The organism is Shewanella marisflavi, from assembly GCF_002215585.1.
In the GTDB taxonomy this organism is placed as follows: Bacteria; Pseudomonadota; Gammaproteobacteria; order Enterobacterales; family Shewanellaceae; genus Shewanella; species Shewanella marisflavi.
Window position 1 is genome coordinate 1,900,884 of the sequence record NZ_CP022272.1, and the last position, 57,671, is coordinate 1,958,554.

The 57,671-nt window shown below is 49.2% G+C and carries 45 protein-coding genes; 19 read left to right on the forward strand and 26 right to left on the reverse strand.

Annotated elements, in window-relative coordinates:
- Positions 1-12: 12 nt before the first annotated feature.
- Genes minE through minC form a run of 3 tightly spaced genes read right to left on the reverse strand, consistent with a single transcriptional unit; the run spans position 13 to position 1,772 of the window.
- Positions 13-270 (reverse strand): cell division topological specificity factor MinE, encoded by a 258-nt coding sequence (minE, locus tag CFF01_RS08290; protein WP_033539261.1) that lies wholly within the window; start codon positions 268-270, stop codon positions 13-15.
- A gap of 2 nt (positions 271-272) precedes the next feature.
- Complete coding sequence (minD, locus tag CFF01_RS08295) at positions 273-1,082, reverse strand: septum site-determining protein MinD (RefSeq protein ID WP_088904487.1); 810 nt, start codon at positions 1,080-1,082, stop codon at positions 273-275.
- Between the two features lie 24 nt (positions 1,083-1,106).
- Positions 1,107-1,772, reverse strand: coding sequence for a septum site-determining protein MinC (gene minC / locus CFF01_RS08300; RefSeq protein ID WP_033539263.1), 666 nt, complete (start codon positions 1,770-1,772; stop codon positions 1,107-1,109).
- A gap of 126 nt (positions 1,773-1,898) precedes the next feature.
- Here minC and CFF01_RS08305 point away from each other — a divergent pair, with 126 nt between their 5' ends.
- The 3 genes from CFF01_RS08305 (at position 1,899) to CFF01_RS08315 (ending at position 3,697) form a co-directional block, all read left to right on the forward strand.
- Positions 1,899-2,180 carry a YcgL domain-containing protein gene (locus CFF01_RS08305; RefSeq protein ID WP_033539264.1) on the forward strand — a complete coding sequence of 94 codons (282 nt, stop codon included), beginning with the start codon at positions 1,899-1,901 and terminating at the stop codon, positions 2,178-2,180.
- Positions 2,181-2,216: 36 nt separating this feature from the next.
- Positions 2,217-3,182, forward strand: coding sequence for a lytic murein transglycosylase (locus CFF01_RS08310; RefSeq protein WP_157704971.1), 966 nt, complete (start codon positions 2,217-2,219; stop codon positions 3,180-3,182).
- A 74-nt stretch (positions 3,183-3,256) separates the two neighbouring features.
- Positions 3,257-3,697 (forward strand): YcgN family cysteine cluster protein, encoded by a 441-nt coding sequence (locus CFF01_RS08315; RefSeq protein ID WP_088904489.1) that lies wholly within the window; start codon positions 3,257-3,259, stop codon positions 3,695-3,697.
- 490 nt (positions 3,698-4,187) lie between these two features.
- On the opposite strand, the gene CFF01_RS08320 is transcribed toward CFF01_RS08315, so the two are convergent.
- Entirely contained in the window at positions 4,188-5,201 is a 1,014-nt protein-coding gene (locus tag CFF01_RS08320) for an IS110 family RNA-guided transposase (protein ID WP_088905909.1), read from the reverse strand.
- 871 nt (positions 5,202-6,072) lie between these two features.
- Here CFF01_RS08320 and CFF01_RS08325 point away from each other — a divergent pair.
- The 4 genes from CFF01_RS08325 to CFF01_RS08345 all read left to right on the forward strand — a co-directional run bounded on the left by CFF01_RS08325 (position 6,073) and on the right by CFF01_RS08345 (position 9,806).
- Positions 6,073-7,247, forward strand: a protein-coding gene (locus CFF01_RS08325) for an IS3 family transposase (protein ID WP_088903906.1) whose coding sequence is annotated in 2 segments (ribosomal slippage) — positions 6,073-6,331 and positions 6,331-7,247 — 1,176 coding nt in all. Because the reading frame shifts where the segments join, the coding sequence is not laid out codon by codon here.
- Positions 7,192-8,286: a YiiX/YebB-like N1pC/P60 family cysteine hydrolase gene (locus CFF01_RS08330; protein WP_088904490.1), complete on the forward strand. Its 1,095-nt coding sequence runs from the start codon at positions 7,192-7,194 to the stop codon at positions 8,284-8,286. Before CFF01_RS08325 ends, CFF01_RS08330 begins: the two co-directional genes overlap by 56 nt.
- A gap of 161 nt (positions 8,287-8,447) precedes the next feature.
- Complete coding sequence (locus CFF01_RS08340) at positions 8,448-8,819, forward strand: TIR domain-containing protein (RefSeq protein ID WP_088904492.1); 372 nt, start codon at positions 8,448-8,450, stop codon at positions 8,817-8,819.
- A gap of 12 nt (positions 8,820-8,831) precedes the next feature.
- Entirely contained in the window at positions 8,832-9,806 is a 975-nt protein-coding gene (locus CFF01_RS08345) for a caspase family protein (RefSeq protein WP_088904493.1), read from the forward strand.
- Positions 9,807-10,694: 888 nt separating this feature from the next.
- Here CFF01_RS08345 and dsbB read toward each other — a convergent pair.
- Both dsbB and nhaB read right to left on the reverse strand, forming a co-directional pair.
- Positions 10,695-11,210, reverse strand: coding sequence for a disulfide bond formation protein DsbB (dsbB, locus tag CFF01_RS08350; RefSeq protein ID WP_088904494.1), 516 nt, complete (start codon positions 11,208-11,210; stop codon positions 10,695-10,697).
- 87 nt (positions 11,211-11,297) lie between these two features.
- Positions 11,298-12,893 carry a sodium/proton antiporter NhaB gene (nhaB, locus tag CFF01_RS08355; protein ID WP_088904495.1) on the reverse strand — a complete coding sequence of 532 codons (1,596 nt, stop codon included), beginning with the start codon at positions 12,891-12,893 and terminating at the stop codon, positions 11,298-11,300.
- Between the two features lie 298 nt (positions 12,894-13,191).
- Between nhaB and fadR the strand changes: the two genes are divergently transcribed.
- On the forward strand, positions 13,192-13,950 hold the full coding sequence (fadR, locus tag CFF01_RS08360) for a fatty acid metabolism transcriptional regulator FadR (RefSeq protein ID WP_052125478.1): 759 nt from the start codon (positions 13,192-13,194) through the stop codon (positions 13,948-13,950).
- A 109-nt stretch (positions 13,951-14,059) separates the two neighbouring features.
- Here fadR and tamB read toward each other — a convergent pair whose 3' ends face one another.
- Both tamB and CFF01_RS08370 read right to left on the reverse strand, forming a co-directional pair.
- Entirely contained in the window at positions 14,060-17,959 is a 3,900-nt protein-coding gene (gene tamB / locus CFF01_RS08365) for an autotransporter assembly complex protein TamB (protein WP_088904496.1), read from the reverse strand.
- Positions 17,956-19,803 (reverse strand): autotransporter assembly complex protein TamA, encoded by a 1,848-nt coding sequence (locus CFF01_RS08370; protein WP_033538024.1) that lies wholly within the window; start codon positions 19,801-19,803, stop codon positions 17,956-17,958. The genes tamB and CFF01_RS08370 overlap by 4 nt, the downstream gene beginning before the upstream one ends.
- A gap of 157 nt (positions 19,804-19,960) precedes the next feature.
- Between CFF01_RS08370 and CFF01_RS08375 the strand changes: the two genes are divergently transcribed.
- From CFF01_RS08375 to CFF01_RS08385, 3 genes are all read left to right on the forward strand, one after another.
- Positions 19,961-20,983 (forward strand): isoaspartyl peptidase/L-asparaginase family protein, encoded by a 1,023-nt coding sequence (locus tag CFF01_RS08375; protein WP_033538025.1) that lies wholly within the window; start codon positions 19,961-19,963, stop codon positions 20,981-20,983.
- A 374-nt stretch (positions 20,984-21,357) separates the two neighbouring features.
- Positions 21,358-24,186, forward strand: a complete 2,829-nt coding sequence (locus CFF01_RS08380) for an ExeM/NucH family extracellular endonuclease (RefSeq protein WP_088904497.1) — start codon at positions 21,358-21,360, stop codon at positions 24,184-24,186.
- Between the two features lie 269 nt (positions 24,187-24,455).
- A complete protein-coding gene (locus CFF01_RS08385) occupies positions 24,456-25,385 on the forward strand; it encodes a universal stress protein (RefSeq protein ID WP_140946885.1) in 930 nt (309 codons plus the stop codon).
- A gap of 35 nt (positions 25,386-25,420) precedes the next feature.
- On the opposite strand, the gene CFF01_RS08390 is transcribed toward CFF01_RS08385, so the two are convergent.
- From CFF01_RS08390 to CFF01_RS08405, 4 genes are all read right to left on the reverse strand, one after another.
- Positions 25,421-25,741, reverse strand: coding sequence for a YdbL family protein (locus CFF01_RS08390; RefSeq protein WP_088904498.1), 321 nt, complete (start codon positions 25,739-25,741; stop codon positions 25,421-25,423).
- A 21-nt stretch (positions 25,742-25,762) separates the two neighbouring features.
- Positions 25,763-25,936 carry a YnbE family lipoprotein gene (locus CFF01_RS08395; protein ID WP_081953769.1) on the reverse strand — a complete coding sequence of 58 codons (174 nt, stop codon included), beginning with the start codon at positions 25,934-25,936 and terminating at the stop codon, positions 25,763-25,765.
- Between the two features lie 119 nt (positions 25,937-26,055).
- Positions 26,056-29,496: a YdbH domain-containing protein gene (locus CFF01_RS08400; RefSeq protein WP_088904499.1), complete on the reverse strand. Its 3,441-nt coding sequence runs from the start codon at positions 29,494-29,496 to the stop codon at positions 26,056-26,058.
- Between the two features lie 107 nt (positions 29,497-29,603).
- On the reverse strand, positions 29,604-30,458 hold the full coding sequence (locus tag CFF01_RS08405; RefSeq protein ID WP_088904500.1) for a D-hexose-6-phosphate mutarotase: 855 nt from the start codon (positions 30,456-30,458) through the stop codon (positions 29,604-29,606).
- Between the two features lie 256 nt (positions 30,459-30,714).
- Between CFF01_RS08405 and CFF01_RS08410 the strand changes: the two genes are divergently transcribed.
- A complete protein-coding gene (locus CFF01_RS08410; protein ID WP_088904501.1) occupies positions 30,715-32,505 on the forward strand; it encodes an acyl-CoA dehydrogenase C-terminal domain-containing protein in 1,791 nt (596 codons plus the stop codon).
- Positions 32,506-32,676: 171 nt separating this feature from the next.
- Here the strand turns inward: CFF01_RS08410 and CFF01_RS08415 are convergent, their stop codons facing one another.
- The 7 genes from CFF01_RS08415 to CFF01_RS08445 form a co-directional block, all read right to left on the reverse strand.
- Positions 32,677-33,279: a DUF938 domain-containing protein gene (locus CFF01_RS08415; RefSeq protein ID WP_088904502.1), complete on the reverse strand. Its 603-nt coding sequence runs from the start codon at positions 33,277-33,279 to the stop codon at positions 32,677-32,679.
- Positions 33,280-33,384: 105 nt separating this feature from the next.
- Complete coding sequence (locus tag CFF01_RS08420; RefSeq protein WP_088905911.1) at positions 33,385-35,463, reverse strand: bifunctional 2',3'-cyclic-nucleotide 2'-phosphodiesterase/3'-nucleotidase; 2,079 nt, start codon at positions 35,461-35,463, stop codon at positions 33,385-33,387.
- A gap of 288 nt (positions 35,464-35,751) precedes the next feature.
- Positions 35,752-36,213, reverse strand: coding sequence for a group I truncated hemoglobin (locus CFF01_RS08425; RefSeq protein ID WP_232479528.1), 462 nt, complete (start codon positions 36,211-36,213; stop codon positions 35,752-35,754).
- Positions 36,213-37,055 (reverse strand): DUF3034 family protein, encoded by an 843-nt coding sequence (locus tag CFF01_RS08430; protein WP_088904503.1) that lies wholly within the window; start codon positions 37,053-37,055, stop codon positions 36,213-36,215. Before CFF01_RS08430 ends, CFF01_RS08425 begins: the two co-directional genes overlap by 1 nt.
- 9 nt (positions 37,056-37,064) lie before the next feature.
- Complete coding sequence (locus CFF01_RS08435; RefSeq protein ID WP_088905913.1) at positions 37,065-39,419, reverse strand: putative bifunctional diguanylate cyclase/phosphodiesterase; 2,355 nt, start codon at positions 39,417-39,419, stop codon at positions 37,065-37,067.
- Positions 39,409-40,086, reverse strand: a complete 678-nt coding sequence (locus CFF01_RS08440) for a methylamine utilization protein (protein ID WP_088904504.1) — start codon at positions 40,084-40,086, stop codon at positions 39,409-39,411. Before CFF01_RS08440 ends, CFF01_RS08435 begins: the two co-directional genes overlap by 11 nt.
- A gap of 417 nt (positions 40,087-40,503) precedes the next feature.
- Positions 40,504-42,684, reverse strand: coding sequence for a M3 family metallopeptidase (locus CFF01_RS08445; protein ID WP_088904505.1), 2,181 nt, complete (start codon positions 42,682-42,684; stop codon positions 40,504-40,506).
- 266 nt (positions 42,685-42,950) lie between these two features.
- Here CFF01_RS08445 and CFF01_RS08455 point away from each other — a divergent pair, with 266 nt between their 5' ends.
- Positions 42,951-44,537 carry a dipeptidase gene (locus tag CFF01_RS08455; RefSeq protein WP_088904507.1) on the forward strand — a complete coding sequence of 529 codons (1,587 nt, stop codon included), beginning with the start codon at positions 42,951-42,953 and terminating at the stop codon, positions 44,535-44,537.
- Positions 44,538-44,657: 120 nt separating this feature from the next.
- Positions 44,658-46,232 carry a methyl-accepting chemotaxis protein gene (locus tag CFF01_RS08460; RefSeq protein WP_088904508.1) on the forward strand — a complete coding sequence of 525 codons (1,575 nt, stop codon included), beginning with the start codon at positions 44,658-44,660 and terminating at the stop codon, positions 46,230-46,232.
- Positions 46,233-46,299: 67 nt separating this feature from the next.
- Here the strand turns inward: CFF01_RS08460 and ggt are convergent, their stop codons facing one another.
- The gene (gene ggt, locus CFF01_RS08465) at positions 46,300-48,030 is read right to left on the reverse strand and encodes a gamma-glutamyltransferase (RefSeq protein ID WP_088904509.1); all 1,731 of its coding nucleotides are present in this window, start codon (positions 48,028-48,030) and stop codon (positions 46,300-46,302) included.
- 186 nt (positions 48,031-48,216) lie between these two features.
- On the opposite strand from ggt, the gene CFF01_RS08470 reads away from it, so the two are divergent.
- Positions 48,217-49,467, forward strand: a complete 1,251-nt coding sequence (locus tag CFF01_RS08470) for a GNAT family N-acetyltransferase (protein WP_232479529.1) — start codon at positions 48,217-48,219, stop codon at positions 49,465-49,467.
- Between the two features lie 61 nt (positions 49,468-49,528).
- Here the strand turns inward: CFF01_RS08470 and CFF01_RS08475 are convergent, their stop codons facing one another.
- The 3 genes from CFF01_RS08475 to CFF01_RS08485 all read right to left on the reverse strand — a co-directional run bounded on the left by CFF01_RS08475 (position 49,529) and on the right by CFF01_RS08485 (position 52,564).
- Entirely contained in the window at positions 49,529-50,146 is a 618-nt protein-coding gene (locus tag CFF01_RS08475) for a LysE family translocator (protein WP_088904511.1), read from the reverse strand.
- 127 nt (positions 50,147-50,273) lie between these two features.
- Entirely contained in the window at positions 50,274-51,314 is a 1,041-nt protein-coding gene (hppD, locus tag CFF01_RS08480; protein ID WP_033538039.1) for a 4-hydroxyphenylpyruvate dioxygenase, read from the reverse strand.
- A gap of 89 nt (positions 51,315-51,403) precedes the next feature.
- Positions 51,404-52,564, reverse strand: coding sequence for a homogentisate 1,2-dioxygenase (locus CFF01_RS08485; RefSeq protein ID WP_088904512.1), 1,161 nt, complete (start codon positions 52,562-52,564; stop codon positions 51,404-51,406).
- A 154-nt stretch (positions 52,565-52,718) separates the two neighbouring features.
- On the opposite strand from CFF01_RS08485, the gene CFF01_RS08490 reads away from it, so the two are divergent.
- Positions 52,719-53,624 carry a LysR family transcriptional regulator gene (locus tag CFF01_RS08490; RefSeq protein WP_033538041.1) on the forward strand — a complete coding sequence of 302 codons (906 nt, stop codon included), beginning with the start codon at positions 52,719-52,721 and terminating at the stop codon, positions 53,622-53,624.
- A gap of 48 nt (positions 53,625-53,672) precedes the next feature.
- Here CFF01_RS08490 and CFF01_RS08495 read toward each other — a convergent pair whose 3' ends face one another.
- On the reverse strand, positions 53,673-54,017 hold the full coding sequence (locus tag CFF01_RS08495; RefSeq protein WP_088904513.1) for a hypothetical protein: 345 nt from the start codon (positions 54,015-54,017) through the stop codon (positions 53,673-53,675).
- Positions 54,018-54,247: 230 nt separating this feature from the next.
- On the opposite strand from CFF01_RS08495, the gene CFF01_RS08500 reads away from it, so the two are divergent.
- Positions 54,248-54,625 carry a DUF6508 domain-containing protein gene (locus CFF01_RS08500; protein ID WP_088904514.1) on the forward strand — a complete coding sequence of 126 codons (378 nt, stop codon included), beginning with the start codon at positions 54,248-54,250 and terminating at the stop codon, positions 54,623-54,625.
- 118 nt (positions 54,626-54,743) lie between these two features.
- Here the strand turns inward: CFF01_RS08500 and CFF01_RS08505 are convergent, their stop codons facing one another.
- Positions 54,744-54,971: a PGPGW domain-containing protein gene (locus CFF01_RS08505; RefSeq protein WP_088904515.1), complete on the reverse strand. Its 228-nt coding sequence runs from the start codon at positions 54,969-54,971 to the stop codon at positions 54,744-54,746.
- Between the two features lie 187 nt (positions 54,972-55,158).
- Between CFF01_RS08505 and CFF01_RS08510 the strand changes: the two genes are divergently transcribed.
- Positions 55,159-55,911 carry a substrate-binding periplasmic protein gene (locus CFF01_RS08510; RefSeq protein WP_088904516.1) on the forward strand — a complete coding sequence of 251 codons (753 nt, stop codon included), beginning with the start codon at positions 55,159-55,161 and terminating at the stop codon, positions 55,909-55,911.
- Positions 55,912-55,925: 14 nt separating this feature from the next.
- On the opposite strand, the gene CFF01_RS08515 is transcribed toward CFF01_RS08510, so the two are convergent.
- Complete coding sequence (locus CFF01_RS08515) at positions 55,926-56,333, reverse strand: YccF domain-containing protein (protein WP_088904517.1); 408 nt, start codon at positions 56,331-56,333, stop codon at positions 55,926-55,928.
- Positions 56,334-56,567: 234 nt separating this feature from the next.
- On the opposite strand from CFF01_RS08515, the gene CFF01_RS08520 reads away from it, so the two are divergent.
- Positions 56,568-57,488 (forward strand): 1-aminocyclopropane-1-carboxylate deaminase, encoded by a 921-nt coding sequence (locus CFF01_RS08520; protein WP_088904518.1) that lies wholly within the window; start codon positions 56,568-56,570, stop codon positions 57,486-57,488.
- Positions 57,489-57,671: the final 183 nt, after the last annotated feature.

Genomic DNA, 57,671 nt, shown 5'->3' on the forward strand with positions numbered 1-57,671 from the left:
AGCGTGTAAGACCTACTTTTCTGGCAGGGTGACGTTTAACTCAAGCACCGACAGATTGTCATCGTTCTGATCTATCTGTACCGATACCTGATCGCTGTCTATCTGCACATACTTGCGGATCACCTCGATGATCTCCTGCTTCATTGCAGGAAAATAATCAGGCGCATCGCGCTCGCCACGCTGGTGGGCGACGATGATCTGCAATCTTTCCTTGGCGGTCACCGCAGTTGTTGGCTCTTTTTTCGCTCTGAAGTAATCGAGTAAAGACATAATTAGCTACCAAATATCCTTTTTAAGAATCCTTTTTTCTCTTCGGTGACAAAACGCATCTCAACGTCTTCACCCGTTAAACGTGCTACGGCATCACTGTAGGCCTTACCGGCGTCGCTTTCTTGGTCGATGATCACAGGTACACCAGAGTTAGAGGCTTTTAGCACGGCTTGAGACTCAGGGATCACCCCAAGTAACGGAATGGCCAGGATCTCTTCTACGTCGGCAACGCTAAGCATCTCACCAGTAGCGACACGGGTAGGGGAGTAGCGCGTCAGCAGTAGTAACTCCTTGACCGGCTCAAGTCCCTCTTCGGCGCGCTTAGACTTGCTCTGCAACATGCCTAAGATACGGTCAGAGTCGCGTACCGAGCTGACCTCTGGGTTGGTGGTGACAATTGCGGTATCGGCAAAGTAGAGCGCCATCATGGCGCCAGTTTCAATACCTGCCGGTGAGTCGCAGATGATATATTCGAAGTCCTGCTTAAGATCCTCGAGTACCCGTCCAACGCCCTCTTTGGTCAGCGCGTCTTTGTCTCGGGTTTGGGAAGCGGGTAGCACAAAGAGGTTGCTGGTACGCTTATCTTTGATCAAAGCCTGATTCAGATTGGCTTCGCCGTTAATCACGTTAACAAAATCGTAGACGACGCGGCGCTCGCATCCCATGATGAGATCCAAGTTACGCAGACCGATATCGAAATCGACCACGACTGTCTTATGTCCCTTCAGCGCCAAACCTGTGGCGATGGCCGCACTCGAAGTGGTTTTGCCCACTCCACCTTTTCCTGAGGTGACAACAATAATTTGTGCCATGTTTGTTTCTGTCCTTTTCAATTTTTATAGCGATAGGGCTTCGACGGTAAGGCTGTCACCGTCTAACCGAATACAACCGCTTTTAATCGAGGCATGTGCCTGAAGATTCTCGGTTAACCAATATTGCCCTGCAATGGAGACAAGCTCTGCATCTAAGGTTTGGGCAATGATCACGGCATTCTTATCACCACTGGCACCCGCCATGGCCTTGCCTCTAAGACTACCGTATATGTGTATGCTGCCATCTGCAATCACTTCTGCGCCATTGCCCACAGCGCCGATGATGATGAGATCGCCATTTTTTGCGTAAACCTGCTGACCCGAGCGAATATTTTGCTTCACAATTTTGGTGGTTTTAGGCAATTGCGGCTGAGTCTGGCTCTGCTTGCCCGATTTGATCAGGGCTAAACCAAGGGCTTTGGCTTGGTTGGCAATGGCCGTAGGCGCGCCCGTAATGCCAACAATCACCAGTTGCCTGGAGATCAGCAGATCTTTAAGGCCCGCTAGGTTGTACTCGGGATTGGAAATGGCGCTGAGGTTGACCACCAAAGGAGCACCGATAAAAAACTGCGGTGCAATGGCCAGTTTGCCGTCGAGTTCGCTGGCGACTCGGTCGAGATCTGCATCATTAATATGCAGTACCGATAGCGTAAATGAAGAGCCTTTTAATTCGAGGCTAGGTTTCTGCATTCCTAAACTTGCTCTTGATAAAATTAACCGGCATACGCCGGTTAGATATTATTATAATCCTTGCGCACCATGTTATAGTGTGCGCAATTTGCTGGCAAGTTGAATAGACTGGAAATTTCACCCTATATGATCTGTGCTGTATATAAGAGTCGCATAAAAGCTGATTGCTATCTTTTTGTGGAAAAACGCAACGATTTCGAGCGCGTCCCTGAGCCGTTAATGAAAATGTTCGGCACCCCAGAATTGGTTATGATACTGCCTTTGAACAAGCGTTCGCAGTTGGCCCTTGCCGACATTGAGAAAGTAAAAGTTGAACTCGCCGACAAGGGGTATTATCTTCAATTACCACCACCGCCGGTTAACCTACTCGAAGAGTACAAAAAAGAGATAGGTTATAGCAGAGATTAGTCGCCTATAGGAAAGTGCATGTTTTTAAAGAATGTTTTGCTAAGTTCTATACTTGCAAGTGGCCTGATATTGTTCAGTCCTTTGCAGGCAGAAGAAGCGCCGCTCAGTTATGATGCCTATCTTTCTGAGTTAAAGCAGCAAGCAGTCGAGCAGGGTATATCCCAAAGCACCATAGACAAGGTCTTCGAGCAGATTAAGCTGTTTAAGAAGGCCGTTGTTAATCAGAGCGCGGACACGCCACCACAGAATTTAGATACCTATCTGCCAAGCCGGGTAAGCGAAACGCTGGTCGAGCAGGCAAGAGGCCTGTATCGCGACAACAAAGCCTTATTCGATCGACTCGGTAAAGAGTTTGAAGTTCAGCCTAGATTTGTGCTGGCCTATTGGGGCATCACGTCGGCGTTCGATGCCAGCGATTATCCGGCGCTGACGGTGATCGCGTCGAACACTTATCATCAGGAGATGAGTGACGGCGATCAGGTCTTTATTGCCGCACTTAAACTGATGGAGCGTGACGGTCTGAATTTTGACGACCTCAAGAGCGACGCCTCAGGTTTGATGGGGTACCCCCATTTTACGCCAGCGCAGCTCAAGCAATATGGTCGTGATGGCAATGGTGATGGCAAGGTGGATATCTGGCACGATCTTGCCGACGCCTTTGCTACCACTGCAAACTACCTTAAACAGTTGGGTTGGGATTATGATGGCACCTGGGGCCGTCAGGTCAGGGCGCCAGAAGCCTTACCGCAAGATCTGGTCGGGTTCGAGGTACACAAGGGCTTTGCCCAATGGCAAGCGCTCGGGGTAAGACGATTTGATGGCTCAGATTTGCCATCGAGAAAGGATATGCAAGTGTCGCTGATTATGCCCGACGGTGTGGGTGGACGCAGTTATCTGGTCTATGACAACTACCGAGTGCTCAGAAAGACTCAGGCATCCGATCGTCTCACGCTAGCTGTGACCTATCTGTCAGAAAGAATTAAATACCCTGAGATAAAATAGTCTCTCAGCGGCGCCTCAGTATCGTGGCGCCGAGCACCTTTGCCAAGCAATTGGCCATTGAAAGAATTGTTATCATGTCATTTTGGAAAGAGAAAACCCTCGCACAGATGGATGCCCGGGAGTGGGAATCGCTGTGCGATGGCTGCGGTAAGTGTTGCCTCAATAAGATCATCGATGATGAAACCGATGAGCTCTATTACACCAACGCCGCTTGTAAGCTGCTCGATGATAAAGAGTGCCATTGCATGCACTACGAGCAGCGATTTAATTTTGTCCCCAGCTGCACTAAGGTCACCCTGGAAAATATTGCCGAGCTTACCTGGCTACCCGACAGCTGCGCCTATCGCCGCCTGTATCAGGGCCGGGATCTCCCCAGCTGGCACCCGCTGGTCACAGGTGACAAGCAGCAGATGCACGAGCTGGGGATGTCGACCCGCGACAAAGTAGTGAATGAGAACAAGGTCAGGTACCTTGAGGACCATATTGTGTTATGGCCGCTCAAAGATTGCGACTAGTTCTTCACTCAACTAGTGAAAAGTGGTTTTAGTCTTCTTTGACTGCAATCACTTTGCTGTAGCGTTAGCTATTAATGTTACTTATTGCCTGCGGCAGGCTCTTCGTGCAGATACGCTTGTGAGATAGCTCTGCTACTGTGCCTGTTGGGCTTGATTGTTTGCTAAAGTATCTAACACCATAACTTCATGGTTATCTAACGCCTGCCGGCGGGGGATGTGCAAGCACTCTTTTGGCACGCCGAGGTTCCATATATGGACACCTCGATAGATTCAATAGCTAATTTGTTAGTAACAAAAGATATTACTGCGTCCGTATATCCGACCTGTTTATGAGCAATTAGAGGCTCTGGCCTTAATGAGAACCGCGCCTCTACGCCTTAACCGTCCCTCCGAACTCTTAGGTTCATGGACTCTCTCAGGTGTTGTAGAGGCCGGTATTACCTGTTGTTACATTACTTTTTAGCAGTACATGGTTTGTTTTACTTACAGGTCAAACCGCTCTGAACTCCGTTTTCTTAAATAGAATAGCCCAAACAATTCTTGCTAACTTGTTAGCCAGTGCGACTGCAGACTTGTGACTGCCTCGCCGTTCGATAAGCGTTTTAACCCAAACAGACAGCCTGTCTTGCGCTGTTTTACAGTGTCTTATAATCGACCAAGCACATTGAATAAGTAGCTTCCTGAGGTAACGGTTACCTCGCTTCGTTATCCCGCCAAGACTCTGCTTTCCACCGCTTGAATGCTCTTTTGGCACTAAGCCAATGTTTGCTGAAAAATGTCTACCGTTTTTGTAGGACGAACCATTACCTGCAAACGAGACTACGGCTGTTGCCGTAATTTCTCCTATTCCCTTTATTTGCATTAGTAGTTTAGCTCCTTCGGAAGCCTGGGCCTGCTGTTTGATATCCTTTTCTGATGACTTTATGGCTTCATCAATCGTGCTCCACTCTTGGTGTAGCAGAGTAAAGTGGACTCGAGCTCTTTCGGTTAATTCATTTTCTGCATCTTCAATTAAGTCAGGTAATGCTGCTTTAAGGCTTTCTTTGCCTTGAGCAATAACGATACCATACTCATTTAGCAGGCCTCTGATTTGATTAATCAATGTTGTTCTGGCATCGACCTGCCTTTCTCTGATTCGATGCGCCAACATCATATCAACCTGCTCTAACGTTCTAGGCTCTACAAATTGAATATTAGGTCTATACGCTGCTTCACAAATAGCGAAGGCATCATTACGGTCGTTTTTATTACCTTTGACAAAAGGCTTCACATGCTGAGGGGGAATTAACCTTACTTGATAACCTTGAGCTTTTAAGCTTCTTCCCCAGTAATTTGACCCGCTACAAGCCTCCATAGCTATGATTGCATCAGGGTATTGGGCTAAAAACGCCATAAGTTGATGTCGACGAAGTGCACGATTAAATACAGATTTACAAGCCTGATTCACACCACAAACTTGGAAGACATTTTTTGCCAAATCGATACCAATTAGAGTAACTTTCATAGTGGACACCTTTTGTTGATATTGAACTCGCAAATTCAATATGGCGCTTTTGACGCCGACTTTACAAGAGGTGTCCATCTCATCATCCCTGGAGGCTTCACGGCGGCGTCCATGCCGCCGAGAGCCAAAAGCGTGCTTACACCCGTATCTATCATCTCTTCGATTTAACTTTGCTGGTATCGGGTGATGTTTTGGTAGGAGAGTCTCGCTAAGTTTGGTATTTGGCGGGGGACATACAAGCATAACTTCATGGTTATCTAACGCCTGCCCGGCGGGTGCTGTACATGGAAGTACCAATGTCATGATCACATGGATGTGAAGGAACGACGTAGGTACAAGCACTCTTTTGGCACGCCGCAAGCACGTCCGTGTGGGCTCTGCGAAATCATCCCTGATTTCGAAGGCCAAAAGCGTGCTTACACTCGTATCTATCATCTCTTCGATTTAACTTCGTCTGTTGCTCATTGATACAAGCTATTATTCCTAAAGAAAAATTTCACAAAATTGTGAAATGAGATGTTGAATCTCAGCAACAAAACAGATTAAAGTATCACCAATCAAGGACAGAGCTAGGCCAAATCGAATCAAACATCGACCACGCCATTCAGGGAAAGGAAAAGCCAACCACCATGCGTCAATCAAATCCCTTAAAAGTTAACTCTGATTCCATTTATTTACATGCTTGGTCTCCTACCTTACAAGGTAGTTTACCTTGCAAGATCTCACTAATAAGTTGTTAGTTTTTATTAATCAGCGGGATAAAATGAAATATTTACTAGATCTTGAAAAACTAGAACTGTAGTGGCATAGTGAATTTGGCCACCTGAATAGACGAAGTGATAGACTAACTTCTGGAAAAAAGGTGGTAGAAATGAAGAACACAAGACCGACATTCAGTGCAGAGTTCAAATTAGAAGCTGCGCAGCTGGTAACGAAACAGGGATACAGCATAGCTGAGGCTGCAAGCGCGATGGGCGTGAGTAATTCAGCCATGCGTAAATGGGTAAACCAGCTTCGACAAGAGCAGCAAGGCATATCCCCCAAAGGCGCACCGCTCACCCCCGAACAACAGCGGATCCGTGAGCTGGAGAAGAAAATCCGCCGCATTGAAGAAGAGAACACCATTTTGAAAAAGGCTACGGCTCTCTTGATGTCAGACTCACTGAACAGTTCTCGTTAGTCGAGAAACTCAAGAAGAGCCATAGCGTAAAACGGATTTGTTCAGTATTTGGTATTCACCGCAGCAGTTACAAGTATTGGCGAGGCAGACCTACCACCATTGACTCGCAGCGGGTAAAACTGCACAGCTTGGTGCGGGAGGCTTATGAAGCCAGCAATGGGTCAGCGGGTGCCAGAACCCTGGCTGATATGGTGACGACTGCTGGCGTTAGGTTGACGCGCTATCGTGCCACAGGACTGATGAAGAAGCTGGGGCTAGTGAGCTGCCAGGTGCCGCAACATCGCTACAAAAAGGCAGACAAGGAGCATGTCGCCATCCCTAACCTCCTTGACCGCCAGTTTGCAGTGACGGCTCCCAATCAAGTGTGGTGTGGCGATGTGACCTATGTGTGGACAGGCAAACGATGGGCTTACCTTGCCGTTGTTCTGGACTTGTTTGCACGGAAACCGGTGGGGTGGGCGATGTCATTTTCGCCCGATAGTGCGCTAACAAGCAAGGCACTAACCATGGCCTTTGAGGCGCGAGGAAGGCCGAAAGACCTAATGTTCCATAGTGACCAAGGAAGCCACTATACCAGCCGCCGCTTCCGCCAACAGCTCTGGCGTTATCAGATTAAGCAGAGCATGAGTCGACGAGGAAACTGCTGGGACAACAGCCCGATGGAGCGCTTCTTTAGAAGCTTAAAAACAGAATGGATACCGATGACAGGCTATCGGGATATCGGTGAGGCTAAGAGTGAGATTTCGCGATATGTGACGGGGTATTACAGTCAGCTGAGACCACATCAATATAACGGTGGGCTGACACCCAATGAGTCAGAGCGAAGATACTGGCTTGAATACAAAACCGTGGCCAATTTTAGTTGACCACTACAAACATGCAGATATTGTTTTAGAGTCAGGGAACACTAAATGGGTTAGTGACTTGATAAAGGCAGCTACAAATAGTCGCTATTCTCATGCAATGCTTTATGTCGGGCATTCTTTAAATCATGCAACATCAGATGGTGGTGTTTTCTCTAAGAATCCACAAAGGATTTTGGTTGATGATGTAAAAGACCTAAAAGTATTGCGCCTAAAAGATGCTATTTCAGATGACGTTAAACTGGCTATATGCAAGGAATCAAGTTACCTCGTTGGCACACTATATGGGAAAAGAGAAGCAACAAAATCTATAACTAGAACTGAGAAAGCATCAAAAAGTAGAAAGCAGTTTTGTTCGAGGCTCGTAGCTCAGTGTTATGCTAAGTCGGGTATTAATTTAGTAAGTAATCCAGACTATTGTACTCCTGAAGACTTGAATCGCTCTGAACTGTTGGTTGAAGTCGCTGATTGTGTGCGGCTAGCAACAGAAGATGATTTAGAAATCTACAATAGAAAAGATCCGAATATTGAAAATCTGCAGGAAACATATAAGTGGTTAAATAACGCTCGAGATCTTTACAAAAAAGAGGGAGTGGAAATACAAACTATCAATGATGTCACACAAGCTCTCATGCAAGACCGCAAATTTGACAATCGTTTATGTAAGCTGGCAAAAGCTACGAAATACTTTGACCTTTATAACGTAGATCGGCAAGTCAATAAAATGAGGTATTGCCCAGATGGCTTCTACGCAGTTTTAAGTAACTCTAATGACATGAACAAAATTGTTCGAGAAGAGATAGCTTTAAACGACAGAGAAGTAAAAAGACATACTGAAAACTTGATAGCTGCGAGGCATAACTTTAAACAAGCGCGTTTGAAGTTTTCGAAGTTACATATCAAACTGTATGAAAATCTCCTCAGCGAAACGCTGCATCGTTTCATTGTTATTGAACAAGCTTTAACTCGATGTGGCTGTAATACTCATCATGTTCAGCAAAAAATTACATCATTGGAAAGCCTGCTCAAAAATAAAAACTAACAAACTGTTCAAGAGTGATTCGCAACGCGTGGCACTTTTACTATGCGTTGGTTTTAGTGTTTAGGGTGGTATGCGGGAGCTTCGGCATTGCGTTGCTCACACCTTAACAGGGCGTTAGGCAACCAATCGAAAATCAACCATAGACTACAACGGAGAGTAAAATGGCAACTAAAAAAACAATATTTGTAGCGTTTGCAATTGAAGATGAAAGGCAAAGGGACTTTCTTAAGGGGCAATCACTCAATACAAATTCCCCTTTTGAATATATAGATATGTCAGTAAAAGAAGCATATGACACCGACTGGAAAAATAAAGTTAGAACGCGCATTCGCCGGTCTGACGGAGTGATTGCTTTGATTAGTAGCAACTCTCTAACCTCAAGTGGTCAGAAGTGGGAAATTGCTTGTGCTAAGGAAGAGGGAAAGAAAGTTTTAGGAATATGGGCCTATACGGATGATAGAACTAATGTCCAAGGCGTGAAGACGGTTGTATGGACTTGGAAAGCAATCGAAGATTTTATCGACAGCTTATAAGGAGTGATTCAAATGCGTATCGCTCTTATTGTTGGGATAAATTACTACGAGCATGGTGGCTCATTGCATGGTTGCGTGAATGATGCCCATGAAGTGAAAGCTGTGCTAGAACGTCACGATGGTGGAGCAGTAAACTTTGATTGTCGTCTACTGACAGGTACAGGCCCGACCGATCGAGTCAATAGAGGTGAATTAAAAGATCAAATTGATCAGCTATTTAAAACAGATGCTGATATTGCTTTGTTTTACTTTGCTGGGCATGGTCATATTGAAGCCACAGGGGGTTATTTGTTGGCTACGGATTCTAGTCGAGGGGATGAAGGTGTATCTTTGTCTGAAATACTCACTTTCGCGAATAATTCACCGGCAAAGAATAAAATAATTATCCTTGACAGTTGTCACTCGGGAATTGCTGGTACGCCACCAAATGCCGGTCAACTTGCATCCTTATCTGAGGGGCTTACTGTATTAACGGCATCAACTAAAGATCAGTACGCAACGGAAGAAAATGGACGAGGGGTTTTTACTACCTTGCTCGTAGACGCTCTGAATGGTAGTGCCGCTAATCTTACGGGCGATATTACTCCAGGTAGTGTCTATGCTCACATTGACCAGTCTTTGGGGGCGTGGGAACAACGTCCAGTATTTAAAACAAATGTTAGGCAATTTGTTTCCTTGAGAAAATCAACACCTGCTATAGCGATAGATGAGTTACGAAGAATTACCGAGTTCTTCCCAACTCCCGGATATTTTTTCCAACTCGACCCCACCTTTGAGCCAGAAATGAAAGGCCGAGATTCTGGAATGCCACCACCAGATCCTGAAAATAATCGTGTTTTTGCAATTCTTCAGCGATTTAATCGCCTAAATTTGCTAATTCCCGTCGATGTTCCTCACATGTGGAATGCGGCTATGGAAAGTAAGTCGTGCAGACTTACAGCATTGGGAGAACACTACAGGAGGTTGGTTGAAAAAAATCGGATATAGAGTGAAATTGCCTAACACATATGAGCCTCCCGCCAGTCAATAGGCGAACGTAACTATTTGGCTGTTTTTGCAGCCAAATAAAAAATCAATCAACAAATCCACCTACTTCGTCTGTCAGTTAGCTGTTAAATCATCGTTTACAGCAAACACATATAGAGGCTCTCTTAATGCGATCTTATCGCTGCCTGACGTTTTTCAATCCTTTAAAATATCAGGGGCACTACGACTAAATGGATTTAGGAGGTAGAGCGACGCAGGAAGCTAAAGCAGAGACATTTATCGGTTAACCCTAAGATGGCGCTATTCAAGTCTGAGGTGCTCTGTGTACAGTTAGTATCAGGCTCATTTAAGGTGTAAACGACATTGTTAATTGTATTTGTTAATGCGCGCCAACAAGGTGTCACTCTTTGTGAAATCAAGAGCAGGCGATGTAGCTTAAATAGCATTTGGCATAGTGATGATGCTGAGAAGTCATTGCTTCATTAGCCACACCATTCACAGTCTGGTAAGCTCATAATTCCTTATCTTTCTTCTTTTCATCGCCAATGCTGCTAAATCGAAGAGATGATAGATACGAGTGTAAGCACGCTTTTGGCCTTCGAAATCAAGGATGATTTCGCAGAGCCCACACGGATGTGCTTGCGGCGTGCCAAAAGAGTGCTTGCACATACGTCGTTCCTTCACATCCATGTGATCACGACATTGGTACTTCCATGTACAGCACCCGCCGGGCAGGCGTTAGGTTGCTGTGAAGGTACGCTTCAAGACCCCCTTAATAAATGACTTTGTTGGTTGTCGTTACTTAAGCAAATTAGAGGGCCCATTGCAGGGCCACAAAAAAAACGCCCGCTAGGGGCGTTTTTCAAAAAGCGATACCTTGAGCGCACATCAAGCCTTCTTCGTTGGCATCAATGCCGGAATAATAAACACCACCAAGGCTATCAGGTAAGTGCTGAAGGCGACCACCATCCATTGAGACATGGTGATGCCAAACATCTCCCACGGAATGTCGGTACACATGCCGGTTGGCAGGAAGACTGAAGGTAACCATTCGTGTAGCGGCATCCAGGTCGGGAACTCGGGAAGGAATGAGCAGGTCGAGAAGGGCGACGGGTTAGTCTGCATCTCCACTAACTCAAGCGCCAGTTTTAATCCCCATGCACTGCTAATGCCCCAAATTAGCACCCCGATAAAGCGAATTAAACGGTATTGATGGCCGATAACCCCAAGCAGTCCGGCAAGCAGTAATCCCAGGACGGCAACGCGTTGGTAGATACACATGACACAGGGGTCAAGTTTCATCACATATTGGAAAAAGAGGGCACAGCATTCAAGAATAAGTGCCGTAACAAGCAAGGTGCTCCATGCTAATAGTGATTGTGCAAAACGGGTCAGGGCGCTCAACGAAATTCTCCTATAAAAAAACGCCCCTAACTGCTAGAGGCGTTTTTAAGACTTTACGAAACTAAATAAGTTCAGTCAATCAACAAATTAGTGCCCTGAGACGGCGCCTTTAACCGCTTCGGCTGCCGAATGATGGATCAACATATGAGAATCGTAGAAGTATTGGGTCATCTCCGTGAGGAACCCTGTCTCAATGGTAAGAATCCCTACGATTGACAGTACGATGGTGTAAGGCAGCGCCATCATAACCATGCGGCCATAGGAGAGTCTAATCAAAGGTGCGATGGCCGATGTCAGTAGGAAGAGGAATGCCGCCTGACCATTAGGTGTCGCAACCGATGGTAGGTTGGTACCCGTGTTGATCGCCACCGCCAGCAGATCGAACTGATCGCGGGTGATCTGACCATCCAGTAGCGCCGCCTTGACCTCGTTGATATAGACAGTGCCCACAAATACGTTGTCACTCACCATAGAGAGCAGACCGTTGGCGATGTAGAAGATCACCAGCTGAGTGTTACCTTCGTAACTTAGTGCCCACTGGATCACTGGGGCGAACAGTTGTTGATCGATAATTACGCCAACGATAGCAAAGAATACCGCCAGTAGCGCGGTGAAGGGCAGGGCCTCTTCGAAGGCTTTACCCAGAGCATGTTCGTTGGTGACGCCGTTAAAGGCAGTGGTTAAGATGATCACTGACAGACCAATTAGGCCAACTGACGCCAGGTGGAACGCCAGGCCAACGATGAGCCAAACACCAACAAAGGCCTGGACCACAAGCTTAATTTTGTCATGCTTTGTGCGGCGGGCATCTTCATATGAGGCATAGTCAGAGAGTATCTTATGTACGGCTTCTGGCAGTTGCTGGCCATAACCAAACCACTTAAATTTCTCCACCAGGAAACAGGTGGCGATACCGGCAAAAAATACTGGAATTGTTACAGGGCCCATACGCAGGGCAAATTCACCAAACTGCCAGTTGGCCTGTGCGGCAATGATCAGGTTTTGTGGTTCGCCGACCATGGTACAAACGCCACCCAGTGCAGTACCGACACCAGCATGCATCAGCAGGTTACGCAAGAACCCACGAAACGCCTCGAGTTCATTTTCACACAGTGAATGGCCTTCACCGTGCTGATCTGAGGTGTGATCGTGATCGTCGGAAAAGTTCTTACCTGAAGCGACCTTGTGATAAATCGAGTAGAAGCCCACTGCGACGGCGATGATAACCGCGATCACGGTTAAGGCGTCGAGGAAGGCCGACAGGAAGGCCGAGGCGATACAGAACATCAAGGAGACCACTATCTTAGAGCGGATCTTGGTGATCATCTTGGTAAACACGAACAGCAGCAGCTGTTTCATGAAGTAGATGCCTGCCACCATAAAGATCAGCAGTAACAAGACTTCAAGGTTGGCCTCAATTTCATGAAGCACCTGGCTAGGTGAGGTCATGCCAATGATCACCGCCTCGATAGCCAGCAAACCACCTGGTTGTAGGGGGTAGCATTTGAGCGCCATCGCTAGGGTGAAAATAAACTCTATTACCAATAACCATCCGGCAACGAATGGATTGAGATAGAAGATTATCGGGTTGATCACTAAAAACGATAAAATTGCGATTTTGAACCACTTAGGAGAATTTCCTAAGAAATTGTCAATAAACGCCTGACTCATGGTCACAGGCATGGCATCCTCTCATCTATATAATTATTTTTTGACAGAAACTTTACATACAGTCTGCTTTTCACATCAGTGTAGCCTAATGATATGTAGAATTTAATACTTTTATGACCGCCATGGGCTAAAAACAGACATTAACTGCAATCTACATCACAAGCTTGTTGATATAGTGTGTATTTTACTCAGTAATGAGATCTCTGTCCTTGATCTTATCCAGTATTGTTACGGATTAGGTTTCCATTTTTCCTCGCTCTGGTATGATCAGTTACCAAAATAACTTTCATTGAATTGGAATAGCGGCCTGATGACAACTGTCCCCAAAGCACCTGTAACGCCCAAAGACAAAGATATTATTGAAGCGAAAGGTCCTGCCAGCTTTGCCGAAAAGTATATTGTTCGTTCTATTTGGGAGGGAAAGTTTCCACCCGGCTCCATCTTACCTGCAGAACGTGAATTATCCGAGCTAATTGGTGTGACTCGCACCACATTGCGTGAAGTGCTACAGCGTCTGGCACGCGATGGCTGGTTAACGATTCAACACGGTAAACCGACACGTGTAAATGATATCTGGGAAACCTCAGGTCTGAATGTGTTGGAAACCATTGCCGACTTGAATCCTGCCGGTGAACCTGTACTGCTGGAGCAACTCTTGTCTGCCCGTACTAACATCAGTGCCATCTACTTCAAGGGCGCTGTGCGTTATAACCCTGATAAGGTGCTTGAAGCGTTAGCGCCGCTAGCGACCCTGAAGGATGAGGCCAAGGCATTTATTGAGTTTGATTATAATCTGCATCATACCCTGGCCTATCACTCTGGTAACCCGCTCTACGTTCTGATTCTTAATGGCTTTAAAGGTCTCTATAGCCGAGTGGGTGAAGAGTATTTTGCTATTGAGAAGGCGAGGGAGTTGGCACTCGATTTCTATCAGGCACTCGAAGCCTTAGCGAAAGAGCATAACCACCATGATGTACCTGTGCTGATGCGCAGTTACGGTATCAATAGCGGTAAGGTTTGGCAGCGACACAAGAGTAGCCTGCTGCAATCTGCCGAGGCAAACGTCTAATCGTCTGTCGTCTGGTTATGCCGTGTAGTGCTGACATCGAGTTTCCATAGGTGATGAACTAAGGAAAAGCCGCTGAAAACAGCGGCTTTTTTGTGTCAGGCCATTAGCGTTAATCGATATCGAAGCTGTAGTAGATATCTAAAGTCTTAGAGATGGTGCCTGAGACGCTTTCCAGATAGAGCTGAGACATCAGGTAGTAGCGCACAGTCATCTCATAACCTGGGTTGAATACGCCCACGCCGTATTTGACCATAAGGTCATCGCCGATATAGCCGCTTATGGCAACTTTACCGTCATCGTTGGCATCGAGTTGAACGTTAGAGATCCCCAGCTTTTCTATCACCCCACTTGCAGAGCTACCCACATTGGAAAAGGCATTATCGCCGAGCTGATTGCCCAGGGTCAGGGCGGCGCCCATCATCAAGGCATTGTTTTGATCTGAATCTGAGTTATTCAGCCCAGTTCCCTTGATGATGTAAGAGAGGATCTCAGCTTGCTCTTTGGCTGGGTTTGAAAAGAGGGTGACCACAGGTTTCGCCGGTGTGCCGGTGATGCGCACGCCCGCGATAACATCATCTTCTTTGATCTCCCGTGTCGCTTCAATATTCAGGTTCGGCACGGCCATAGGGCCAATAAACTGAACCTCACCAGCATTGATCGACAGGGTCTGGCCCATGAATTTATAGGTGCCATTGACCACTCTGATGTCACCGTAGAGCAGAGGAGGTTTAAAGGCCGCCTGGCGCAGTTCCAGAGTACCCTGTAGCATGCCCCGCAGCCCCATGCCGTCGATGTTGAGCTTGTCACCGACATTGACCATGATTTGACTGGTAATGGCGATAGGATTTTTTTCCTGCACCTGTGTCGACAGACTGTCGTTAAAGATCACATCATCCGATTGCGCCACACCACCTTCGGGCAACTGTACTATCTTGATATGGCCTGAAGGGATATCTACATTCCCTTGGATATCTAAGTGCTTGTTGCTAAAGCCTATGGTGAGGTCAGGTGAGACATCTAAGATAGCCAGCGGCGGTTGAATAATCGCAAGTTTATCGCCTTTGAACTGAAAATCTCCTTGTAGACCCTCTTGCCAGTTCAGATCCCCTTCGAGTTCTGCCTTGCCTTCGCCCATGGTCCACTGGCTCGTCAGTTTAGCCCCTTGGCCCACAAGTGAGAGTGTTAGCGCTATGTTGTCCAGCAGTGTCGGGTTGGCCGCCGCGGCTAATTGCCCGTCGATGAGGTCAACTGAGCCGGTCAGCTGCGGGCTCTCTAGGGTGCCGCCAAGTGTAATGGCACTGCTCACCCGGCCGTCGAGTACCTCAAGCTGTGGAGTAAAGTCTGCCAGCGCATGGAGGTTGATATCTTTTAGGTCGATTTGGCCGCTGAGACGTTGCTCGGGATCTGTGCTGATTTCTACCCCGGCGTTCAGCTTAGCGAAACGTTCAGACTCGAACTTGGCATCGGCGGTAAAACGCTCAGGGGAGAGCTGTGCGCTCAGCTGCAGATACTTATATTGCGCGTTAATCTGGCGTCTGTTGGTGGTTAAGTCAAACTGGCCGGGTGCCATCGCCAGTTCAATCTCGCCTGTAGGTTTCTCTCCTTTGGCCCAATGAAATAGAGCGTCGAGCTGGGTCGGTCCCCGCCAGGTCAGACGATCGGGTAAGATGGGCGAAAGCAGCGCGCCAAGATCACCGCTAAACTGCAGCTGGGTATCGCCCTTGTCGCCAAGTTCTGCAATGTCGGTCAGGCAAAGGCTGGCGGCTTCATGTTGCCAACAGAAAGGCGCGACCTCACCATAGCCTTGTTGCTGATCCCAATAGAGTGCTATGGGCTTGTCCAGTGCCATGGCGCCTAGGCGAGATTTAAGGTTAATACGATTGACGCTGGCATCGAACCTTTGGGCTTTATCATCAAAGCTGGATGCGATGGAGGTTTGCAGCTGAATATCGCCATAGGTCTGCAGCCCCAATTTTTGTTTATTGAGATCGCCTTTGATCCCTAAGGTGAGGGTACTCAAGCTAACGTTTTGCCGTTTGATATCGGATGATTTTAACGACAGGGCAAATTGATGCTCATCCTGGGGACGATAGAAGGCGATCAGTTTTGCCTTCTCGACTTGTATATCGGCGTATTGCAGCTCCACACTATCGGCATTGATGGCAATTTCCGGGTGCTCGTCGTCACCTGAGACATTGATAACCGCCTCGATAGCGCCACTGGCCTTGGGGTCCCAAAGGCTAAGCGCCGGTACACTCAGCTGACCATCGAGAGACCAGTTGTCATCGACACGTCCCGACAAGGTAAGCTCGGACTCTAAGGCATTGAGCTGTAGCTGCTTGGCATTAAGCTGGAATTTGTCATTGATGGCAATATCGCCTTGAAGCCGCAGCGGATAGTTTGCAACGTGACCTTGAAGATCGGCATTGCTGACGCCAATCGCCCACTGCTTGTCACTATAGTCGCCTTGGCTGTGCAAGCTGCCGTTAATTTCTGTCTCGGGCAGGGGCTGCTCAGTGGTGATATTGAGCTGGCTCAGATCCAGTGTCTGGGTGTCGAGCTGTAGATCCCAGTGGAGTTTGTCGCCATAAGCCAGTTGTCCTGTGAGTTTGGCCTTGCCCATCTCACTGTCGACATCCAGCTTAGCGAACGAGAGTTGCTTAGTTTGGTGTTCAAACTCGGCATCGAGCGTAAGCCAAGGATGATAAGGGGTCTTCAGGTCGCCGCTTAGGGTGACACTTTGTTTCTGAATGCTACCTTGACTATTGAGTGTAAGGATTTTGGTTTCATATTCAGGCTCGGCAAGCGGCCACATCAGATGCGGGCTGGTTAGCGCCACACGATAGGGCAGTTGTGGGCTGTCTAGGTTGATTTCGCCATCCAGGTTAAGATCTAAATGGCCTTTGCCTCTTAGTGTTACCGCGAGCGCGGCAAAGCCACCGTTTATTTCCGCTTCTAGCTGCTGGCGTTTCAACTGTGGCAGCTCGGTGAGCTGCTGACTGGCGAGATCGGCCTGCAGGTTCAGCGCCATAGGGTAATCTTGCTCTAGGCTCATGTGGCCATCTAGGTGGGCCTTACCATAGTCATGCTGCACATCTAGGCTGTCCAAGGTGATCTTGTAGCCCACATAACTGCCTTGCAGGGCGAAGGCTTGGAAATGATCGATTCGTTGCCCCAGCCTTAGCTCGCTGTTGGTGAGTTCGGCGGTATCGACAAAGATAGGCATGGGAATGGCTACCTCTGGCAACTGGGTGAGTGGCCAGCTATCGGCATCAGCTTGGTCGGCGTCAGCAGCCTGGTCAGTTTCTGCAGACAGTGGAATATCGATATAGAGACCTTGGCTGGCCAGTTGGTTTACCCTGAGCCCTGTTTCTAACCAGCTGGCCTTGGCTGTGAGGGCGTCGGCATTAAACTGCATCTGGTTGACCCGAACCTTGACTTGTTTGAGGTCGCCTTGATTGAGCACTATGCCAAAGGGAAGTACCAGCCGCTGATCATCGGCCTCTGCTACCTCCTCTTTGATGGGCTCTGATCCTTCAGTGGTAAGTGACTCTGTCGTTAGGTCTGGGTTGTCATCCTTACCCTTAAGCTCGTCTGTATCTATGTCGACTTGTACCGCCGAGGCGCTTAAGGTGTCGACACAAAGTTGGCGCTGCAGCAGACATAGCGGACGCCAGTTGAGGGTCAGATCTTGAGTATCAACCACTATGCCCGCCATCTGCCAGTGGGCATGATCTAGGGTTAATTGGCCATTGAGCCGGCCAGCACTGTAGCTGAGCGATAAATTGGGCACTAAGGCATCGGCCAAGATGACTGACAGGCGCGTACCCAGAGGGGTGCCGATCATTAAGGCCAGCATGATCAGCAGAGCTAAGGGTAGATAGAAAACCAGGCGGATCAGGTTGCGCAGCCAGCGAAGCAGTCGCTTAAAGGGGCTTAGGGGCTTGACCGGCGCCGCGCCCTGATTATCGGTTTGGGCCAGATCTAGCTCATTGGGCTGGTCAATCATATCTCAGCCCCCATGGTGAAGTGGATACGCCAGCTACGGTCTACGGTTTCGGTTTCGTTAAGGCCGACACCGAGATCCAATTTTATCGGCCCTATGGGCGATATCCAGTGTACGCCGCCACCGACTGAGACAATAGGGTCAAACTGGGTGTCATCAAAGGCATTACCGGCATCGATGAAGGTCCCCAGACGCCAGGTCGGTGTCAGATAGTATTGGTATTCCAGGCTGCCCACTAAAAGATACTGGCCACCAACAACCATACGGGCCAGTTGCTCTTCAGTATCGATATAGTCGATATAGGGCCCCAATTCCTGATAGCTGTAACCGCGTATGCTTTGATCGCCGCCGGCAAAATAGCGCAGCGAAGGCGGTACGAGCGGCAGATCTTCCTTTTTAACTAGGTTGGCACCGAGATCCAAACGTGACACAAATCTGTGTTTACCAAAGAAGGTATCTATCCATTTAAACTTGGCCTGAATTCGGCCCAGGCGCAGATCAGAGCCAAGTTCAGGTTCCGCGTATTCCATGCTGTAAGACTGATAATAGCCAGACTTAGGATCTAGGCTATTATCTCCTCTGATGGTTTGTGACAGGCTGGTACCAAACAGAAAGAGATCGGGTTTGTAGTCGATATCCGACTGAGTATATCGTTCGTTGATGGCATCGAGAGAGTAAGTAAAGATCCATTGATTGCCGAACTGTTTCTGTCTGACAACACCAATGAGCTTTTTCACTGACTCGAGTTCGCCCGTGTTGCGATAGTCTCGCTTGTCGGGGTCATAGACTTGAGTGACACCATATTTGTCCCTAAGCAGTCCAATTCTTAGCTTGAGTTGGTCGTCCAGCGGATGACTCATGGGAATGGTGTAGGTCGTCAGAAACTTTGGCGTGTCGGGTGACCATTCGATACTGGTTTCCTGAGAATGCCCATAGCGGTTAATCTGCGGCATGCGCCAGGTGGCCCTTATTCTGGGATCTACCTTGTTATCAATAGAATTACCTATGTCGGCACCGACACCCAGCTCGATAGAGTGGGTGGGTCTGGGACTTAGCTCGACGCGGATGGGGACTCTGTCATCTGCTATCTTGTCGAGTTGTGGTAACACCTTAATATTGTTGAAGTAACCCGTATCCACTAGCTCTCGGTTGAGGGCGCCCAATTTGCCAGTACTGTACCGCGAGTTCGCTTCGAAAGGGATTAACTGGTCCAGAAAACCTGGCACCAGATCATGGCCGTTAAAGTGAACTTCGCCGATACGATAGCGCGGCCCGGAGTCGTAATGCAGGCTGATCTGTGCACTATTGAGATCTCGGTTGACCACTATCTGGTTGGTGACATATTTCCCTTCAAAATAGCCGCGGGCAAGGGCATAGGTCAGTAGCTGAGATTTTATCGACTCATAGTCGCCATGGTTGAGCTGATCACCGGGCTTAATGGTGATCTGTTTCAGCCATCGGTCGATCACTTCGTCATCGAGGATCTCGCCCGAGAGGCGAATATCTATCCACTGAATCAGCGTTGGCTCGCCGGGCGTGATGGCCAGGCGTAAGGTCCAGGGCGCATTTTCCGGACTATCGAGCTGAGGTTCAATCTTTGCCTTATAGTAGCCCATCGAATGCAGCGCGGCTTCTATGTTCTCTTCGGCATTGAAGATGAAGGCGCGGCGTTGTACCTCTGAGTTGGGGATAGTGCCCAGGTGGGCCGTGATATTACGCGTTAGCGCCTCATCGGCGCCGCTAATCTCTACCTTAAGCCATTTATCGGCCCAGGCAGTAGAGGTACCCAAACTCAAACTGAGTAGGGTTAGGAGTAGTAGCCGGGATAAAGAAGAAGAGATCCGCAAGAAAAAGGCTCTATCTAGTTGAGAATTTTATTGTTGTTTATTGTCGCAGATTATAGAGGGCAAGCAAGATGGTGATTGTAATTAATGATTAAAATCGGTACAAAGAAGGCAAACAATAACGAGGAAGCCTAACGTGAGAAGCACTATTACCCCCCTAATGTTATCTGGCCTGATGGGTCTATTGATGAGCGCCAATGTGATGGCGCAGACACCGCCTTTTTCTATCGCTATTCATGGCGGCGCGGGAACCATCTCTAAAGCCAATCTGACAGATGAACAGCAACAAGCCTATCGCGACAAGCTTAAACAGGCGGTGGATGCCGGGTATAAGGTGTTGGAGCATGGCGGTGACAGTCTCACTGCTGTCACTACGGCAATCAATATTCTTGAAGACAGCCCCCTCTTTAATGCCGGTAAGGGGGCTGTGTATACCTATGATGGTGGCCACGAGATGGACGCTTCGATTATGGATGGCCGCACCCTGAATGCGGGCGCCGTGGCTGGGGTTAAACATATTAAAAACCCTATCGATCTGGCTCGGGCCGTGATGGACAAATCGCCCCATGTCATGCTGTCAGGTGAAGGGGCTGAAGAGTTTGCCTTAACCCAGGGCTTTGACTTTGTGCCCGTCACCTATTTTGATAGCGATGCTCGCTATCAGCAGTTACTCGATGCCAAGGCCAAATTAAAACAGGCTGAGAGCAATCAAGAGGGCAAGGCTGATTATCAGGCGTCGCTTAACTATTTAGATCTCGATTATAAGTTCGGTACTGTGGGCGCTGTAGCACTGGATAAGCAGGGCAATCTTGCGGCGGGTACCTCAACCGGCGGTATGACGGTAAAACGTTTCGGCCGTATCGGTGACTCGCCTGTGATTGGCGCGGGCACCTACGCGGAAAACCAGGTTTGCGCCGTATCGGCCACCGGCCATGGTGAGTATTTTATTCGCTATCATGTTGCGGGGGACATCTGCGCCAAGGTCAAATATCAGCAAAAATCGATACTGCAGGCCGCCGATGAAGTGATCAATCAACGCCTGATCACCGCAGGCGGCACCGGTGGGGTGATCGCTATCGATCAGCGCGGTAATATCGCGACTCCATTTAATACCGAAGGCATGTACCGTGCGACCCGCAAGCAAGGTGAGCAGGCCAAGGTGATGATCTGGCAGGACAACTAATCACCTAGGTCTGCACAGATTGTTTCAGTGCAGGCCGCCCAGAGCATCAGATCCGCAATCACGGGCGATTAAGATAAGCCTTAGCCCGTGATTGCTTGATTAACTCTTTGGCAATAACCCGCGTTGTTCTTGCTTGTTAAAGCCTGGCTCGTCAAATAAATCCCTGTTCTTTTTCTATCGATTTCACTGCCAAGCGACAATTCTGCTTGTGAGTCGCGTTTGTAACCTCTTTGTCAACAAGCTGATCTATAGTCTGGCCTGTTCTAAGGATCAGCACTGCAGCAATTTGGGCGATAAGACTCAAATGCTGCCGACTCAAACACTAGCCGAACACTAGCCGAACACTAGGTTAATGGATAAATTTAGGGGTTAATATGTTTACCAAAGCAAGTGCGCTTGCCTTGGCCATTGGTGGTGCCTCCACCTTTGCTCAGGCCGCAGACGATTTGATTATTTCAGAATATGTAGAAGGCAGCAGTAACAACAAAGCGGTCGAACTCTACAATCCTACCGATACCAGCATAGAGTTAAGTCAATACCAGCTCGAGTTTTACTTCAACGGCAGCAGCAGTGCCGGGTCTAACATCGCACTGAGCGGTAGTCTGGGGGCAGGTGAAACCTATGTTATTGCCGATAATGATGCCGGTGGTGAGATCTTAGCGGTTGCGGATCAGCTTAGCAGCGCGAGCTTTTTCAATGGCGATGACACCTTGGTGCTGCGCAAACAGGGCGAGGTGATCGATAGCTTAGGTCAGTTGGGGACAGATCCTGGCTCAGAGTGGGGCAGCGGCGAACGCTCTACCCAAAATAACACCTTAAGACGCAACCCTGAGCAGTTGATTGCCGATACTGTGCTCGATGATGCCGTTACCCTGGCGACTTGGACCGGGCATGCTCAGGATGATGTTAGCGATCTAGGTCAGTTTGCCTATCAGGGACCAACAGATCCAACTGATCCAGTTGAGCCGCCGCAATTTCTGGTGTGCCATGATCCGGCGACCTCAATCTCCGCCATTCAGGGCAGCGGTGATATCAGTCCTTTCAACGGTCAGAGCGTGACGGTAGAGGCGATAGTGACCAGCAATCAGGAAGCGGGCCTGAAGGGACTCTTCCTGCAGATGGCCGATAGTGAAACTGATACTGATGCGACCACCTCTGAAGGGGTGTTTGTCTATTCAGGCGGTCAGCTGGGTTATCAGGCGGGCGATCGTATTCGACTGACCGCTTTGGTTAAGGAGTATAACGGTCTGACTGAGCTGACTAATGTCACTGAGCATACCTTGTGTGAAACCGCACAGCCGTTGCCGACAGCCGCCTCGATAACTCTGCCTCTCACGCAAAGCGGTGATTTAGAAGCCGTTGAGGGGATGCGGGTGAGTTTCTCACAAAATCTGGTGGTCAATGAGGTCTATAATCTGGGCCGTTATGGTGAGATCTTATTGGGAAGTCGCCGTCATTTCATCGGCACTCAAGTGGCCGAGCCCGGCAGTGACGCGCTGGCGGTCAGTCAGGCCAATGCACTGGACTCTGTGCTGCTTGACGACGGATTGACCGCGCAAAACCCAGATCCTGTTCGCTATCCCGCCCCAGGGCTGAGCAGCGATAACACTGTACGGGTGGGCGATGCTGTTAGCCATTTGAGCGGTGTGATGCACTATGGCTTTGGTAAATATCGCCTGATGCCAACCGATACGGTGAACTTTGTGGCCACCAACCCAAGAACCGTTGAACCTGAGCTCGCGGCGGGGGGTAACCTTAAGGTGGCCAGCTTTAATGTACTGAACTACTTTAACGGCGACGGACTCGGCGGTGGTTTCCCAACGGCTCGCGGCGCCGATACGCCAAGCGAGTTTGCCCGTCAGCGCGCAAAGATCATCAGCGCCATGACAGCTATCGATGCCGATATTTTCGGCCTGATGGAGATAGAAAATGATGGCTTTGGCAGTGAGTCTGCCATTAGTGATCTGGTAAGCGGCCTGAATCAGGCAGTAGGCGAGAGCAGATATCAATTTGTTTCTGTCTCAACGCCGACTATAGGCACAGATGCTATCACAGTGGGCATGCTGTATCGCAGCGATCGTGTTATGCCTGTGGGTGAGGCTAAGGTGCTCTCCAGTGCCAATTCGCCGCTCGATGAGCAAGGAGACACGCTATTTAACGACGCCAAAAACCGCCCGACCTTAACCCAGACATTTGAGGTCCTTGGTGAGGCTAAGCAGCTTGTGGTGGCGGTCAATCACCTTAAGTCTAAGGGCAGTGATTGTGTTAGCCTGGGAGATCCGGATCAAAACGATGGTCAAGGAAACTGCAATTTGACGCGCACCCGCGCCGCAACCGCCCTAGCTGCTTGGCTAGCCAGTGAGTATGGCGAGCTGCCGACCCTGGTGATCGGTGACATGAATGCCTATGCCAAGGAAGATCCTATCTATGCCCTGCAAAGCGCCGGTTATGTCGAGCTGTTCGATCACTTAGGTAAGTCAGACGCATACTCGTATGTATTCTCCGGTGAAAGCGGCCAGTTGGATCACGCTCTGGCCAATGCTCTGCTGGCGGATCAGGTGGTGGATGTGACCGAGTGGCATATCAACACAGATGAGCCTAGATTGCTTGACTACAACGAGGAGTTTAAGTCGTCAGCTCAGATTGAGTCGCTTTACAGCTCAGATGCCTATCGCTCGTCGGATCACGACCCGGTCGTGATCTCTCTATTGCTTGAGCGTGACACTCTAGCCCCGGTGGCGAGTTTTAGCCAAACGCTGAAAGGGCGCAGCGTGAGCCTAATTAGCACGTCACAGGATGAGGATGGCGAGATAGTCTCTTATCAGTGGGATTTTGGCAACGGTGACAGTGCCACAGGAGAGCAGGTGAGTTATCAGTTTGCCAAGGCGGGTGAATATCCCATAACCCTGACAGTGACAGATAATGATGGCCTGAGCCATAGCGTCACCCAAGTGGTCAAGGTACAGGTCAAGCGTAAAAAGCCTGTGGCCGTGATAGAGCATCTTGATCTTTGGTTTATGGATCTCTTTATCTCTCTAAGTTACGACACTGACGGTGAGCTGGTGTCGCAATCTTGGAAATTTAACGATGGTAATAAGCAAAAGGGGCCTGTGGCCGTCAGTTTTGGCCATAGCGCCAGTAAGGTCAAATTAACGGTTAAGGATAACCATGGCTTAAAAGGTCAGGCAAAGTTGGCTTTCTAATAGCAGCTGTTTTAAACGGCCACCCTAGGGTGGCCTTTTTTTTGGCGTAAAATTTTATAATAAACTGATTTTATTCGATATCTAATTCACTTGCTGATTGCTAATAGCTAAAGGTTTCCATAGGCCCTGTGTTAGGTAAAAATGTTCTTAACAATAATCATTTCTATTATCATAAGCTTGGCGGTAAGCCTCGTCATTACTGGGCTGGCGCCACTTTTCTGGCCAACGGGTGGGCTAAACTTAATGTCGAATCCGAGGAGAGTAAGCTTATGGATAGCTATCAGAGATTATTAGTGGTTGTAGATGAACACGATTTTAGCCTAAAGGCCGTATCCCGGGCCGTATACCTGGCCAGTAAAACCCATGCGGTCATCATTGTCATGATGTTAGAGCACAGCCATTTTGTTAACCGACTGGTGGATACCTTCGAGTCTGAAAATAATGGTGAGCAGTTTCAGCCACAAACCAAGGAGCGTAAACAGAGTTGTCTCACAGCCTTTATTCGCCAGGCGGCGCAATCGGGCCTGAATATTTCTAAAGCATCGATCGCCTGTCATTCCAGCGATGATGTGCTGCAGTTTTGCGAAGACTACAGGGTGGATGCGGTGATCTTGGCGGCGTCACGGCATAAGCTGTGGAACTGGCTCACCATCAAACCTTTGGATGTGCGTTTGATCCGCGAATCTTCACGTCCTGTGGTTGTGGTTAAAGATCACATCTGGCATCCGGGAGGCCATATCCTGTCATTGGTGGAGCCCTGTGCCGATGATCTGATGCACAAAGAGTTAAATGAAGCCGTGCTGCAGACCTCTGAGCATTTCTCTGAGTTACTATGTGGCGATTGCCACCTCATTGATTGCTACTATGGTGATACACCCAGTATCTCATTTCATCAGACGGTATCGCCTGCTAACGATGAGCACTTCCATCTGCAGCAGATGTCTCAATATTCGAGCCGTTATCATCTCCAGCCTGAAAATACGCCCAGTAACAAGCATATTCACCTGACTAAATCTTTGCCGGAAGATGCTATTGAGTCGTTGGCGAAAGAGGTGGATTCTGAGTTGGTGATCGTTGGCGATACGGGTAAAACTGACCTGTTTTCAAGCCTCTGTGGTAACGTGGGGGAGCAGGTGATTGATAGGATCCAGTGCGATCTTCTCGTGGTGAAGGCAAGAGGTATCGGCGCCATGCAGTGAGTTAGGCCAGCGACAGCGTGTCGCTGGCTAACCTATTACTTTTTAATCCATTTGCCTTGCGGTGTTTGGATGTAGTGTCCCTTATCGGCAGCCGCTATCGCTTTTTCTGCGGCGAGTTTGGCAACATCATTGACGCTTATCTGGTTCTTAAGAGCGATCTTTTCATAGTGGGCCTTGCGTTTGGCATTGACCGACTTGGCCAGCGCACTGGCTTCGCCGCTATTAACCACCACACCTAAGTAGCCATTTATCTGTTCACCCACTAGCCCCTGCGCCTTAGCGTCTTGTAGTGAGATGGCAAAGGCATTGAGGCTAAGAAGAAGTCCGGCCATCAAGACAAGTATTTTGCTTTTCATTTGAATCACCTTATACCTTGATTAGAAGAGTTCATCGTTGTTAATCAGCTCATCGAGCTCTTTATCAACCTTAATCTTGATCTCATGTTCAATCTTAACGTTAAGGTTGATGACGATAGGCTTCTCTGGTGGCTCTATCTTCACCGTTGGCGTGCAGCCACCAAGAAGCAGCAGGCCGGTTAGCCCTAGGGTCATGGTTGGCAAGGTTAGCAATTTTTTCACTGTGCTTCCTTAATCTGGTTGATGGTGAGCTTAGGCTTATGAACTTAGAATACGCTGGGCAATATGACCATAAGCTGAACGTTTACTTGAGGTTAGTTTGCCATCGCGCGCTCAATTTCAGTCTGCAGTCTATCACCTATTTGTAAACTCTTGAGTAACTGCAACATATTTTCTTCCTGAGCGTAGTTCAAATGTATGGGGCGTTCAATATCCTTGGCCCGACCTTTGACCTGTACTTTTAGTTGGGCATCGCCGTTGGCTGCCATGTCGAAGCTACTCGACAGCTGGGTATAGTGCAGCTCCTCCAGTGCCGAGAAGGCGAAATCCAGGTAGGGCTGCGACACTCGCATCTGTACTACGGCGGGATTATCGTCAACCTTGATCAAGCCGCCGGGCGCTCGAGCCGCCAACTGGCCATTGTTAACGCTAACCTTGCCCTGTTCGAGACTGACTGGCAGTACGCCATCGAAGATGCCGTCGGCGTAAATCCCGGTTTGCGGCTGCGCGGCGAGCAGCTGCGCAAGATCCATCCCCTGCAATACCAGATAGGCTGAGGAGGAGGCGCCCAGATTTAGGTTGAAGATGGGTAGCAAGATCTCACCGCCTAGCGTTTTGGCGGTGCCGTTAAGTTTCACATCCGCGCCGTTAAGGCCTATGGTGGCGTCCAGCCCTTTGCCGATATCGAGTTTAAAATTGGCATTAGCATTAAGATCCGTGAGTAACACTCCGGGATTAAAAGCGGCGACCTTAAGGTTTATCTGCTGACAGTTTATCGCCACATTGAGCCCATTTACCTTGTTATCATTGCCTGTGAGCTTACACAGGGCTGTGAATTGGGCTTGCTCAAATGGCAGTGCCTGAAAGCTGCCCTCGCTTATCTGCATGCTTGGTGTTAACGCCATAGTGAAATCCAGGCTATCCCGTTGCCAGGTTAGACTATGAGTGCCTTCTAGCTGGGCATCTCCAATCAAGAGGAGCTTGGATGGCATCCCCCTGAGGCGAGAGAGGCGCGCGACGATAGCGTTGGCGTCATTGATCATATTGAGCTGCCCGGTGAGCTGCTGTGGCTGTAGCGCCTGAGAGAACAGCATCTGGTGCTGACTCTCAAAAGGGAGCTTGTCTAACAGCCAGGATTCTTTGGTCTCTAGTCGGTAACTTGGCTGCTTATTTTGATTTGCGATCAAATTATTTGATTGCTCAGAGGTCAGCCCCCGCCATTGAATCGCTTGATTGAGACTCGCTTCAGGCAGGGAATATAAGGTCTTGCTGCGCAATTTATTGAGGCGCATGCCCTGCTGCTTGAGGGTTAATTGGGTCAGCTTATAATCAAGCTCACTCTGCCAGGGCGTATTAAGTAATGTCTCTAACGTCAACAGACGGATTAGGTTTTCGCCTTGCTCGTCTGCCGATCTGTTGTCTCCTGCCTTGAGGTCAATCGCTTTTGTCTCAAGGGTCAGATGCTCAAGCTGCAGTTGATTACTCAGTGCTTGGCCCTTGGCATCTTGCGTTTCCTGACTGGCTCCCAGGGAATTAATGGCAAGTGTTAGGGGAGCAATATGCACGTGTTTTTGGCTCAGGGTTAATCCCTGCTGGGCGCTAAAACTCAGGTTGTCGGCATTTAGCTTTGCAGCTTGCCCTGGCTCGTTAAGTTGTGGTGATAGGGTGAGAATATCCAGCTTTGATAACTCAGCGGTTTGCAGCGCGCCATGACGCAACTTGATGTGGCCAGCGCCAAGGGTCGTGCTTGTCTGCGAGCTGATCAGGCTCGCCATGGCGGCGGGCTCAATGGGCGCTGCGCCCTGGCGGGATGAGTGCGTTGACGGCCAGCGAAGCCGATGCTTAGCCGTTTTGATATTCACCGCTTGCCAAGTCAGCTCAAGTTCTGGGTCTGCACCGGTTTGAAATTCGAGCTCAAGGGGCGAGGGGAGCTCTGCGTCGATACCGCTTGCCCCTACCTCTAGCTGTCGATGATTAAAGCCGGGCTCGGATAGACTCGCACTGCCACTTACACTCAAGACGATATGTTGATTTTGGTGAGCTGTGTCTTGCTCACCACTAATACTGCCCGCCAAGGAGATTTGAGCCTTTGCTAGCGATAGACGGTTCATGCTGGCGCCTGCGCAGTGGCCATCGACTGGATTGTCGGGGGGCAGTGCGATACAAAGCGCTTGGTTAACTTCGCCTGATACTTGCCAATCTGCCCCTAAGCGCCAGTGAGTGGCAGGCGCAGATGTTGGCGCTGCGCCTGTCGCTGTTTGCATCAGTTTGCTCAACTCAAGGTCGCTCAGCTTGGCCGTGAGCTTATTTTCACCAAGGGTTAGGCTTGCCGTCATTGCGGTAAGATTCAGGCGCTGGTGGGCAAGGTTGTAGTCGAATGCTACTTTTCCAGTCTCTGTCTCTGCTTGGCCCAAGTTGAGTGTTAGTCTTATCTGAGGCTCTGTTGGTTGAGAGCCATTCCCTACAAAATCAGCGCCTTGTGGCGTCAGCTGAGTTAATAGACCATTGAGCATAGGGGAGTGACTGCTGACGAGGGGCTGAAATTGTTCCGGGCTCAGCGCCAGCTCTAATTGCGTCGGTGCAAGCGATAGCTGCAGATCGGTTAAGGGGCCTTTCAGATCAAGCGTTATCCCCCTGCGCATGTTAGTCACATCTGTGATTTCCAGCTTGAGCGGATGCTTAAGCGGCTGACCGCCAAGGCTGGCAAGCGCTAGCTCAAGGTCGCTGAGTTGGTGGCTAGAGGTCAAGCTCCCCTGGGCAAGATCAAGCTGCATCTCTGAGTCGAACTTGCCCTTTAGGAAGATCTCCTCGGTCAATATTCTTTTCAGCTGGTGCAGGGCGATAACTGACGCGCTGCTTTGGGTGTTGAGGGGCGATAAACTGGAAAGCTCTGTAACAAATTTAGAGAGGTTATCAAGAACCATTTGGCTGGAGAGCTGCCAACGGGTCTTTTCAAGCGTCGCATTGAGGGTGAGTAGCGGCGATTGATAGAAACTCAGCGCGCTTGTTAACCGTCCCTTGTCATCAAGATTGAGGTAATCAAGGCTCAGCCCCAAAGGCCTTGCTATTGCCGCACTGCTTAGCACCTGTGTCTTGAACGTGACTCGGCCTATGGCTATCTGAGGCAGCTTGCTGAGTTCCAGTGCGCCGGTAGCCGAGTCATCTTGTTGCGCGCCCAAGCGTTCAAAAAAGTCTGTGGCAAGGTCTACCTCGATTTGACGTATCGCCAGTGAGTCGAGACCTTGTAGCCCCATAGGACCATCTAACCAGTTTGGCGTCAGTTGAAGCTGCAGATCATGCAGTGTGACCAGGCTGTTGTGGACCCTAAGTTGCAGCAGGGGGAGGCGAAGGTGAACCAAATCACTGGGGGTGAGGTGCAGAGAGACAATCTGCACGCCAGCATCTTTCAGATATGGGTTGAGCAGGCGCTGAGTGAGGCTGGCCAGTTGTGATGCCACTATGCCCAACAGGAGTACGAGCATCAAGGCGATACCAAGAAGCAAGGTTTTGCTGGGTCTAAAAAGGCGTCGCCACATCAGTCCTTGTCTCGTGGGTGGTTAGTTACTGCTTGAGTTTATCATTGATTAGCGCCGCGAGGACAGAGACTGCGGCGCTTCTTAAGCGTAATCCTAAGGCGTTATTCTTAGGCGCTTGGTTGCCAGCGGATATGGGTAGCCAGGGTGTGAGACTCACCAGGGGCCAGCGTGACTTTGTCGTCCAACACATTTGCGGCCTCAAGGCAGACCATGGTCAGGTAGTCCTTGTCATTAAAACGAGATAATCGTTTCGACTTATCTATCCAGGGATTCCACAAGATGGCCGAGTGACTGTTTTCACGGCGTACTTCTATGGTGCCGTTTGGCGTATGCAGCAGTTGGCAATCCCCCAGTTGGCTGTAGACTCTGTCCGTTTCCCGGTCAAAGCGTACCTCATCGCCATCCTGAGTGTAGGGGCCTTCACCAAATTCGATATAGTTCGCGCCACTAAAGCCACTGGCTTTGAGCTGATGAATATTCTCGATGGGAAAGTAAGTGTGCAGTGCTTGCGTCAAACTAAAAGGAGTCTCGCCAAGGTTGGTGTTAACCAGTTTAACGCTCAAGCTGTCGCTTAAGTTGAAGATGAGTTCAACGCGGTTCTGGTGAGGCCAATACTGCTTATCTGCATCATCGACGGTGAGACTGAATTTAAGTTCTACCGTTTGGTCTTGCATCTGTACGGCATCGAGTTGCCATAAGCGAGTGCGGGCAAATCCATGTTGTGGCCATTGGGGATTTTCATGCATGCCGAACCAGGGCCAACAGACGGGGATACCGCCACGAATGCCACTGCCGGGCTGGAAATCGTCGGCGCTGGAGACCCAGAGTAAAGGTGCTTGGCCTTTTGGCTGAAAGCGCTCTATCTGTGCGCCCTGCATAAAGATACGTGCTTGACAGAGATCGGTATCGACCTCGACATATTCGAGTCCTTGGGGATGTTTTTTAATGGTCACTGAACCCATATTGGCTCCTCATGGTTTAAGGCTTGGGCAGGAAAAGTCTATAACGACTTAGCTTACAGAGTTTTGTGCTTCAGGATAAGTATGACCTTGATTGTTTTTTACGGTTTTGCTGTTTTGTAGTGAAAACAGCGTGCCGATAGGGCTGTTTTTTTAAGCCGATTTGGGTAAAGTGGTCGGAGCACTATTGTTGAGTGAGCGCTAAACTGCTCAACTGTACCTGTTCGTTTTGGAATTCGACAAATAGAAGGAAAATGGAATGCCAATCTATCAAGCTCCACTGCGTGACTATCAGTTTATTCTCTCTGAACTCCTTAATGTGTATCAGCGTGATGATCTTCAGGGATTTGACGACATCGATGCCGAACTTGGCGACGCCATCTTACAAGGCGTCGCCGACTTTACCACAGAGATCATGCTGCCCCTAAACAGTGTGGGCGACCTTGAAGGCTGCCAACTGGTCGACGGCGAGGTAAAAACCCCAGCAGGGTTTAAAGATGCCTATCGTCAATATATCGATAATGGCTGGGCGACGCTGACTAGTGACCCTGAGTATGGCGGTCAAGGGCTGCCTGAATGTATCGGGGTGTTTGCCACCGAGATGAAGACGGCGACCAATATGGCCTTTGCCATGTATCCGGGGTTGACCCATGGGGCCTACGCCGCGATCCATGCTCATGGCAGCGAAGCGTTAAAGGCTAAATACCTTGAGAAGCTAGTGTCGGGTGAGTGGACCGGCACAATGAACCTTACCGAGGCTCACGCCGGCACTGATCTGGCGCTACTGCGCACTAAGGCCAAGCCTGTTGGGGAAGATACCTACGCGATTACGGGGGAGAAGATCTTTATCTCTTCGGGCGATCATGATCTGGCCGATAACATAGTTCACCTGGTGCTGGCGCGCTTACCCGATGCGCCCGCGGGGGTGAAGGGGATCTCCCTGTTTGCCGTGCCTAAGTATCTGATTAATGACGATGGCACCTTAGGTTGCCGCAATGGCGTCGAGGTGAGTGGCCTAGAGCATAAGATGGGGATCCACGGCAACTCTACCTGCGTCATGGTGTTTGACGGGGCAATCGGTGAGCTGGTGGGCGAGCCACATCAAGGCCTAAGAGCCATGTTCACCATGATGAATGAGGCCAGACTCGGGGTGGGGGTGCAAGGCTTGGGTGTGTCTGAGATCGCCTATCAAAATGCCTTAAGCTACGCAAGGGATCGCCTGCAAGGCCGTGCATTAAGTGGCGTGAAGGCTAGCGAGTCTCCCGCGGACCCGATTTTGGTACATGGCGATGTCAGGCGCATGTTGATGGCGCAAAAGGCCTTTAATCAGGGGGCTAGGGCACTCATGGGCCAGCAGGCGCTTTGGCTCGATGAGTCTCATCGCCACCAGGATAAGACCCAGGCGGCCAAGGCGGCGAAACTGGCAGCGCTGTTTACTCCAGTGGTGAAAGGCTTCGTTACCGACCAAGGCTTTAAAGCCTGTGTCGATGCCCAGCAGGTTTACGGCGGTCATGGCTATATTCATGAGTGGGGCATGGAGCAGTTTGTGCGCGATAGCCGCATCGCCATGATCTACGAGGGGACCAATGGGGTTCAGGCCTTGGATCTGGTGGGGCGTAAGTTATTGGGTGATAGAGGGGAAGCGCTCGGCATTTGGTCTGAGATGGTGAAGCCATTTGTGGCCGAGCATCTCTCAGATGAGGCGTTGAAACCCTACCTGCTGCCGTTGATGGAGGCCAGCACAGATCTTGAAAAGGCGACCCACTTTATCGTCGAAAACGGCGCCAAACAGCCCGACATTATCGGTGCAGCGTCCATGCCCTATATGCAGATCTTAGGGATTGTTGCCCTGGGCTGGATGTGGGCCCGCATGGCGGTAATGGCTCAGCAGGCACTTGAGCGTGGTGAGGATCAAGCCTTTTATGCCAATAAGCTGGTGACGGCGACATTCTACATGAACTACTGGGCACCTCAGACCTTGAGTCTGCGCCGCCAGATAGAGCGCAGTAGCCTGCAGTTATCTGAGTTGGTCGATAGCGACTTTGATTAACAGTAAAAAGGGCCGAGAGGCCCTTTTTTTATGGCTAGCGTTTTGTTCAAAGCTTAAGGTCAAAGCTTAACTTGCCTGGCACTAGCGGCTAAAACATTAGCGGTTAAAACGTTATCCTCTGAAACCTTAACCTTTGAAGCCTTAACCTTTTAAGCCATAGCCGCTCAAACCTTAGCGGCGGAAATGGAGCAGGCGATTGTTGGCCGGCATTGGATGATCGGCGATCAGGCTTAGACCTGCCTCATTGGCCAGTGTGGTGATCCATTCTATGTCGCGAATACCGCTGTGAATATTGCGATGTTTTAGCCAGATATCGAATTGGCGATTACTCTCGCTGGTATATTGATTGTCATAGTTAAAAGGCCCATAGACACAGAGTGAGCCCTTATCACTTAAGTGACGATCGACGCCTTTAAAGAAGTCGACAACCATGGCCTGACTCATGATGTGCAGGGTGTTGGCGCTGAAGATGCCGTCGATCTCTGCCTGTTCTAGTGGCCAGGGGGCGGTAACATCCAGTGCCATCGGAGGATGGATATTCTTACCGCCTTGCAAGGCGATGCGCTCGCTTAAGGGACCTAGATACTCTGCTTGATCACTGGGATACCAGGTAAGATGCGGCAGGTGCTGGGCAAAAAATACCGCGTGCTGACCTGTACCACTGCCTATTTCAAGTACCTGACGGGTTTGGCTAAAGCTCTGTTTGAGCACGGCCAGGATAGGGTCTTTGTTGTTTTCGCAAGATTGGGAGTAGGGAAGTTGACTGAGCGACATGATGCAAATGATTGGTGAACTGTGATTGCCAATCTACGCTATTTTGCGTTCTGTTCGCAAGCCAATAAAAAAGCGCCCAAAGGCGCTTTTTTTAGGTAGGAACCGTTACTTGGCAACAGGCTCTGTGGTCAAGTCGATACGATAGACGGCAAAGCCTAGCGAATCAGGCTCAGCAAGTTTTTCCATCTTACGTAGTTGGTTTTCACTGATGAACTTGTCGGCTTTGTCGCTGTTTTGCGTTTCGAAACGAATGTCCAGCGCAACCTGGGTGTTGATGGTCTTAAAGTCCCAGTTGTAGTCGGCACGTGGGTCAACCATGTCATCATAGCCGCCCTGATCGTTTGGCTTAGACTGCGCCGTGATATAAGCCGCTAATGCCTCGCGGTTGGTGTCAGGCAGTTCCATCACAACATAATCAGAACCCGTACCGGCAAATTTACCGCCGAAGGCGCGGTAGTTATTAGATGCCACGATAAATTCCTGACTGTTTAGCGCTTCACCTGTGATCACCTCACCGTCAGGTGTGGTGTAGGCAAGATCGACGATGCGATTCGCATTTTCGTTGCCAGCAACGATTGCGCAGTCGCGGTCAAACTTACTCGGCTGGGTGACATCAATCTTATAGGTTACGCCATCGATCACATCGAAGTTGTATGTTGGATGGCCATTCCAGTTGATCAATGACTGTGGTGCACTCGATGTTGGGTCAATCTGGTTGAACTGGTTGGCACTACATTCTAGCCAGTCTTTCAGTTCGACACCTGTGAGCTTCACCGCCACCATAGTATTAGGGTAGAGGTAGAGATCGGCAGCGTTCTTAAAGGTTAGATCGCCAGCATCAACCTGAACAAATTGCGAAGCATCGGCCTCGGTGGCATGGCGACCACCCGCTTTAAAGGGGGCTGCGGCAGACAGTACAGGGATCTCTTTTAAGGATGTTGGTAGCTTGGCCGTGACCTGGGCAATTTGCGCGTCGGACACTATCTGCACCGTTGGATCATCCTGCACTAAGGTAAGGAAGCTGTACATCTCGGCGGCGGCGACACCAATAGGTTCATCGACAAAGGCCAAGGTGCCCTGGTGTTCCAGCTCAACCGCATCGTGAATGTCTTTATCTGCCTGAACTAACTCGACTTTGTTGGCACCGTCATAGATAGGGCGTGCTTCGGTTTGTGCATCGGTTACCGACCAAGCGCCATCTTTGAGGGTGAGTTTAAGGTCAACCACCCCTAAGTTATCGCCCCAACGGCCAGGCATGACGGCTGCTACGCCGTTGAGCAAACCTTTTTCCACGTCGGTATTAGGTAGATCGGCATAGTTGGCATGAGGGAAGATCGAGTGGCTGTGACCAAACATGATGGCATCGATGCCTTCAACATTGGTGAGTGCGAACGTGGCATTCTCGGCCATAGGATCGCCAGGGTTTTCTGATGAACCTATACCAGAGTGAGGAATGGCGATGATCACATCGGCGCCTTCAGCCTTCATTTTTGGCACGAAAAGCTTGGCGGTTTCGATGATATCTTTGGCTTCAACCCTGTCCGTCAGGTGCTGCTTATCCCACAGCATGATTTGTGGCGGTACAAAGCCGATATAGCCAATCTTGATTGTGTGTTCGCGGCCTTCGGTATCAATAACCACTTTTTCTTTGATCAAATAAGGCTTAAACAGGTTTTCGCCGTTTTTGACATCGTTCCAGCAATCATCTGCCGCGCAGTAGACGTTAGCGTTGATATAAGGAAATTCTGCACCACTTATCGCCTTTTCAAGGAAATCCAGGCCATAGTTAAACTCGTGGTTACCAATATTGCCAACATCATAGTCTAAGGTATTCATTGCCTTATAGGCAGGATGCACGTCACCCTCTTGTAGACCGACTTTGGCCATGTAGTCGCCCATTGGACTGCCTTGTAAAAGGTCGCCATTGTCGACTAATACAAAGTTGGGGACTTCTTTACGGGCTTCATGGATCAGGCTGGCGGTGCGAGCCAGACCAATAGTAGGATCCACTTTTGATTGATAGTAATCAAAATCCATGATGTTGGTATGCAGATCTGTGGTTTCCAGAATTCTCAGATCGACACTTGCCGTGGTGATTTTGTCATCATCGTCATCATTCCAGCTACAGGCGCCAAGTCCGACTGTCGATGCGATAACAACTGCTAATAGTTTTTTATTAAACATAACCATCAATCTCTATTATTATTTTTGACCCCGAAGCCAACCTAGTTAGCTTCATGTGTGAACTTAATCACATCAGCTCTTTATGATTAGAGCTTTTGCTTCAAGTTCGGGCTCAATTATAGATAGATGATATGTAAAAACTATGACATCTAACGTCCTTTAGGTATCAATTTGTATCGAACTGCTGCTTGTTTGTTCGGTTAGCTTGCGATGTGTTATTCCATTGTTAATTAAAGGTATTTTGTAGGTGTTTTATTCGGTTTGTAAGTTAATGCTAAAAAAGCTGCATCAGTGGTAGGTAATGTCGCTATACATAGGAGCCAACTTTGCGAGTAGGGCATTTCTTGTTGAGATCGGAATATTTTGCTGCTTCATTGCAGCGATCAGATGGCCAACAATAGCATCGAAGTCAGCTTGGGTAATATTGAGTCCTTGGTGGGAATTAAACATTGTTTCACCTTGATAGTTGCAGTCCCCACCGGTAATGACACATAGGTGCTCAATAAATCGCTGCCTAAAAATCGCAATGTCAGTTTGTTCAAAGTGGTGACGAATGAGTTTATCGTTGGCAATATTCGTTAAAAAGTCATCGGCGATAAGGGTGATCCCTTCTGTTTTTCCCAATTGCTCGTACACAGTGGTGTTACTGCTAGCACAACCTGTGAATATCAATACTAAGCCAACTAGCATGACCATAAAGGGAAAGCGGTGTGGTTTACTTTGCTGGTTTATATGTCTAATTAGGTTCATCACAAGGCTCCTTCAATCGAGATATACCAGCCTTGCTGATTTTCATAGCCAGCAATGCTACCAAGGTCCGTATAGGCCGTGACGACCGAAAGGTGCTTATTCACAAACCAAGCGAGAAAGATATCCTGCCAGTCGTTTTCGGTAGCGAAGCTGAGTTGATCTGGCTTTTGCCGATACTCGTAACCGATAGCCAAGTTATCGGTGAGCAAGAGTGCGGCTGAACCTTCAAATACCCACTGATAACTGTCGTCTTTAGTGTTGCCAAAGCCCAAGAGGCCTATTTGGTTGGCTTTTGTGGCTCTAACGGTCGCGTTGAGTAACAGGTTTCTTCCTGCGATGGCATCGAAAAAAAGTTTGCTGGCCGCTACATAGGCATCTAATCCCGAATCATCTAGGGCGCCTACAGCCTGTGGGATGGTAAAATCATCGACCCGTTTATATTGCAGCCCAAGGGTCAGTTGAGGTATTGCGCTATATAATAACTCGCCAGCCAATTTGTATTTTACGCCAACAATATCTTGTCCTAGTTCACCACCTAAACTGTCTAAATCGAAGGTTTGTTTGGCAATACTGAATTCAAATCGATTATCGATAGCTAAAGATGCACCCACCACGCGTAAACTAAAATCATCGACCGATACCGAGGTCAGCATTGCGGTCGCGGACCATTCGCCGCTACTGGCATAACCATTAATCACCGCCCAAGGAACGATACCGCCCCCCGCGCTGCCCTCTATGGTACTCGCGCCCCCTGTTGCGATGACTTTACTTGTATTTGCCAGTGCGCCGCCACTTAATAGGGTGAGCAGTATTAACGAGGAGACAGTTTTTAATTTCCACATAGAGGCACCCTATTCATGTTCGGCTGGCTTAGTCTTTGATTCGACTGGCTTAGTCTCTGATTTGGCTGGTTTAGTCACTGAGTTGAATTTCTGCACCCATTGTCTGAAATCAGGGGCTTTTAGCGGTTTGGCGTATACATATCCTTGTATGCTGTCGCATTGGAGCTTGCGTAAAATATCGATACCCGCGATGGACTCAACCCCTTCGGCGACAACTGACAGATTGAGCCCTTTAATGAGTTGAATACTTGTTTGCACTATCATCAGATCCGTGTCATTGAGGTGGATATCTTTGATGAAGCTGCGATCGATCTTAACTTCATCTACTGGCAACATTTTTAGGTAGGCGAGTGATGAATGCCCCGTTCCAAAGTCATCAATTGAGACGTGGATCCCGAGGTCCCTAAATTGCGTCAATACATCAATGGCGGCTTGAGTGTCAGTCATGACTGCACCTTCAGTCACTTCAATGGCCAATGAAGAGCGGGGGAGTCCATGGGCCGTTAATTGCGCGCAAATCCTCGCTGGCAAACTTTCATCGATTAAATCGTGTGCCGACAGATTGATTGCCACGGATAAATCCAGCCCTTCAGCGCGCCATTTTACCAGCTGAGACACAGCTTCTGATATTACCCATTCACTCACAATCGAGATGTTACCCGAGTTTTCAGCGAGTTGAATAAACTCATCTGGTGGAATAAAACCAAGAGTCGGGTGTTGCCAACGGATTAAGGCTTCGGCGCCATAACAAATACCCTGTTGAATATTGATTTTAGGCTGATAAACCAGATGCAGTTGTCTATCTGACAAGGCTTCGGGTAGCTCTCTGACAAGTGCAAGTTCACGCTGATATTTTTCATCGGTTCCCACCTGATATTCAGCAACGCTGAGGTTCGACAAGCAAGCATGGTTGAGTGCGATTTCACCATGGCGTAGCAAGGTGTCGATATTATGGTATTGATTAACCAAATTAATCATTCCCGCTCTTACCGTTAGGCTGATTTTCGAACCTTCAATTGTAAAGGGAACTGCCAATTTTAGTAGGAATTGTTCGATCGTTTTTTCGGTTAATGGCTCATCGAAAAGCAGTAAAAATGAGTCACCATCTAAGCGTGCTACAAGCTTGATATCGTCGCTGAGCGTCGCTAAGCGCTGAGAGAACAACAACAATAACTTGTCGGCATTGGCAAAGCCGATAATGTCATTGATATGCCGAAAATGCTTAATATCGAGTAGGACTAGGCAGCCATTAAGCATACCTATTTTTTCCGTTAACAATTGTTTTGCCGCGAAGCGATTATAAAGTCCTGTGAGCGCGTCATGTTGTGATTGGTAAAGCAGCGCATTTTCACGAGTTTCAATGTTGCCTCGCATGATTGAAAGGGTATCGGCCAGTACTTGCAACTCGGCCGGTGCGCCATCAATTTTGTCGGGGTTTTCACCCTGACCAACCCGCCGAGCGAAGTTGACTAGCGAATATATTGGCCGCGTTAACCCACGAGCAAACCAAGTGGCGATCGCAAATGCAAGCAGGGATGTAATGGCAAAAATCAACAGCATATTATTGCGAAGTGACAGGTAGTTTTGCTGCCATTTATCCACGGATTGATGCAATATCGCCCACTGATTCAACCCGTGTTTATCGAGTTGTTGTACCACGGAAAGATAATCAAGGGGTAAGTTGTCTTGTACTGTGCTGTCGACATTTTCAACGGCTTGCAGTTGTTTCAGCACACTTTGTTGTTGTGCGGGCGGCAAGGTTGATACCATCTCTATGCGGTCACCCGATTGGTTGACAAAGCTGATATCGATCCCCGTGATCCGTTTGGCCTGGTTTGCGACTGACGCATCGAGCAGAAACCCCATTCCGACCCATGCGATCAGCGTCGGGGCTTTTACGGGTTGCAGTACAAATTGATAGCTAGCATGGTCGAAATTGAGAACAGCAAAGTCACTATTGGCACTTTGAGTCAACTTAAACAGTGAGTCTATGTCACGCTGCTGGAGCTGTGCGAGACTTGATGAAAGGAGTCTTCCATCAGGAGAGAGTAAAATAGCTGCCGCAGCACCAATACGCATGCCATGGTTACTCAATACTGATTCGATCGTATCTTGTTCTTTGGTCGCAACGGCTCGCTTAAAGCCAAAATCAGCGCTGAGCACTGATAAGCTTTGATTAAGCTGTATGCTTCGATTCAATAACATTTCAGCAAATACGTTGGTACCGATCACTAAACTCTGTTTTTGCTGTTGCCGATTATCCTTTAGGGTCGCGCTTAAGACGAAGGCGGCGGTAGCGAGCTGCACTAATGTCAGCAAAAACAGAAAAACGATGATAAGTCGATTACGGAAGCTATTTTGTATCATCACTGACTTTTTCGGTTACGAGCTGGCTAAAACCAGCTGGGGGCGAAGAGGGTTTTGGTTGGTGCTTGATTTGTAACTCTAGCGAAAGTGACTGAGGCTGATCAAATACCGTCAGCGGGAGCCGTTCTGAAACGCTTAGTTGCCACGGGTGCCAGAGTTTAACCTGGTAATTGCCTTTGGGAATATCGTTTAACACTAAATGGCCACTGTCGTCAGTAACGCCGACATAAGGGCCTTTAGCCACATAGATAAAGGCTTGCATATAGTCATGAATATTACAGCCGATGGCAACTAACCCCGGCTTTTCGAATAACACAGGTGCTTCCGCTTTACCCACATATAGCTTTAATTCAAAAGGCTTAGCCTCTGAAAATGAATACACGTGATGGCGTGTTTTATCTAGATTCGGAAAATCGACTTTAGCGCCCTGGGGAATAGCCAGTACAAATGGATTGAAGGTTCGATTCTGCTGCTTTATCTCATAATGCTCCGTCTCTAGTGGGTTTGGCACTGCTAGCGTCTCTTGCGCCGGGATCAGTTCAACTACTGCGTCGGCAATGGGGCGGGCCTGACTATCTGAAATATCGATCTTAATGCTTGCGCTGTGGATCTGAGCGGAAAACATCAATCCGAAAAGTGTGGGTAAAATTAATTGTTTTAGCATCAATTTTTCTCAGTTCATCAGTCAAAACCGAACATGGGTCAGTGTCTGTTAAACAATTGTTAATATCAATGTTTTACCATAATAATAAGAGTCTGTTAAACCTTGCTGCTTAATATTCATCTTTAATAACGCGGTAGCGCATTATAAGCTTAGCGCTATTTTGCCTGTGGTGGGCGTTCAGCCATTTTATTAGGGTCGCCGATAGGGTTATCTATTAGGTTTTAGTGTTAAAGGTAGGTTGTAGAACAAAAATGATGCTCAGAAATATGAGCATCAATACAGATAAGAAAGTGACCGACTCAGCGAGGTTTTTTGCGCTTTCGAAATGGTATAAATCAAGGTAAAGCAAGAATAATCACATTCTTGCTTTACCAGCGTTAACGCTCGTTGAGCGATCATCTTTATATTGATAACAGATTATTTTGACAACAGTCCTCGGCTGCGAAGCAGGGGTTCTATACCTGCTTCTTTACCACGGAACTGCTTGTAAAGCTGCATAGGATCTTCACTGCCACCTTGAGACAAGACGTTGTTTCTGAACGCGTCAGCGGTGGCTTTATCGAAGATGCCATTCTCTTTAAAGGCCTCGAAGGCATCGGCGCCTAATATGTCAGACCAGAGATAGCTGTAATAGCCGGCTGAGTAGCCACCGGAGAAGATGTGCGAGAAGTAGGTGCTGCGATAGCGCGGCGCGATCTCCTCAATCAGTCCCATCTTACTCAGTGAATCGGCTTCAAATTTGGCCGCATCTTTGGGCTCGAAGTCGCTGAGAGTGTGCCAGTCGAGATCCAGCTTAGTCGCTGCCATATACTCGACAGTCGCAAAGCCTTGGTTAAACTTGCTGGCTGCGCGGATCTTCTCAACTAACGACTGAGGGATCACTTTACCTGTCTTGTAGTGTTTGGCAAATTGCGCCAAGACTTCAGGCTGGGTCATCCAGTTTTCCATCACTTGAGACGGAAATTCCACATAGTCGCGCGGCACAGAGGTGCCTGACTGTGAGCGATACTCGACATCTGACAGCATGCCATGCAGCGCGTGACCAAATTCATGGAACAGTGTGCTGGCTTCATCAAAGGTTAGTAGCGCAGGTTCGTCTCCCACAGGGCGTGGATAGTTGAGGACATTGACTATGATAGGCTTAGACTCCACATCGTGCATCTTATACTGCTTGCGATAAGAGTTAGCCCATGCGCCGCCACGTTTGCTGTCGCGCACATAATAGTCACCCATAAAGATCGCCATTAGCGAACCGTCTTTGTCATACACTTCCCAGGTGCGCACCTCGTCATTGTACTTGGGCAGATCTGTGCGCTCCTTGACCGTAATACCAAAGAGGCGATTAGCTGTGTAGAACACGCCTTTAAGGGTGTTTTCCAGCGAGAAGTAAGGGCGGGTTTCCTGTTCGTTAAAGCTGTATTTGGCGACACGGATCTTGTCGGCATAGTACCACCAGTCCCAGGCTGCCAGCTTGAAGTTGCCACCCTCGGCGTCGATTAGCTTTTGCATCTCTGCCACTTCAGCCTTGGCTTGAGCCAGTGCTGCTGGCCAGACTTTGTCGAGCAGGCCATAGACGTTTTCAGGAGTCTTAGCGGTGCGCTCTTCGAGCACGAAGTGGGCGTGGCTCTTATAACCCATCAGCTGGGCGCGCTCGGCACGCAGGGCCGCCATTTCTGCCAAGATTTTCTTGTTGTCATGGGCGTTGTTATTGTTACCGCGCTCTACATAACCCTTGTAGATCTTCTCACGCAACTCGCGATTGTCGGCGTAGGTGAGGAAAGGGGTGATAGAAGGACGTTGAGTAGTGAATACCCATTTGCCAGGGTGACCTTTCTTTTCGGCGGTTTGCGCCGCAGTGTTGACTGCATCCTGTGGCAGACCGGCCAGATCGGCTGGATTGTCGATCACCAGCTCGAAGGCGTTGGTTTCTGCCAGCAGATTGTCACCAAACTCCAGGCTAAGTTTACCTATCTTCTCATTCAAGGCTCTGAGCTTAACCTTGTCTGCTTCGCTTAAGTTGGCACCGCCACGGGTAAATGCCTTATAGGTATCTTCCAGCAGTTTTTGCTGAGCCGTGTTTAGAGATAAGCTATCGCGTTGTTGATAAACGGCTTTTACACGCTGAAACAGCTTGTCGTTTAGTAAAATATCGTCACCGGCCGCCGACAGCATAGGTGAGACCTCTTTGGAGATTGCCTGTAACTGGGCATTAGTGTCTGCGCTGGTCAGGTTATAGAAGACGCTTGCCACCTTAGTGGTTAGCTTGCCTGAATACTCCATGGCTTCGATGGTGTTGGCGAAGGTTGGCGCGTTTGGATTATCGATAATCGCCTGGATCTCAGCCTTCTGCTGGGCGACACCCGCCTTGAAGGCTGGTAGATAATGCTCTGGTTTGATCTTGTCGAAATCAGGAATGCCCATAAAGGTGTCATAGGGCTTAAAGAAGGGGTTGCTGGCATTGTTATCTATGATGCGCTGAGCGACCACATTGGGTGCAACTTCGGCTTCCTGACTAGCACCTTGCTGAGCACTACAACCACCTAGTGCTATGGCAAGAGCCATAGCTGATACGATTGGCTTGAGGGTTAATCCCTTCATATTTTTATTCCCCGATAATTGGCTTGTTTGATGGCCGTGATCTAGCGTCACGACTCTTGGCGTAGCCGATTAGGCCGTTAAATTTGCCAACTAAAAATGTAATGTTAGCTGGCACGAAACTGTTCATTATCATGGTTCTGAAAGGTAAATCTATTGCTTTTGTGTTTTGTTTGTAACAAATGTTTTGAATTGGCTGTTTCTGCATCCTAAATGCACACAAATGTGGCAAAATGCTTCATCTTTAAATTAACAATCATAAGAATAAGATGAAGTCTATTGCCCCTTTAGCAACAGGTTTGACCGCCTTAGCCCTACTGCTGACAACTTCTATGCCTCAGGCTCATGCCCCAAATGATGCGGTAAAGATCTCGCCTTTGGCCGATGAGGTCGCGAACTATGCCATGCACACCTACGGTGAGCAGACGGTTAGCGCACTATCGAGTCTTATTCCTTTTAAGACGGTGGCCACTGAGGGGCACACGCCCTTGACTCACCCAGAGTTCATAGGCTTCAAGGCGCAGTTAAAACAGCTGAGTGAAGGTCTGGGGCTGGACTATAGTGACCGGGGCTATGTAGTGCTCATCGGGCTTGGGCAGCAGTCTGATAAGTTAGGGGTGATCACCCATGGTGATGTTCAGCCGGCAGATCCCCGCTTTTGGCAACAAGATCCTTTTACGCTCGACACACAGTCTCAGCCAGGTTATCTGATTGGCCGTGGCACTGAGGATGACAAGGGACCGATAGTCACCGCCATGTACGCCATGAAGGCCATAAAAGATAAGGGATTAGCACTCAATCGACGCATCGAATTGATGGTCTATCTGGCTGAAGAGTCAGACTGGGAACCTTTGAGGACGTTTCTCACCGAATTTACGCCGGCTGAGATCAACATCACCATAGATGCCGAATATCCAGTGGTCACTGCCGAGAAGGGCTGGTCCGAGATCCGTTTTACTATTCCTAAGATGGAAACAGCAATCGAAACGTCAGAGATTGTGCCAAGAATGACTGAGTTTAGCGGCGGCGCCTTTGCCAGTCAGGTGCCCCAGCAGGCTAAGGCGCAGCTGGATAATATCAGCGATGTTATCTTTGCCAGTCTTAAGCGCAAAGCGACAGAGCAGTCAGGTATGCATTATGATTTTAGTCGCCAAGGGAACAGGCTAACCATAACGGCTGAGGGTAAATCTACCCACTCCTCAACCCCTGAAGATGGGGTGAATGCCGTGACACATCTGGCGGCCTTGCTCAGTGATATCGACTTTTCTGTCAGTGAACCGGCGTTGACGGTTAAATTTATCAACCAGATGGTGGGGCTTGGCCTCTATGGCGAGCAGTTTGGCGATATCGCCTATCGCGATGAGTTTATGGGGCCCATGACCCTAGCCGCGACCTTAGTAAAGCCTGGCGAGTCCGGCACTGAGATCGTACTGAATTTACGTCGGCCCTTAGGCAAATCTCCAAAGCAACTTGACGCCGAGACCCAACAGGCCTTAGCTCAGTGGCAGCGAGAGCAAGGCGTTCAGCTACAAGCCATCCAGACCTACTGGGGCGAACCTAAATTAATGGACAAGGCGCCTCATCTGCAGACCTTGCTGTCTGTATTTGGGCACTTTACCGATACACCATCACCCAAGCCTGTGGCCATTGGGGGCTCAACCAATAGTAAGCTCTTTCCTAATGCTTTGAGTTTTGGCCCTGCTATGCCAGGCGTGGAATATACCGGCCACAGTGAACATGAATTTATCACCAAGGCGCAGTTTATGCTGAATCTACAGATGTATACCGCCGCCTTTGTAGAGCTGGCTGTGGCGGGCGAGCAGGCCAAGCCACTTGAGTCGGCTACGGCCGATTAAGCCTGGATAACGGCTCAATTGTTTTTAGGTGAGCTGTAGCTTTTATTGATAATTATCAATGACTTTATCTTGACGTTGACACAGTATGGTTAACGTCTTTGTACCCAGAAGAACAAGAATATGAAAAATAACCAACCTGTCACACAAAAAGAGAAGGTGTTTGCCGACGACACTATCTTGTTGTCGACCACAGATCTTAAGGGCAAGATCAAATATACCAACCCCGGATTTAACCAAGTTTCTGAATTTACCCAAGAGGAGCTGTATCGTCAGCCCCACAACATAGTGCGTCACCCGGATATGCCTGCCGCGGCGTTTGAGTCTATGTGGTCGCGACTCAAGCAGGGTAAGCCTTGGGTCGGGATAGTCAAAAATCGTACTAAGTCAGGCGATCATTATTGGGTGAATGCTTATGTGGCACCGGTATTTGAAGCGGGTCATGTGCATGAGTATCAATCGGTACGCAGAAAAGCGACCCGGGCGCAGATTGATAACGCTCAGGCCATCTATGGGGTGCTTAACGCGGGCAAACAGCCCAAGGCGATGAAGACGGCCCGGTTAGGGTTTGCCCAGCGTCTCGCTCTGCTGTTGCTGATCAGCTTGATAATAGGTGTCGTGCTGACGAGCTATTCGCCGATACTGGCGTTACTTGTTGCCGCATCTTTCGGGCTGGCGGGGCTCTATGTCGCCCTTAAGCCGTTCAATGCCCTGGTCGAGCAGGCAAAAGGCATTGTCGACGACCCCCTTGCGACGGCGGTGTACAGTGGGCGCCAGGATGAGCTGGGTAAGCTGAGCTTTGCTTTGCAGTATCTGCTCACTGAAACCGGCGGCGCAGTTGGACGCATGGCAGATTCTGCCGAGTCGATTCAGCATTTGAGCACTAGTTTGAATGAGACCATCAACCACACCCGGGAACGTGCCGACAGTCAGAGCCAGCAAACCAGTCAGGCGGCCACTGCGGTGGAGGAGATGAGTGCCAGCTTTAACGAGGTCAGTCAGAATATTCAGCAGGCAGCCCAGGAGATGTCGATGAGCCATCAGGCCGCCGAAAAGGGACATGAGCTGCTCGAAGAGGTGATTGTGGCCATTAAAGGCCTGCATCAGGAAGTGAGTAATTTCTCCGCCGTCGTTGCCTCTATCGAGCAAGATAGCCAGGAGATCAACGGGGTGCTTGAGGTGATCCGTGGTATTGCTGAGCAGACAAACCTACTGGCTCTTAATGCGGCTATTGAAGCGGCCAGAGCCGGTGAGTCTGGCCGTGGCTTTGCAGTGGTGGCCGATGAGGTGCGCCAGTTATCGAGTCGTACCAGCGAATCCACCAGTCATATTGAGGCGATTGTCAGTAAGTTCAGGGACAGTACCCTAAAGGCGAGTCAAACCATGCAAGCGGGACAAAGTCAGGCTGAGCGTTCTGTCGGTCTGGCGCAGCAGGTCGACGCCTCATTTGAAGATCTTCGTGCCGCGATCACCAATATCAACCAGATGAGTGATGCTAATGCGGCCGCAATGAGCCAGCAGACAGCGGTGGCTAACGAGATCAGCCAATCGATTCAGTTGATCAATGAGTTGGCGCTGGCGAGTCTGAGTCAGACTCAGGATGCGGCCGAGCGGGGTGAACAGGTCGCCAGGCTATCGGCCAAGACCCAACACCTGTCGCAGCAGTTCTGGCGACAAAGCCTTGCCAAGGCCAAATGAGTCTTACTTGAAATCCAGTAAAACAAAAGGGAAGCTTAGCTTCCCTTTTTTTATGTGAGAATCTGGCTTAGTAGCCTGACGTTGCACTACCCGCACGGCGGGGATCTGAGGCGCCAAATAAGCCATGGTCAGTGACCATTATCGATTGGGTGGAGCCAATCGCATTTTTCACATTGACCTTGTGGCCTTTGGCTTCCAGCAGTGAGATGGTGTCACGATTCAGGCTCTTTTCTACTCGCAGTTCATCGGGCAGCCATTGGTGATGCACCCGGCTGGCGTAGGTGGCTTCGGCAATATTGTGGCCGTGATCGATCACATTCATGATGATCTGCAAGGTGGTGTTTATGATGCGTGAGCCACCTGGGCTGCCTGTGACAATAAAGGGCTTACCTTCTTTCATCACTATGGTTGGGCTCATTGAGCTGAGGGGGCGCTTACGGCCCTCGACGGCATTGGCATCACCACCAATCAGGCCATAGCCATTGGGCACACCAGGTTTGGCCGAGAAGTCATCCATTTCGTTGTTCAGCAAAATGCCTGTGCCTTCGGCCACCAATCCTGAGCCATAGCTGAAGTTGAGGGTATAGGTGTTAGCCACCGCGTTGCCCCACTTATCGACCACTGAGTAGTGAGTGGTTTGTGGACTCTCATAGCCCGTGACTTTGCCGGGAGTGATCTCGCTACTTGGTGTGTAGCGATTAATGGCAATCCCTTTGGCACGCTCTTTTGCATAGGCCTTGCTGGTAAGCGTCTCTACCGGCACCTCAACAAAATCTGGGTCTCCCAGGTATTCACTGCGGTCGGCATAGGCGCGTTTCATCACTTCGGCCATCAGGTGTAGCGTATCTGCTGTGTTGTGACCCAGCTTGGCGATGGGATAAGGCTCAAGCATGTTGAGCATCTCGATAATATGGATGCCGCCAGAAGAGGGAGGCGGCATTGAAACCACCTTGTAGCCACGGTATTCGCCCTCGACAGGTTGGCGCTCAATGACCTGGTACTGTTTGAGATCCTCAAGGGTCATGATACCGCCGGCTTGAGTGACGCTGGCAACGATCTGTTTTGCGGTTTCGCCCTCATAGAAGCCCTTGCTGCCATGGTGTTTGATGAGTGTTAGCGAATGGGCCAGTTCTTTCTGGGTGAGGGTGTCGCCTATCTCGAAATTACTGCCATCGGGCCGATAAAAGATCGCCTTAGAGCTTGGCCACTGGGCGATGCGGCGCTTGAGTCCGGCAAGGGAGCTGGCCAGATCCGGAGTAACCTTAATGCCTTGCTGAGCCAGTTTAATCGCCGGGTCAATCACCTGCGCCATGGTCATGGTGCCATATTTGTTCAGCGCGAGCTCCATCCCCATTACCGTGCCAGGTACACCAACGGCAAGGCCATGTTCGCGGCTCAGCTTGGCGACGGCATCGCCTTGTTCATTGAGAAAGATATCCTTATGGGCGCGCTCGGGGGCGACTTCACGGTAGTCGATTGCAATTGTCTTGTTGTCTTTTGCAAGATGCACCAACATAAAGCCCCCGCCGCCTATGTTGCCGGCTCTTGGCAGGGTAACGGCTAGGGCAAAGCCGACCGCTACTGCCGCATCGACCGCATTGCCGCCTTGTTTAAGAATGTCGACGCCGACTTGAGTGGCGACAGCCTCTTGGCTAGCGACCATGCCGTGTTTGGCCCAAACTGGTTGCACAGTGGCGCTGTGGCTATAGATAGAGGTTTCGGTAGCATGGGCAAATTGCCCGGCAACGAGCGGTAGGCTGAGGCTAATAGCAAAGAGTAAGGTTTTTATTGGACGCACACGGGTTCCTTAATGTTTAAAATAATATGAGTGTTTCAAGTAATAAGAGTGTTCAACTAATACGCGCGTTAAGAGTAAGAAGAGTGATAAGAAGATTCAGCGTGTTAAGCTACTGAGTCAGTTATCTTGGTTTCAATGTGCCGATTATCACAGCTGAAATCAAGCCATCTTTTTAAGGAGCACGCCTTGGCGGCATCATATTCGATTCAGTGTGTTAGTCAAATCGCCACCCTGGGGGCGCCTCTATGGAATGCGCTGATGGGAGGCGCCAACATGGGCGAGGCTAACCCTTTTTGTCGTTATGAGTATCTAAATGCCCTTGAGCAGAGTGGCTGTGTGGGAGAGCAGACAGGTTGGCGCCCCATGCACCTGGTGGTCAGCGAGGCCGTGCAAGAGAAGGCTAGTCATCAGGCTAGTGTTAAAGGCGATGACCAACAGATTAACCCCACTAAGGTGCTCGCCGTGATGCCCCTCTATCTTAAGGGGCACTCCTATGGCGAGTATGTGTTCGACTGGGCCTGGGCCCAGGCCTATGAGCGACATGGTTTGGACTATTACCCTAAGATGGTCAATGCCATCCCCTTTACTCCGGTGACCGGCCCGCGTATCGGTCTAAAGAAGAATCTGTCCGAGGTTGAAACAGAGCAGGTGATCACCGCGATAGGTGAGTTTCTCGATGAGCTGTTGCAGGCTGGTGCGGCGTCGGGTTGGCATAGCCTGTTTTTGCAGGAGCCCCAGCGAGTCAGTTTGATGAAACAGGGGCATTTGCAGCGCCTCGGCACTCAGTTTCACTGGTTTAACAGGGGCTATCGCCAGTTTGAAGATTTTCTTTCTGCCTTGACCAGTCGCAAACGTAAATCGATCGTCAAGGAGCGCCGCCAAGTTGCACAGGCCGGGCTGAGCTTTCGTTTTGTCAACGGCTCGGAGATATCAGCGGATGAGCTCAGTCACTTTGTGCGCTGTTATCAGCGCACCTATTACAAACGCTCTGGCCATCAGGGATATCTGAATCAGGCTTTCTTTAAGCAGCTTGTTGACTCCATGAGCGATAGCCTTCGGCTGCTGATCGTCGAGCGCTCAGGTGATGATAATCCCTGTCAGCCTATTGCTGCCGCCCTCTATTTTTTAGGTGCTGACTGCCTCTACGGGCGCTATTGGGGCACGCTACAGGAGATAGAAGGGCTGCATTTTGAGGCCTGTTATTATCAGGGGATAGAGTATGCCATTGCCAAAGGTTTGCAAAAATTTGATGCGGGCGCGCAGGGGGAACACAAGGTGCTGCGCGGCTTTGAGCCGATAGCCACCTATTCGGTGCATGAGATAGGGCGTAGTGAGTTTCGCCGCGCCATCGCCGATTTTCTTATCGAAGAGGAAACGGCGGTAAAGACCTATATGGGTGAGTTAATGGGGATATTGCCCTATAAGAAAAAGACCTAGTTCAGCGCTACCGCTAAGCTTAAACAAGCGTGCTTGGCCATTAAGCTCAAATCATCGAGCCTTAACCCAGGGCTAACCAGATCCCTACGCCTATCATGAGCGAGCCGGCAATGCGGTTGAGCCATTTAATGTTATCGCCCTTAGCCAGAAACAACTTGAGTGACTTGCCGCCACTGGCGTAGACCAGCATGCTGACAAATTCTGTCATCATGATGATAGCCAATAACAGACTCAGCTGGGGGGCCACAGCGCGCTCAACATCGATAAAAGGGGGCAGCAGGGAGATCATAAAGGCCCAGCCCTTAGGATTAGCAATTGCCGTAACAAAGCCTTGGGAGATCAGCGCTTGTTTGCTTATCTCCATCTGTTGGGTGTCCAGGCTGGCCATCTTGCCCTTGGCACGCCACATCTGAATGCCGATATAGCCAAGATAGGCGCCACCGAGCCACTTAAGCACCTCGAAGATCTGTGGATAGTTGAGCATCATGGTGGCAACGCCCATCACAGCGGCAATCGCTACCAGGGCGACCCCTACCAGTTCACCTATCATCATCCACAGGGTGCGACGCACGCCTATGCTCATGCCCAGCGTCATTGCCAATGTCATACACATACCAGGGGTGATAGAGACAAAGAAGAAGGTGGGCAGAAAAACGGCAATAAGAATATGTTCTGACATCTCAGGCGCTGTATTGGGAGTGACTAGGCAGACTAGTGTAGTGATTTCTGACGCCGCTGCAAACAAAAAAACCAGCCTGGATGGCTGGTTTTTCAATTGTAATTTACCTTACTTAAATCAGCAGGGCTTAGAGCACGCCGCGGCGCACCTGATCGCGTTCAATTGATTCAAACAGTGCCTTGAAGTTACCTTCACCGAAACCTAAGTTATTCTTGCGCTGGATGATCTCGATAAAAATGGGACCAAACAGGTTTTTGGTGAAGATTTGCAGCAGGTAGCCATTCTCATCGCCATCCACCAGGATCTGGTGATGCTTGATACGTTCTCTGTCTTCGGTTACCTGTGGCAACTTGTCGAAGATGGTGTCGTAATATTCAGGGATGATATCCAGGGTCTGAATCGAGCTGCCTTCCATTGCATCCAGTGAAGCAACGATGTCGCGGCTGCGGAACGCCAGATGCTGCACGCCTGGGCCGTCGTATTCTCTCAAATACTCATCGATCTGGTTTCTGTCGTCGCCTTTACCTTCGTTAATTGGGATACAGAAACTGCCATCGGGTGAGCGTAGGGCATAAGAGATCAATGCCGTCTGTGAGCCCTTAATGTCGAAGTAACGTACCTCGGTAAAGCCGAAGATATCTTTATAGAAGTTTGACCAATGCTCCATGGTGCCCTTGTAGACGTTGTTGGTCAGGTGGTCGACTTCGATAAAGCCCTTTTCCTGTACGATCTCAGGGTTCTCCAGATCGACAAAATCTGTGTTGTAGATGTTGTTGTCGGCGCCGAAGGTATCGATAAAGTAGATCAGGCTGTCACCAATACCGTAGATGGCTGGATAGGGCAGATCTTTTACTTCGTCAGCAGCAGGCTTGGCGCCACGTGCAACGGCACCTTCGAAGGCGAAGTTAGCGTCTTCTACGCGCCAGCCCATAGAGCTGATGGCTGCGCCATGCTTCTTGGCAAATTCGGCCGAAAATCCGCTTTTCTCGTTATTCAACAGGAAGTTGATGTCGTTTTGTTTGTAGTAAACGATATCTTTTTGCTTATGCTTTTTCAGCTTAGAGAAACCAAAGTCGATAAAGACCTTGTGCATAAAGTCGAGATCTGGGGTGCAAAACTCGGTAAATTCGATGCCCAGTAATCCCAGTGGATTTTGTTCGCTTGCCATGTGAGTATCCTCGTTCAATTTGTTACAACCACAGTCACTCTGTGATGACTTGTTTGGTTATTATTTGGAGTTCGGGTGACCGAACGGTTCTAGTCTTCTAACCAAGAGCGGTTGTAGTCCTTACTCATGCAACCTTGTACATGTTGGGTTAGCTGCAGTGGGGCGAAGGTATCGACCATCACTGCGTATTCATAGGTTTCTTTCTTGCCCACAGAGGCTTCTGTGCGACCGGGTTGTGGTCCGTGTGGCACGCCTTTTTGATGCAATGTCATGTAACCTGCTTCGATGCCGGTACGACTCATGAAGTCACCATCGACGTAATAAAGCACTTCATCGCTGTCGATATTGTTGTGGTAATAGGGCGCCGGGATCGACTGTGGATGGAAGTCGTAGGGACGCGGCACAAAGTTACAGATAACAAAGTTGTGGGCGGTAAAGACTAAGTGATCCGATGGTGGCAGATGGATCTGACCTACCTTAGGGGCATAGTCTTGAATATTGAATGCCCAGGGGTAAACACAGCCGTCCCAGCCCACGAGGTCGAAGGGATGCCATTCGAGCTGGGTCAGCTGATACTTGTCGCCAAATTTACAGACTAAGGGGAAGGCGCCTTTCTCTACCACGGCTTCTTGCAGGCTAGGCACTCGGATATCGCGCTCACAATAGGGGGCGGATTCGAGCAACTGGCCATATTCGTTTCTAAAATGTTTGGGCACTTCCACCATAGAAAATGATTCGATCACAAACAGGCGAACCAGATTGTAATCATCAAATTTAAGCTGATAGGTGGTGCCGCGGGGGATCACAAGATAGTCCCACTTCTTCACTTCCAGCACACCATATTCGCTATAGAGTTTGCCTTGCCCCTCATGGACGAAGATCACCTCGTCGGCATAGGCGTTACGGTAAAACTCTTCGGTGGCTTCAGTTACCTTGGCGCTGTACATGGCGACATCATTATTAAAGAAGATCTTATTACGCGCCGAGTAGAAGTTACCCTCACGATCAGCCTGCTTGGCGTCCAATTTATAATTTTGGATCAAGGTATCCTGCCAGGCTTGGCCATGATCAACCTCATAGGGCGTAACCTCTAAGGCCTTGGTCGGCATGTTGTGGTGATACTTGTTGGAATAGATATTAGAAAAGCCATGGGTGGAAAACAGTTCTTCCCGATAGAGTTCACCATTCTCTTTCTTGAAGGTGATATGACGTTTATGAGGGATTTCACCCTGTTTTACATAAAATGGCATGACATCTTTCCTTGGGTGCTTTTGCGGGCACACTTATGTTTATGTGATCTAAGTAACAATTTAGTTGCTGGCATGAACAAAAAAAAGAATAATAAATAGCTTAACATCATCTAATTTTTAGATTGTTGTCTTTTGTTTACGCCGGGGTAGTGAGATGAAGATTGATGTGGAAGCCTTTAGGGTGTTGTCGATTCTGGTGGAGGAGGGCAGCTTTTCCAAGGCCGCGGAGCGATTGCATAAGGCGCAGTCGGCCGTGAGTTATCAGGTGAAGAAGCTTGAGCAACACTTGGGTGTAAAGCTTTTTTGTCGGGATCAGTACCGCGCCGAATTGACGCCCGAGGGTAAGGTGATTCTTGCCGAAGGCAAACGATTACTGCAATACCTTGGCAATATTGAACATTTAGCCAGCCGTTTCAGTGAGGGTTGGGAGCCTAAGCTGGAGTTAGTGGTTGATGGTTCGTTGCCAATGGAGCCCATTATGCGGGCGTTAAAACGCGTCTCAGAGTATAAGATCCCCACTAAGATCCAGCTCAATATGGAGTTTCTCGGCGGGGTGCAACATAGATTTGAGCGTGATAATGCCGATCTCATGTTGGTGAAAGACTATCGCACCGGGCCTAATTACCGTCCACAACCCTTACCCGACATCAACAGCATCTTAGTGGTGAGTCGCACTCATCCACTGGCAACCGCCAAAGAGCTGAGCCTATTTGAACTGCTCCAGCATGTGGAGCTGACGATAGAAGACTCATCGCCGGGTAAGATCCACAGCGATGAGCTGCAATTTGGCGGCGACAAGGTATTTTACCTATCGGGCTTTATCATGAAAAAGAATGCTTTGCTAATGGGGCTGGGTTTTGGCTGGATGCCTGATTTTCTGATTAAAGAGGAGCTGGCCAGTGGTGAACTGCGGGAGCTGGATTTTCTGGGTGGCAGTCGTTACAGCTTTACACCTCAGTTAGTGTCGACCATGGAGCGCCCCTTGGGACGCGCCGGTCGTCTATTTACCAGCCTGATTTTGGAGGAATTTAATCTTTACCAAGAGCAGGCCAGTCTTTAATGTTTGCTGTTAAAGCTCAGCGAAACGGGTATTAGTCCTTGCAGATAACTAGTCGTTAATAATATCTAGGATACGACGTGTCTTGTCGTGCAATTTAATAAAGGTGCCGTCGACATCTAGGGTGATGTTGCCATCGCGATCGATAGGAACACGAACCTTACCGCGATCATAGTAATCATCGGCGAGGTAATCCCCCCTATGGAGCTTCTTCTGCCAGCCCGGAGGCAGTGGCTCGCCGCGGGCGGCTTTCTTTTGTAAGCCGGGTGGCAGACTCTTTTCGCTCTTGTTCTTGGCGCCATGCTCATGTTTATCATTCTTGGCCAGACTTTGCGGTGCAAAGCCGATAGACAGTCCAATTAGGATAAGGCCAAGACGTGTAGTGTATTTTCTCATCTGTGCTCTCCAGCGCCCTGATTACGTTTTTTGTAGCATATGGTCTTCAGACGTCTATGTCTAGCTAGCCTGAGGTTCATTCAATGTTCAGCTTCTATTCAGCCCCCAGTGGTTAGGGTGTTAAAAAGTCACTATTTATCTCTGTGGTACGGATTAAGCGAAGCTTCAATGGAAAGGCAGAGGAATGGGTCCAGAGGGGGCGATTTGACCTGAGGACTAAGGAGTGCGACATGAAACGTGTAATATCTTTGCAGATAGCCAATCTCTATTCTCAATATGCTACGCAGTTTGCCCGTGGCGAACAGACCATTAATCATATCAGCATGAAGGCTTTCGTTGAGCAGTTGGCCAATCAGGGCTTATTACTCGAACGTCTAAATTGGCATGAGTGGTATCAAAATGCCCACCTAGTTGATAAACCCGATTACATTAAAGAGGCCAGTTTCTATCAGTGTCGCTTGCTCTTGACCGCCATGAGTCGCCTAGAAGGCTTTAGTCGTGGCGTGCTGGAAAACATGCGCCGTCAAGGTGTGCTGTTAGCCATCTTAGAAAGGTTAAATGCATTGACTCAAAGAAGCCATAACAGCGACCACTTTGCTCAGGCTTAGCTTTGTCTAAGCTAAGTTTTTCCATGGCTTAGTTTTTCATGGCTAAGTGTTTCCTTGGCTTAGTTTTGCCCTGGCTTAGGGCAGGCTAAGTCAATAGTGAAAAGCCGGTCGCGGCCAGTTACCGGCTATAGCGCCAGTCGCGAATCTTGCCATCGAGCCAGCTTGCACTTCGCGTCATCTGTTGTTGACTCTTCTTTAGCCAGACCTTGGCCCAGGGGTATTCCAGACTCAAGATGGCCAGACCGATAGGCAGGAGTAACCAGTCAGGACCAGGCAGTATCACCAAGGCGAGTCCTAATAGGCATAATCCTCCGCCGAAAACAGTAATTAAGGTTTTTCTTAGCATAAGCACCTCATGAGTGTGGCCTCTCTTCTATACTTGTTTTGCATGATGTTGCGCATCTATGCCAGTGAAAATATGTAACAAAAGGATTTTAAACGGTTAAGGAAAGTTATCAGGCGGGCAATTGGGGAAACGCGTAGTGATAGGGAGTGATAAGAAAATTCTGCTTTCACATGAGATCCTAAGACACATGGCCTGCTTACTTTTGGGCGGGCTGCTGGCTTGCTTAATGCTGAGTATTAGCAGCGTGCGAGCCGATACCCTAAAACTGTCATCTCTGAACTGGCCACCTTATTCTGGTCCCACATTGCCAGAGGGAGGGGCATGTGTGGTTATTGCCCGCGCGGCACTGGCAGCCATGGGCCACGATCTGGTTGTGGATTATTTTCCCTGGAGCCGCACAGTGAGGGTGGTTTCCCGCGATGACTCAGGCTATCAGGGTTATTTCCCCGAATATTATCATCCTACCGATAAGTTTATCTTTTCAGAAGCCATGGGGGAGAGCCCGCTTGGGATTCTAGAGCAGAGCCATCATCCCATTACCTGGTCACGTCTGCAGGATTTAAATGCTTACACTTTAGGTGTGGTGAGAGACTATGTGAATACTCAAGCCTTAGATGAGATGATAGCCATTGGGATCCAACCCGTTGAGCTAGTGAGCTCTGATGAGCACAATATCCGCAAGGTAGCTACAGGGCGGGTGCAAGGCGCGGTAATGGATCGTTATGTCTATCAGTATCTTATCCAGCAACCTCATCTCTCTGAACTCAAAACCAGATTACAATTTAATAAGCAACTGCTGGAGTCAAAGGCGCTCTATATTGCTTTTCGTAATACGCCTGAAGGGCGTCGTTGGCGGGCGCTTTATAATGAGGGACTGGCGCGTATCGAAGTGGAGCAGTTATTGGCGGCCTACCTAGAGAACACAGTTAAGAGTGACTAGGTAGGCCTAAGCGCTTAGGCCTTGGCCGTGATGGTTTGGCCTATGGGGGTCAGGCTTAGCAAGGCCAATTTCAGGTGTTGAATACCGAATGGGATCCCTATGATGGTGATAAAACAAGCCAGTGCATGGGCGATATGTCCGATGGCCAACCAGATCCCAAACAGTAGGAACCAGACGATATTACCTATCATGCCTAGCGGGCCTGTACCTAAGTCATCAACGCCTTGCAGCGCACGACGGTTGACATTTTGTTGTCCAAAAGGCCAGAAGGCCATCTCACCAATCACAAAGCAGGCACGGCCAAAGGGGATACCTATGATGCTGATAAAGCAAAGTAATCCCGCTAACCACCAGGCTAGCCCCATCACGAAGCCTCCTAAAATAAACCATGCAATATTAAAGATTAAGCGCAGTAGTGCCATTGAGTACTCCTTATCTCTGTCGCTAATTATATTTCTCGGGCAAACAAGCCCTTATAGATGAGCTGAACAATACAAAGCGAAATTCATGCCACTTTTTAAAATTTTGTTTTTATTAGCTATTAGGTGTGTTTGTTCTTGGCTGGTTGACATATTATGCCAATAAACGGTCAAATTACGCATTCACGGTTAATGGGTGTACACTCAGCGCCAGGTTTACCAGAAATGCTTAACGTAATGAAATTAACCCAGACCCCGGTTGAGGCTATCAACATCTGGCAGCATAAGGTGTATGTCAAACGTGACGACTTGCTGCATCCCGAGTTTTCCGGCAATAAGGCCCGTAAGTTTGCCTATTTTCTTAACCATGATTTCCCTGCCGTAAAGCGTCTCATTGGTTATGGGTCACCCCAGGCGAACTCTCTCTATTCCTTATCGGCGCTCGCCAAAATAAAGGGCTGGCAATTAGATTTTTATGTCGATCATCTGCCCACTTATCTGTCTCAGCATCCGTGTGGTAACTACCAAGCGGCGCTCAACAATGGCGCGCAGATCATCGACCTTAGCCAGTGTGAAGACAGGCAAGGGCGAGATACCGACACTTACATTCGTGAGCAGATATTGACCGGCAGTGAGGAGCAGTTGTTTGTGCCTGAAGGAGGACGTTGCAGCTTTGCCGAACCGGGTGTTGCCCAGCTTGGCCAAGAGATCCTGGCGTGGAAGCGCGAACAGGGCTTAAGTGGTCTCTTGGTATTTCTTCCCTCTGGTACAGGCACCACGGCGCTCTATTTACAGAAATACTTTCTTGCCCATGATGCTAGCGTTCGGGTGAACACCTGTGCCGTAGTGGGGGGCGATGCCTATCTTCGTCAGCAATTTACCCAGTTAGCACCAGATGAATCGCAGCATCCTCAAATTATTGCCATGGATAAGCGTTATCATTTTGGCAAACTCTACTTGGCCTTTTATCAGATGTGGCATGAGGTAAGTGCTACAGGTATCGAATTTGAGCTCTTGTATGATCCCCTAGGTTGGATCTGCCTTAAACAGCAGTTGCAGCAAGGGTTAGATGAGCCTGTGCTTTATCTGCATCAAGGTGGGCTTTTGGGGAATCAATCTATGTTGCCGCGATACAAGCGCAAGTATGGTGAGTTGTAGCTGGGGTGATTAAAAACCATTTGGCCAGGTCAGTACCTGTGAAAGGGGTACAACCTGAGCCAAATGTTATCTGCTGAGTCGTTGACGAATGAAGTCAATCCTACTTGTTGCCTGGGCAACCTTCGATACGGGTGAGAGGAGGTGTATCGAATAGCGGTGAGGTTATTTGTTGCTTGAGAGCAA

Coding starts and splice junctions, on each gene's coding strand:
- CFF01_RS08505 (WP_088904515.1), bottom strand. CDS start 54,971: ATGCTAAGAAAAACCTTAATTACTGTTTTCGGCGGAGGATTATGCCTA.
- CFF01_RS08495 (WP_088904513.1), bottom strand. CDS start 54,017: ATGAGAAAATACACTACACGTCTTGGCCTTATCCTAATTGGACTGTCT.
- CFF01_RS08475 (WP_088904511.1), bottom strand. CDS start 50,146: ATGTCAGAACATATTCTTATTGCCGTTTTTCTGCCCACCTTCTTCTTT.
- CFF01_RS08340 (WP_088904492.1), top strand. CDS start 8,448: ATGGCAACTAAAAAAACAATATTTGTAGCGTTTGCAATTGAAGATGAA.
- minE (WP_033539261.1), bottom strand. CDS start 270: ATGTCTTTACTCGATTACTTCAGAGCGAAAAAAGAGCCAACAACTGCG.
- CFF01_RS08460 (WP_088904508.1), top strand. CDS start 44,658: ATGAAAAATAACCAACCTGTCACACAAAAAGAGAAGGTGTTTGCCGAC.
- CFF01_RS08430 (WP_088904503.1), bottom strand. CDS start 37,055: ATGTGGAAATTAAAAACTGTCTCCTCGTTAATACTGCTCACCCTATTA.
- tamB (WP_088904496.1), bottom strand. CDS start 17,959: ATGATTGACCAGCCCAATGAGCTAGATCTGGCCCAAACCGATAATCAG.
- CFF01_RS08395 (WP_081953769.1), bottom strand. CDS start 25,936: ATGACCCTAGGGCTAACCGGCCTGCTGCTTCTTGGTGGCTGCACGCCA.
- CFF01_RS08500 (WP_088904514.1), top strand. CDS start 54,248: ATGAAACGTGTAATATCTTTGCAGATAGCCAATCTCTATTCTCAATAT.
- CFF01_RS08445 (WP_088904505.1), bottom strand. CDS start 42,684: ATGAAGGGATTAACCCTCAAGCCAATCGTATCAGCTATGGCTCTTGCC.
- CFF01_RS08375 (WP_033538025.1), top strand. CDS start 19,961: ATGTTATCTGGCCTGATGGGTCTATTGATGAGCGCCAATGTGATGGCG.
- CFF01_RS08320 (WP_088905909.1), bottom strand. CDS start 5,201: ATGAAAGTTACTCTAATTGGTATCGATTTGGCAAAAAATGTCTTCCAA.
- CFF01_RS08485 (WP_088904512.1), bottom strand. CDS start 52,564: ATGCCATTTTATGTAAAACAGGGTGAAATCCCTCATAAACGTCATATC.
- CFF01_RS08490 (WP_033538041.1), top strand. CDS start 52,719: ATGAAGATTGATGTGGAAGCCTTTAGGGTGTTGTCGATTCTGGTGGAG.
- CFF01_RS08520 (WP_088904518.1), top strand. CDS start 56,568: ATGAAATTAACCCAGACCCCGGTTGAGGCTATCAACATCTGGCAGCAT.
- CFF01_RS08385 (WP_140946885.1), top strand. CDS start 24,456: ATGGATAGCTATCAGAGATTATTAGTGGTTGTAGATGAACACGATTTT.
- CFF01_RS08515 (WP_088904517.1), bottom strand. CDS start 56,333: ATGGCACTACTGCGCTTAATCTTTAATATTGCATGGTTTATTTTAGGA.
- CFF01_RS08440 (WP_088904504.1), bottom strand. CDS start 40,086: ATGCTAAAACAATTAATTTTACCCACACTTTTCGGATTGATGTTTTCC.
- CFF01_RS08415 (WP_088904502.1), bottom strand. CDS start 33,279: ATGTCGCTCAGTCAACTTCCCTACTCCCAATCTTGCGAAAACAACAAA.
- CFF01_RS08420 (WP_088905911.1), bottom strand. CDS start 35,463: ATGTTTAATAAAAAACTATTAGCAGTTGTTATCGCATCGACAGTCGGA.
- fadR (WP_052125478.1), top strand. CDS start 13,192: ATGACAACTGTCCCCAAAGCACCTGTAACGCCCAAAGACAAAGATATT.
- CFF01_RS08455 (WP_088904507.1), top strand. CDS start 42,951: ATGAAGTCTATTGCCCCTTTAGCAACAGGTTTGACCGCCTTAGCCCTA.
- CFF01_RS08305 (WP_033539264.1), top strand. CDS start 1,899: ATGATCTGTGCTGTATATAAGAGTCGCATAAAAGCTGATTGCTATCTT.
- CFF01_RS08390 (WP_088904498.1), bottom strand. CDS start 25,741: ATGAAAAGCAAAATACTTGTCTTGATGGCCGGACTTCTTCTTAGCCTC.
- minD (WP_088904487.1), bottom strand. CDS start 1,082: ATGGCACAAATTATTGTTGTCACCTCAGGAAAAGGTGGAGTGGGCAAA.
- nhaB (WP_088904495.1), bottom strand. CDS start 12,893: ATGCCTGTGACCATGAGTCAGGCGTTTATTGACAATTTCTTAGGAAAT.
- CFF01_RS08380 (WP_088904497.1), top strand. CDS start 21,358: ATGTTTACCAAAGCAAGTGCGCTTGCCTTGGCCATTGGTGGTGCCTCC.
- CFF01_RS08510 (WP_088904516.1), top strand. CDS start 55,159: ATGGCCTGCTTACTTTTGGGCGGGCTGCTGGCTTGCTTAATGCTGAGT.
- CFF01_RS08405 (WP_088904500.1), bottom strand. CDS start 30,458: ATGGGTTCAGTGACCATTAAAAAACATCCCCAAGGACTCGAATATGTC.
- CFF01_RS08400 (WP_088904499.1), bottom strand. CDS start 29,496: ATGTGGCGACGCCTTTTTAGACCCAGCAAAACCTTGCTTCTTGGTATC.
- CFF01_RS08345 (WP_088904493.1), top strand. CDS start 8,832: ATGCGTATCGCTCTTATTGTTGGGATAAATTACTACGAGCATGGTGGC.
- CFF01_RS08425 (WP_232479528.1), bottom strand. CDS start 36,213: ATGAACCTAATTAGACATATAAACCAGCAAAGTAAACCACACCGCTTT.
- hppD (WP_033538039.1), bottom strand. CDS start 51,314: ATGGCAAGCGAACAAAATCCACTGGGATTACTGGGCATCGAATTTACC.
- minC (WP_033539263.1), bottom strand. CDS start 1,772: ATGCAGAAACCTAGCCTCGAATTAAAAGGCTCTTCATTTACGCTATCG.
- CFF01_RS08410 (WP_088904501.1), top strand. CDS start 30,715: ATGCCAATCTATCAAGCTCCACTGCGTGACTATCAGTTTATTCTCTCT.
- CFF01_RS08315 (WP_088904489.1), top strand. CDS start 3,257: ATGTCATTTTGGAAAGAGAAAACCCTCGCACAGATGGATGCCCGGGAG.
- CFF01_RS08330 (WP_088904490.1), top strand. CDS start 7,192: ATGAGTCAGAGCGAAGATACTGGCTTGAATACAAAACCGTGGCCAATT.